Here is a 55241-nt window from a genome sequence, read left to right on the forward strand (position 1 = left end):
CGCCGCCACTTTGGCGCACAGCGCCACGGCGTCGGCCTGTTGGTGGGCGGGCAGACCGCTGGCGTGCACGACCACCGGGCCGTCGGGAAGAACCTGTACCAGCATCGCCGCCGACGCTTGGGCCAGATGGGTCGCCAGCCGGGTCAGTTCCGCCCACTCCAAGCTGGGCGGCACTGTGTGCACGAGCTCGGGCAAGGGCGCTGCGTCGGCGGAAGTTTCTGCACGTTGTCCGTGTTGCATGTGGCGCCCGCTTTCGTCGGTGAGTGCCTCAAGCATACCGCGACACCTGTAACAACTTCGGCCAGAAACTCAGCGAAGGAGTCCATTAGGTGTGAACTTTCTGGCCGTTTCACCACCCATGGCAAAAAAACTAATAACAAAGTTGTTGCTATTTGTAGCTTCTGTATTACCATTACCCGAACAGCAAATTCTTCCACCCCCATCGCTTCCGCGTTGGGGTGTGGGCCTGAAGACAAAAAGGGGTGAACGTGAGCGCACTGGCAGAACTCCGGCAGCACCGTGATGTGACCAGCCTGAAATCCGCATTGCATCAGCTGTGCAGTGGGTTTGGTCGTATCACGCGGCTCGACATTCTTACGGCGATGCACGAGGGCACCAAGCAGGCCATTTGCTTCCTGCGCCTGGAGCGCCCCGAGCAAGAGCAGCAACTCATGAAAACACTGGGGGTTGGCAGGTTCGGTGGCGAGGTGGTGTTTGTGTTGAACCTCAACGTGCCGGTGACGGCCGAAGACTCAGGCCCCTCGTCGCAGTGGGCTGACTCCAACTTCTAGGAACAAGCGCCTCGGCCCCGTCCGAGACGCTTTGCCAGAGTATCGCCCTCTGGGCCCGTGGCGACAGATCCCACGGCATCACCTGCGCCGCGGCATCACGTCTCACGGTCAAGCCTGGGAAAGTGAACCCGCTGGCCTCGACCCCCCGCACCGACGCATGCCGTGGTCGTCACCACGGCCTTCACGACCATCTCGTGTCGACGCATCTGCGAGCCCACCCTCTGCCCGGATTTCACCCCCTGCCTCAAGGGTTTCCCCTGAATGCTCGCCTCAAAACATGCAGCATACTGCATGTCAGGCAATATCATGCACTTGGTCAAGGGAAGCAATTGACCACGGATTATCTTCAATCTTCAATACTTTAAACCTGAAGTACGGGTAAGCCAGTATCGCCATTCAGACAGCGCGCACCTAAAGTCAAACCCATCCGATAACCACAGGAGTCTCTTCATGACCACCCGCCGCCTCGTCCTTACCCGCAGTGCCGCCGTGATTGGTGCCGCCTCGTCCGGCCTGCTGTTGCCGCAGATCGTGCGCGCCCAGTCCGACAAGGTGCGCGTGGGCTTCATGCTGCCTTACACCGGTACCTTTGCGCAGCTCGGCGTGGCCATCGAGAACGGTTTCCGCATGGCGCTGAACGAACAGGGCGGCAAGCTGGGCGGTCGCGAGGTCGAGTTCTTCAAGGTGGACGACGAATCGAATCCGGCCAAAGGCATCGAGAATGCGCAGCGCCTGGTGCAGCGCGACAAGGTGGACGTGCTCGTTGGCACCGTGCACTCGGGCGTGCAGATGGGCATCCACAAAGTGGCGCGTGAAAGTGGCGTCCTGAACCTGATCCCCAACGCCGGTGTGCACATCGCCACCCGCGCCCAGTGCGCACCCAACGTCTTCCGCACCTCCTTCACCAATTCGCAGCCCACGCTGGCGCTGGGCAAGGCCATGGTCGACCGCGGCCACAAGAAGGCTGTGTGGATCACCTGGAACTACGCGGCCGGCGACGAGGCCTTCGAGGGCTTCGAGCAGAGCTACACCGCCGCCGGTGGCACCATCGTGAAGAAGCTAGGTCTGCCCTTCCCCAACGTCGAGTTCCAGGCCCTGTTGACCGAGATCGCGTCGATCAAGCCCGACGCCGTGGCCTGCTTCTTTGCCGGTGGCGGCGCGGCCAAGTTCCTGCGCGATTTCCACGCGGCCGGCCTGTCCAAGACCATCCAGCTCTACGGCTCGGGTTTTCTGACCGAGGGTGTGCTCGAAGCCGCCGGTGATGCCGCCAACGGCGTGCTGACCACCATGCACTACAGCGACTCGCTGGACACGCCGGCCAACAAGAAATTCCGCCTGGAGTACGCCAAGACCTTCAAGCTGCAGCCCGACGTGTACGCCGTGCAGGGCTACGACACCGGCCTGCTGCTGGTCAAGGGCGCCAACGCCGTCAAGGGCGACCTGGCCAACAAGAAGGCCCTCTACGCCGCGATGGAAGGTGCCACCATCGACAGCCCGCGCGGCAAGTGGAGCATGAGCAAGGCCCACAACCCGGTGCAGGACATGTACCTGCGCAAGGTCGAGAACAAGGAAAACAAGGTGGTCGGCATCGCGCAAAAGGCCGTGGCCGACTCCGGCGCCGGCTGCAGGATCGCCTGACCCGATCCGCCCCCCGCGCTGCCTTCGACATCACCCTCCAAGGGGGGTGATGTCTGCCGACCGGCAGAGCCGGATCGGCGTCATCCTCGACCCTTTGGTCTGCCATGGACTTCGCCAACTTCCTCATCCAACTGCTCAACAGCCTGCAATACGGGCTGCTGCTGTTCATGCTGGCCGCCGGCCTGACGCTGATCTTCGGCATCATGGGCGTGGTCAACCTCGCGCACGGCAGCTTCTACATGCTGGGCGCCTACCTGGCGTGGTTCCTGACCGCGCAGTTCGAGAGCCTGGTGCTGGCCATCGCGGTCGGCACGGTGATCGCTGTCGCGCTGGGCTGGCTGCTGGAGTGGTTGCTGTTCCGGCACTTCTACCACCGCGATCACCTCGACCAGGTGCTGCTCACCTTCGGCCTGATCTACATCTTTGAAGAGTTGCGCTCCATCTTCTGGGGCGACGACGTGCACGCGGTGCAGGTGCCCGAGGCCGTGAACTGGTCGATCCAGCTGACCGAGAACCTCTCGTACCCGGTCTACCGGCTGGTGATCTCGGCCGTGTGTGTGGCGCTGGCGCTCGGCTTGTACGCGCTGATCAGCAAGACCCGCCTGGGCATGAAGATCCGCGCCGGCGCCTTCAACCGTGAAATGACCGAGGCCCTCGGCATCAACATCCGCCTGATCCACGGTGTGGTGTTTGCACTGGGTGTGGCGCTGGCCGCCATCGCCGGCATGATCGCCTCGCCGATCTCCAGCGTGTACCCCGGCATGGGCAGCTCGGTGCTGATCATGTGTTTCGTGGTGGTCGTCATCGGTGGCATCGGCTCGGTGCGCGGCGCCATGGTGGCGGCCATGCTCGTGGGTCTGGTGGACACCTTCGGCAAGGTGCTGGTACCGCAGATCGCCGGCATGGCGGTTTACATGCTGATGGCCCTCGTGCTCCTCTACAAGCCCGAAGGGCTGTTCAAACAATGAGCACCGCAAAAGCCCAACTCGAAAAACTGCCCAGGTCCATGCAGGTGATGCTGGCCATCGGTGCTGTGGCCCTGGCCGCGTTCCCGTTGATGCCGCTGGAGAGCCGCGACTTCTACCTGCAGATGCTCACGCAGATGATGATCCTCGCCATCTTCGCGATGAGCCTCGACCTGCTGCAGGGCGTGACCGGCCTGGTCTCGCTCGGCCACGCGGCCTACTTCGGCCTGGCCGGCTACGCGCTGGCCTTCATCACCCCGCAGGATGCGCCCATCGCCCTCTGGTGGAGCCTGCCGCTCGCGGCGGCGGGGGCCGGACTGGCCGCGCTGGTGATCGGCTTCTTCGTGGTGCGCACCCACGGCATCTACTTCATCATGGTCACCATGGCGTTTGCCCAGATGGTGTTCTTCCTGTTCTTCGACAACAAGGCACTGGGTGGCTCGGACGGCATCTACGTGAACTTCCGGCCCGACGCCACGGCGCTGGGCATCGACCTGGAGAACAAGGCCCACTTCTTCTACTTCACGCTGGCGATGCTGATCGGCGTCTACCTCTTCCTGCGCCGCGTGCTGTTCTCGCCGTTCGGGCGCGTGCTGGCCGGCATCCGCGTGAACGAACACCGCATGCGCGCCGTGGGCTACGGCAGCTTCGGCTACAAGCTCGCTGCCTTCACGCTGGCGGGCACGCTGGCGGGCGTGGCGGGCTACCTGTGGGCGGCGCAGACGGGCTTCGTGAACCCCGAGCTGATGGGTTTTCACATGAGCGCGCACGCGATCATGATGGTCATCCTCGGCGGCATGGGCAACTTCGCGGGCGCCATCGTCGGCGCATTCGCCTTCGAGTACGTGATGCACTTCTTCAAGGACCTGCCCGCCATCGGCGACTTTGAAACCGGCAAACACTGGCAGCTGTGGATGGGCAGTTTCATCGTGCTGGTGGTGATCGTCGCGCCGCGTGGCCTGCTGGGTCTGGGCGAGAAATTTCTGAACCGCAAGGGGACGCAGAAATGACGGATGTTCTCCCCAACGAAGTCGCCCTGCTCACTGCGGACAAACTCACCAAGCGCTTCGGCGGCCTCGCGGCCGTCAACGAGGTGTCGGTGCACCTCTACCGCGACCGACTGCACGCGGTCATCGGTCCCAACGGCGCGGGCAAGTCCACCCTGACCAACCTGCTCTCGGGCGACCTGCCGCCCACCTCGGGCAGCGTCACCATCGGCGGCGTGGAAACGGCCGGGCAGTCGCCCGAGTCGATCTCGCGCCTGGGGCTGGGCCGCAGCTACCAGAAGACCAACATCTTCCTGCCCTTCACCGTGTGGGACAACGTGCGGCTGGCCTCGCAATCGCGCGAGCGGCACGCGCCCTGGAACCCGCTGCGCTGGCTGCAGTCGGCCTCGTCGATGAAGACGGTGAATCAGCGCTGCGAACGCGCCATCGAACTCGCCGGTCTCACGCACCGCACGCAGACCGTGGCCGCCACCGTCAGCCACGGCGAACAGCGCCAGCTCGAAATCGCCATGACACTGGCCACCGAGCCCACCGTGCTGCTGCTGGACGAACCGCTCGCCGGCATGGGCCAGGCCGAGGCCGAGGGCATGATCGAGCTGCTGCTCAAGCTCAAGAAGGACCACGCGATGATGCTGGTCGAGCACGACATGGACGCCGTGTTCGCACTCGCCGACCAGCTCACCGTGATGGTCAACGGCCAGGTGATCGCCAGCGGCACGCCGACCGAGGTGCGTGCTGACCCGGTCGTGCAGGCGGCTTACCTGGGCGAGGAACATTGACATGAGCGCCGCGCAGGGCCGCCCCAAGCAAGCTCGCACCGCAGTGCGAAGCACGGAGGTTATCCATTGAGTACGCCCCTGATCCAGGCCACCGGCCTCCACACCCACTACGGCCAGAGCCACATCCTTCGCGGCATCGATTTCACCGTCTTGCCTGGGCAGACCATCGGCCTGATGGGCCGCAACGGCATGGGCAAGACCACGCTGCTCAAGTCCATCATGGGCATCGTCAAGCCCAGCGGCGGCACGGTGCACATCAAGGGCCAGCCCATGACCGGCGCGCCCACCTTCGAGATCGCGCGCATGGGGATCGCCTACGTGCCCGAAGGCCGGGGCATCTTCGGCAACCTGAGCGTGAAGGAAAACCTGCAGATGTCGGCCCGCGCGGGCACACGGGGCCAGCGCGACTGGACGTACGACCGCGTGCTGGACACCTTCCCTCGCCTGGCCGAGCGCCTGGGGCATGGCGGCCAGCAGCTCAGCGGTGGCGAGCAGCAGATGCTGACCATCGGCCGTGCGCTCATGACCAACCCCGACGTGCTGATCCTCGACGAGGCCACCGAAGGCCTGGCGCCGCTGATCGCGCGCGAGATCTGGCGCATCTGCGGCCTGATCCGCGAAAGTGGCATCAGCAGCATCATCGTGGACAAGGCCTGGAAGCAGGTCACGCAGATCACCGACCGCAACGTCATCCTCGTCAAAGGCGAGGTGGTGTTCGAAGGTTCGTCGGACGAGCTGCTGTCGAAGCCCGAACTGCTGGAGCAGTACCTGGGCGTCTGACCCTCACAGCAAGGGACGCAGCTCCCGTGCCGCGTCCAGCAGCAGCGGCAGCAGGTCCTTGTGCATCACCGCCGGCGCCAGCCGCTCGGGCGAGGCCACCACGTTGAGCGCCGCCACGGTCAGGCCTTTCATGTTGCGCAGCGGCACGGCCAGCGCGTGCACACCCAGCTCGTGTTCTTCGCTGGCCACGGCGAAATCGTCCGCCCGCACCTGCGCCACCACGGCGCGAAAGGCCTTGGGGTCCACGGTGGTCCTGGGCGTGAGCCGGGGCAGCTCGCGCCCCTTGAGCCAGGCGCTGAACTCGGCGCGCGGCAAGGCCGCCAGCAGCACGCGCCCGGTGGAGGTGGCGTGCACCGGCAGGCGCGCGCCCAGGTGCAGACCGTAGGCCATGAGCCGCTGCCCGCCCACCGAAGCGCTGCGCGCCACGATCACGACCTCGTCACCGTCGAGCACCACGGCCGAAAACGATTCGCGCGTCTGCGCCGCCAGCCGGTTGAGCGTGGGCTGCAGCAGGCGCGGCAAGCGGGCCGAGGCGAGGTAGCTGCCGGAGAAGCGCAGGACCTTGGCCGAAAGCCAGTAGTGCGTGCCGTCGGTGTCAAGGTAACCGAGGTAGGCCAGCGTGAGCAGGTGGCGGCGTGCCGCCGCGCGGGTCAGGCCGGCACGCTCGGCCGCCTGAGTGGCATTGAGGCGCTGGCGCTCGGTGTCGAAGCTCTCCAGCACGGCCATGCCCTTGGCCATGCCTTCGATCAGGTCGGCTTTGGCGATGCTGCGGTCGTGGGTGTTCATCGCGGCATTGTCGCCCGAAACCCATTGCTGCGCGATCATCGCGCAACACCGCCAATCATCGCGCGATGACGGTGCTGTTCTCTTGAACACCTGGCCCCGTCTGCCTACAGTCTCCTCACCCCACCAACACAGGAGACATCCCATGCGTACCCAGGTTGCCATCATCGGCGCCGGCCCCTCCGGCCTGCTGCTCGGCCAGTTGCTGCACAAGGCCGGCATCGACGCCATCATCGTCGAGCGGCAGAGCCCGGACTACGTGCTCGGCCGCATCCGCGCGGGCGTGCTGGAACAGGTGGCGACCGAACTGCTGGACGAAGTGGGCGTGGGCCAGCGCATGCACGCAGAGGGTCTGGTGCACAGCGGCTTCGACATGCTGTTTGATGGCGTGCGCCACCGCATCGACCTGGAGAAGCTCACCGGCGGCAAGAAAGTGATGGTCTACGGCCAGACCGAAGTGACGCGCGACCTGATGGACGCCCGCACCGCCGCCGGTCTGCCCACGGTGTACCAGGCCGCCAACGTGCAGGTGCACGACTTTGACTCGAAGACCCCGCGCGTGACCTACGAGAAGGACGGCCAGAGCCACACCATCGATTGCGACTTCATCGCCGGTTGCGATGGCTTTCACGGCGTGTGCCGCGCCAGCGCGCCGCGCTCGGCCATCAAGGAGTTTGAGAAGGTGTACCCCTTCGGCTGGCTCGGCCTGCTGTCGGACACGCCGCCGGTGCACCACGAACTGATCTACGTGAACCACCCGCGCGGTTTTGCCCTGTGTTCGCAGCGCAGCGAAACCCGCAGCCGCTACTACCTGCAGGTGCCGCTGACCGACAAGATCGAACAGTGGAGCGACGACGCGTTCTGGGCCGAGCTCAAGCTGCGCCTGGACCCGGAAGCCGCCGAGAAGCTGGTGACCGGCCCGAGCCTTGAAAAAAGCATTGCGCCGCTGCGCAGCTTCGTGACCGAGCCGCTGCGCTTCGGCCGCATGTTCCTGGCCGGCGACGCTGGCCACATCGTGCCGCCCACCGGCGCCAAGGGCCTGAACCTGGCCGCCACCGATGTGAAGTACCTGAGCAACGCGCTGGTCGAGTTCTACAGCGAGAAGAGCGAGGCCGGCATCGACGGTTACTCCGAGCGCTGCCTGAAGCGCATCTGGCGCGCCGAGCGCTTCAGCTGGTGGTTCACGTCCATCATGCACAACTTCCCCGACGAAGGCGCCATCAACGGCAAGCTGCAGCAGGCCGAGCTGGACTACCTGATGCACTCCGAATCGGGCCTGAAAACCATTGCCGAGAACTACGTCGGTCTGCCGCTGAACTTCGGCGAGTAGAGGGCCCACCCCTGCGCCGCCTGCGGCGTCACCCCCTCAAGGGGGCAACACCTGCGGCCCGGCAAAGCCGGTTCCGCGGTGTTCTCGGTGGGGCAATTCGCGTCGGAGAGTGCGCCCTGCATTCAGCCGGTGCTGTCTCCGTGTTGCCTCGGGGGACGTTGACTTGCCGGTACATTGACGTACACGTCAACCGGTACCGCCATGTCACCCACCTCCCCCACCTCGATCAAACCCCTCCAACCCCTGCGTGGCGTGCGCGTGCTCAGCCTGGCGCTCAACCTGCCCGGCCCGGCCGCGCTCATGCGCCTCAAGGCCATGGGCGCCAGCTGCCTCAAGGCTGAGCCGCCCGCGCCGAAGGGCGCGCCCAGTGGCGACCCGATGGGCCAGTACAACCCGACGGCTTACGCCACCTTGCACGGCGGCATCAAGGTCATGGCCATTGACCTGAAGTCCGAGAAGGGCCAGGCGCGGCTGCACAAAGAACTGCAGCGCACCGACCTGCTGCTCACCTCGTTCCGTCCTTCGGCGCTGGCCAAGCTCGGCCTTGCCTGGAAGACGCTGCACAAGGCCTACCCGACGCTCTCGGTGGTGGCCATCGTGGGCGCGCCGGGCGAGCGCGCTGAAGAGCCGGGCCACGACCTGACCTACCTGGCCGACGCCGGCCTGGTGACCGGGCTGGAGCTGCCAGCCACGCTGTTCGCCGACATGGGCGGCGCGCTCATGGCGAGCGAGGCCGCGCTCAAGGCTGTGCTCGCGCAGAAGACCAGCGGCAAAGGCAGCTTCCAGGAGGTGGCGCTGAGCGACGCCGCCGCCTGGCTCGCCCTGCCCCGTGCATGGGGCCTGACCCAGCCCAATGGCGCGGTGGGCGGCGCGCACGCGGGTTACCGCGTCTACCCCTGCAAAAACGGGCGTGTCGCGGTGGCCGCGCTGGAACCGCACTTTGCCGCCTCGCTGTGCGCGGCGGCCGGTGTCGCCATGAGCGGCATGGTCACGATGTTCAAGCCGGAAACGCACCAGGCCATTGCCGCTTTCCTGGCCGGCCAGACGCGCCAGCAGCTCGACAAGCTGGCCACAACCAAAGACATCCCGCTGCACACGCTCGCGGGCTGAGCGCCGCCTCAGCCGCTCAAGCGGCCAGCGCGAAGTCCACCGCGGCCATCGCGTGCAGCGCCGTGGTGTCGAAGGTGGGCAGGCAGCTGTCTTGAGGGCGCACGATCAATGGCAGCTCGGTGCAGCCCAGCACCACACCCTGCGCGCCCCGCGTTTGCAGGTCGGCGATGCAGTCGCTGAACCAACGGCGCGAGCTGTCGCTGATCTCGCCCTGACACAGCTCCTCGAAGATGATGCGGTGGATCTCGATGCGCTGCGCTTCGTCGGGCAGCACACAGCGGATGCCGCGCTCGCGCAGCCGCTGCACGTAAAACGCCTCTTCCATCGTGAAGCGCGTGCCCATCAGACCCACGGTGTCCAGCCCCTGGGCGATGATGGCGTCGGCCGTCACGTCGGCGATGTGGATCAGCGGAATGCCCGCGTCGGCCTGCACCTCGGGCGCGAGCTTGTGCATGGTGTTGGTGCCGATCAGCAGGCACTGCGCGCCCGTGTCTTTCAGGTGCCGCGCCGCCTGGCGCAGGATGGCGGACATGCCCGCCCAGTCTCCGGCGCGCTGGCGTTGCGCGATGTCCTGGAAGTCGAGGCTCACCAGGTTCAGGCGTGCGCTGCTCAGGCCACCCAGGCGCCGCGCCACCTCGCGGTTGATCAGCTGGTAATACAGGGTGGTCGATTCCCAGCTCATGCCGCCGATCAGGCCAATGGTTTTCATGTGTGCTCCAAGCGTGTTGCGAATGCAGGGAGTGTGCGTGGCCGGGCGCAGAACCGGCTTGCCTTTTCGGCTCAGGAAATGGCCTAATTGAGAAACCATTTCTACGAAATCACATGAAAAAGAAACTGGATGCGATTGATCGGCAGATTCTTGCGATCCTGCAACGCGATGCTGAAACCCCGCTGGCCGACCTGGCGCAGGCGGTGAACCTCTCGTCCACGCCCTGCTGGCGGCGCATCCAGCGGCTGCGCGAGCACGGCTTCATCACCCGCCACGTGGCGCTGGTCGATCCGCTGAAGATCAACCTGGGGGTCACGGTGTTCGTGGCGGTGCGCACCAACCAGCACAGCCAGGCCTGGTTCGAGGGTTTCCGCGACGCCGTGCGCGACATCCCCGAGATCGTCGAGTTCTACCGGATGAGCGGCGACGTGGACTACCTGCTGCGTGTGGTGGTGCCCGACATCGCGGCCTACGACGCGGTCTACAAGCGCCTGATCCGCTCGGTGGATCTGTCGGACGTGAGCAGCAGCTTCGCGATGGAGGAACTGAAGTTCACCACCGCTCTGCCGCTGGACTACGCGGACTGAGCGCCCTCAGGGCCGGGGCGCAGGCGGGCCTTCCAGCCCGCGCACCCACTCGCGCCAGATGGCCACCAGCAGCGCCATCAGCACCGGCCCGACGAACAGGCCCACCAGCCCCATCGTCTTGACCCCGCCGACCAGCCCGAAGAACGTGGGCAGGAACGGCAGCTTCACCGGGCCGCCCACCAGCCGCGGGCGCAGCGTCTTGTCCACGATGAAGAGCTCGACCGATCCCCAGGCGAACAGCGCCATCCCGGCCACCGCGTTGCCGGAACCCACGAGGTAGAGCGACACCAGCGTGAACGACAGCGGCGCGCCGCCGGGGATCATGGCCATGAAGCCGGTGATCACCCCCAGCAGCACCGGCGAAGGCACGCCAGCGATCCAGTAGGCGACGCCCAGCACCACGCCCTCGCCGATGGCGATCAGGCCCATGCCGGTGACGGTGGCGCTCACCGTGGCCGGCACCACCCGCGAGAACCGCTGCCAGCGCTCGGGCAGCAGGTGCTCGCCCACCCGATCCACCTGGCCCGCGATGCGCACGCCGTCCTTGTAGACAAAGAACAGCGTGATCAGCATGAACAGCAGCAGCAGGAACAGGCTGAACAGGTCGCCCGCGGTTTTGAACACCGTGCGCGAGATGTTGCCGATGTGTTGCCCCGACAGCAGCTGCATCCACTCGCTCAGCGCGTGCGGCTGGCCCAGGTGTTCGCGCCACAGTTCGGCCAGCTGCGCGCCCACGAGAGGCAGCGCCTCGATCCACGGGGGCACGGCGGCGCCGTGGCGGTTGGCCTCGATCGCCCAGCGCACGAACTCGCTGGCTTCGCGGATGGCGTAGTGCATCGCCACCGACAGCGGCACCACGAGCACCACCAGCACCACCAGAATCGCCAGGCTGGCCGCCAGCGTGGTGTTGCCGCCGCAGCGGCCCACCAGACGGCGGTACAGCGGCCAGGTGGCAAAACCGATGATCAGCGCGGCCAGCGCCGGGACCAGAAAGCCGTGGAAAAAATAGACACCGGCGGCGAGGATGAGCAGCAACAGGCCGCGGGTGATGAGGGGAGCGCGCAAGACAGGGGGCATCGGTTCATTCTGACATGGGGTGCAGCACGCGCCGGGTCCAGCCGGGCAGCGGGTCGGCCTGCCACACCAACTCACCGCCGCGCAGCCGCGCCACCAGCCGGGGCGGCTGGAACGCCTGGTCGGGCGGCTGCGACGTGTCGTACAGCAGCGCCAGATCGGCCCGCCGCACCGCCACGCTCAGGTGGCGCACGGTACGCGGATACCGCGAGAGCACGCGCTCGGGCGGCACCGGGTGGCCGCCCTCCTCCACGCGCCGGCTCACGCGGCCGAGCAGCTGCTGCGGGTCGTCCACGCACACCACCAGCAGCACCACGGCAAACCCCAAGCGCTGGGCGGCGCTCATGAGATCGAGCTTGGAGGTGTGGGAAAACACGGTCTCGCTGGCGAAAGACCGGCCTTCGGCGAGGCACTGCGCCCGCCGCGCGTCGGACCACTGGCGCGCCTGGCGCGAGCGCTCGGCGGGATCGGCCACGTGTTGCAGGTGTGCCGCCTCGTGCAGGTCGGCGTTGACGAACTCGGCCTCGGCCGGGATCAGGCCTTGAGCCACCGCGCTGAGGTACAGCGTGGACTTGCCCGCGCCATTGGGGCCGGCCAGCAGGTAAAAAACCGGGGATACCAAACCGGGACGGTCTTGGGAGGCGTCAGGCGGCGCGCGGCAGCGAGGCCTTCTGGCGGTTGGCGCTCACGGTGCTTCTGACCGCCTGCACCAGCCGGCCGGTGGTTTCGGCGTCCACGAACCGCGATTCGATGGCATCCAGCGATTCGTCCAGTGGCCCGCCGCGCTGGCGCGCGTCGTAACGGGCGATCGCCTCGCGCGCCTCCTGCACCGTGAGGCCGGTTTCATCGGCGATGCGGCCCAGGGTCGCCCAGTATTCGATCTGGCCGGCCACCGAGCGGCGCTGCGGCTGGGCCGCCTCGCGCGCCTGTTGCACCAGGGCTGCGGGCAGCTTCACGGACGAAAACGGGCTGACGGCGTTGGACATGGCGAAACTCCTGTTTGGCGCATTTTGCGCCAATTTGAACCACGCGGCAATCCCTGACAATCTCCGGCGATTCAGGAGGAATGCCCCATGAAAAAACAAGGTGCCGTGGTGCGTTGGGACGACGCCAAAGGATTCGGCTTCATTCACAGTCCGCAATCCAGCGCCCAGCTGTTCTTCCACATCCGCGACTGGCGCGGCAGCGCCGCACCCGCCCTGAAACAGCGGGTCAGCTTTGAAGAAATCCATGTGGGCAGCAAAGGCCCGCGCGCGATGGACGTGCGGCCCGACAACGAGCGTGCTGCGATGCCCGCGCGACCACGCACGGCTGCGGCTCGACCACCAACCCAGAACCGACACCAGCCGCAACGGACACAGCCCTCACGCCGCGCCGCCCCGTCGCGCCAGGCATCTCCCGCATGGCCAGCCCACCTGCTGATGCTGCTCTGGGCGGGTCTGCTGATCGGTGGCGTGGTGCTCGGCCGCCTGAGCGGGTGGTTCCTGCCCGCTGCGTTCGTGCTCAACCTGCTCACGTTCTACGCCTACTGGCAGGACAAACACGCCGCGACCCAAGGCCAATGGCGAACCGCAGAAGACACGTTGCATGTGCTCGGCCTCCTGGGCGGATGGCCAGGCGCGTGGTTCGCGCACCAGATCCTGCGCCACAAGTCGACCAAACAGGCCTTCCGGCAGGTCTATTGGATGACGGCGATCCTGAACGTGACCGCCCTGGGCGCCTGGGTGCTGCTGCCCTGGATGCCCTTGCCGCACTGAAGGAGCGCCCCCATCGGGCGCCGGGGCTTACTCGACGCTGCCGAACAGCCGTGCGAAGAAGCCCCTCTTCTTCTGCAGGTGCAGCTCGCGGATCAGCTCTTCCTTGATCTGCGCCTTCATGTCGGTCTCGCCGTGGCTGACGTTCTTCAGATAGACCTTGACCGAGTCGGTGTAACTGCGGTCGTCGTTGCGGATGTGGTTGAACAGCCAGCGCGAGAGCATGGCGTGGAGCTCGGACGCCACGTCTTCGCCGGCCTCGAAACGCATGCGGTACTCGCCCACCTTGCGGGTGAACAGCTCGTGGATCTTCTTGTGCGGACCGGCAAACATGTAGCCGGCGTCCGTCATCAGCGACTCCTCGAACGCAAAGTGCGAGAGCGTGTAGTCGATCATCTCGTCGATCACCGCGCCCACAGCCTCACGGTCGTGGTGGTCGCGTGCGTCATAGAGCTGGTTGATGTAGTCGACGATGCGTTTGTGTTGTCCGTCAATTTCGCGGATGCCCGTTTCGAGGTCGGGCGTCCAGTTCAGATGTGCCATGAAAAGTGTTCCTGTCGGGTGGCAGGGGCCACCCGGAAAGTAACGGATTGTGAGAGAGAACCCGCGGCGCTGTGGCGGAATCCACCCGTTTCATGACCTACCTCAAACGTTCAGGCTCGATCGGAACGCTCGGGGTCAGAACACGCGGCTGACCTTGAACCCCCTGGCGGCCAGCAGTGCCGGCAAGCCCTGCGGCCCCACCAAGTGCAGCGCACCCACGGCCGCGAACACGCTGGCGCTGGCGTGCAGCCGCTCGATGGCATTCACCATCCCGGGGTTGCGCCCGTCCACCAGGCGCGCGTAGGACTCGCGCTCGGTCGGGGTGTTCACGCAGTCGCACCACTCGGCATGCGCCTCCAGGTCCTTCAGGTCGCCCGTCACCCACGCCCGCGTCAGCCGCTCCAGGGTGTGCGCGGCCTGCGGGCGCTGCAGCTCGGCCAGCGACTCGCGCACCATCGTGGCGGCCTCTTCATCGTCGCGCGCCAACAGCGCCGAGAGCTGCGTCTGCACCGACTCCAGCCCGACCACCGGGCGCTGACGGCCCAGGCTGCGCATCAACAGCACCGACTCTGCCCCGTAGAGCGGAAACAGCCCCTGGCGCTGCGCCTGCGCCACGCCCAGCTGCATGACGTGAAACTCTGCCGCGCCCCAGGGTGTCCGCCGGCAGGCACTCGGTCGCCCAGGCCGCGCGCAGCGAGCGCATCAGCTCGGCCGGCAGCGCGCGAGGCGGCCCCTGCGTCGCACCCTGCAAGGCCACCTGCACGGCGGGGTCGGTCACATCGATCTCCAGCGCCAGCGTGCCGGCACGCGACAGAGAGGCCTCGGTGCGAGGCCCCAGCGCAAACCACTCCGGTCGCCCGGCGTGCAGGGTTCCGTACAGAAAAGATTCGCGCCCGTCGCGACTGATGCGCCAGAGAAAGCCCCGGTCGGCCGCCTGCTGCTGGGCCTTCTGCATCAGCTCTCGGCTGGGGGGTGAGGGTTGGGGTGGGCAGGCGTGCTCCGCTGACGGGGCAGCAAACGCGGCAGCGGCAACAGTCATGCAGGCACAGGCCAGCACAAGCGAGGCGAATCGGTGGATCAACATGTTGAACGAACCACCCTTCAAACAAGTCTGCATGCGAACCCGCGCAACGACGGGCCGCTCACAGCCTCGGCGGATTGGCACTGGCCCCACTCAGACGACCACTGCAAGCCGCGTCAGCCCGCAGCGGCTTCGACCGGGTTGGAAGCGGGAGAAGCGCTTGCCGCAGCGGTAGCGGCACCAGCCGAAGCCAGCGTTTTGTCCAGCTCAGCACGCAAACCAGCCAAGGCGACCTGCAACTGGGCGACTTCGGTTTCAAAGCTGGGGTTGGCCAAGCTGGATTCGGCCAGCTTCAGCACCGCCTGCGCCTGGTCGACACGGCCGTCCAGGATGGCCGCGGCCGCCGCCGTGGTCAGGGCAGTGCGCAGGATGTGGCTGTGCTGCTGGCGGGCGACGGCGTTTTGCAGCGCCAGCCCCAGCGTGTGGGCTACCGCCTGGTAAGCGGCCGCCGTCGCAAAGGGCTGGGCGAGCCCGTCCAGGCTGTGCTGCAACTGGGCCACGCTGTCGGTGACCTGGTCATTGACGCTGCCGACCGCGTCAGTCATGGCGGCGGGCTCGCTCATTGCGGTTTGCTGGCCTGTCCGCCCAACAGCGCCGCAGTGGCACGGGCGGTGACGGCTTGGGCCAGGGTGGCGGTGTTTTGCTGCTGCGCGGTGGCGTTCATCGCTGCCAGGCCGATGGCTTGCGCCATGGACTGGGCCAGCACACCAGCGGCTTGTGCGGATGCGTCGCCCAGAACCTGGACGTTGGATTGGGAGACGGCATCGGTGATCTGGTCATTGACCGAGGTGGGGAATGCCATGGCAATCAGCTCTTGTCGCCGCCCAACAGGGCTTGCACGCAGCGGGTGGTGACCGCCTGCGCCAGCACGCTGGCTTGCTGCTGGGCAGCCGTGGCGTTTTGCGCTGCCAGGGCCAGTGACTGTGCCGTGGCCTGGAACAGGTTGCCCATGGCCATGGCGGGGGCATCGCCCAATACCTTGACGTTCGCCTGGGTGACGGCATCGGTGATCTGGCTGTTGACAGCGGTGGGAAAGGCCATGGTGTTGTCCGTTCAAAAGTTAAGGGAACAAAGGGGGGGGAATCGGGCCCGGATGACGAAAACGGATGGGCCTCAAGACGGCGAGCGGCTCGTTGCCATGCCCTGCACCGCACCAGACACCGCCGCTTCTGCCGCCTGCATGGCGGCGTCGATGGCCGCCTGCCCAGCACCCGGCTGCACATCGCCTTCATCCGCAGTCGGCTCAGGGCTGGATGCGGTGGACGTGGGGGCAGGAGTGGGCAACAACGTGTCGGCAGAAGGTGCAGTGTTTTCAGTCATGCGGCAAAGAATGCCATATTTTTTGTGACATCTTTCTGAATTGACGGCAAAACTGCCACAGTCCTGCAGCCTGGCAAGGCGTGCGCCACCGGTCAGGCCAGCAAAGCGCGGTGGGCGCCCGGGCCCGCACTTCGGTGCCCAGGTTGAACGTTGTGTGGTGGCGGCCGATACCCGCTGGCCGTGGCGCAGCTGAACCTACCCCCTGACGATTGCAGGCTCCCGCTCGATGCCGCGATCGTTGGGGCGGTGCTGGAGGTGCTTGCTGATCCCGATGCTGGGTCTGCCTTGCAATTGCACCGCCCGCGCGGGCCACTGCGACACAGATTCACCAAGCGGCTGAGGGGCGTTTGGTCGCGGTTGTTCCCACCGCCAATGCTGTTCGACGGCACGCTGTATCGCGTGCAATGTGTCGGGATCTGCTCTCGCTGGCAATTGTTGCTTCCCTTGGCATCGTCGGACAGCGTCTTCGGATTAGCTGGAGCAGGTTGCCCTGCAGGAACCTCACGATCCCGATCCGCGCGGATGGTCGGTGGTGTGTATCGACTCAAGCACGGGTGTCCCTTCGCGCAAAGCGGAATGCACCGGAATTTGCTCTATGCCTTGGGTTTACCCGAAAGCCCTCTTCCAAGCGGATGAATCCACCGGATTCATGGCCCATCCGCGCCCTGAAATTGGCCATTTCTTCCCGCGAAGTGATGCCTGCGGCCCGCGCAGCGCGCAACATTTGGATTGCGTTGTCTGTCGGCCTGCAACAGATTCGTGTTCGACGTTACGGCAGGGCGTTCGCCGAACACGCTGCGACGTCAGCATCGAGGTCTCCAGCATCACTTCACCAAAGTCTGTCGGACCGAGTCGCTTTTGAGCGCCAGTGACTTCCGCGCGATCAAAGCCTTGGTGCTTGATTTCAACTGGCTGCCGATGGCGGAGCTATTGAGACCTTGCTGTTGCGTGAGCAAGCAGCGATGGCAACGGCACCAAGCACCAACACTCCCGCCGAGCCGCATCACGGAAAAACACTCCCCCGAAGAACTCGGCACAGCCGCTTCCCAATCTCTCACGCGACGAAGGCCGCAATTTACCGCCCCCGCCCCTTCACCCCCGCCCGCGGCGGGAGTCCGGTGTGCTGCGTCAGGAGGCGCCCCTTGACCGGCGCCTTGCTGCCGGGGCTTGAGGCTCCCGCCCCCACACCACCCGTACCCGTCTTCACCACTGCAGCCGCCCGCTCGCTAGCCTTCGCGCCCACCGGCGTCGAGTTCTTCTTGCGCGCACTCTGATACCCCCCATCCGTCATCGGCTGGAAGGTCGGGATCAGGTGGTGTTTGCCGTTGCCAATCAGGTCGGCGCGGCCCATGGCCTTGAGCGCATCGCGCAGCATCGGCCAGTTGTTGGGGTCGTGGTAGCGCAGGAAGGCCTTGTGCAGGCGGCGGCGTTTGTCGCCGCGCACGATGTCCACGCGCTCGGCCCTTTCGTCGCGGTGCACACCCTTGAGCGGGTTGAGGTTGGTGTGGTACATGGCCGTGGCGGTGGCCATGGGGCTGGGGTAGAAGGTCTGCACCTGGTCGGCGCGGAAGCCGTTTTTCTTCAGCCAGATCGCGAGGTTCATCATGTCTTCATCGCTGGTGCCCGGGTGGGCGGCGATGAAGTACGGGATGAGGAACTGCTTCTTGCCCGCCTCTTCGCTGTACTTCTCGAACATGGTCTTGAAGCGGTCGTAGCTGCCAATGCCGGGCTTCATCATCTTGGACAGCGGCCCGCCTTCGGTGTGCTCGGGCGCGATCTTCAAGTAGCCGCCCACGTGGTGCTGCACCAGCTCCTTCACGTACTCGGGGCTCTTGACAGCCAAGTCGTAGCGCAGGCCGGAGCCGATCAGGATCTTCTTGATGCCCTTCAAGGCCCGCGCCCGGCGGTAGATCTTGATGAGCGGATCGTGGTTGGTGGTGAGGTTCTGGCAGATGCCCGGGTAGACGCAGCTGGGCTTGCGGCAGGCGGCTTCGATGGCCGGACTGCGGCAGCCCAGGCGGTACATGTTGGCCGTGGGGCCACCGAGGTCGGAGATGGTACCGGTGAAGCCCTTCACCTTGTCGCGGATGTCTTCGACCTCCTTGATGATGGATTCTTCCGAGCGGCTCTGGATGATGCGGCCCTCGTGCTCGGTGATGGAGCAGAAGGTGCAGCCGCCGAAGCAGCCGCGCATGATGTTCACGCTGAAGCGGATCATTTCCCACGCCGGGATCTTGGTCGCGCCGTCGTGTTGGCCGTGTTCGTCGGCGTAGGCAGGGTGCGGACTGCGCGCGTAGGGCAGATCGAACGCGTAATCCATCTCGGCCGTGGTCAGCGGGATGGGCGGCGGGTTGATCCACACGTCGCGCGACGTTGCCCCCTCGCCGTGCGCCTGCACCAGCGCGCGGGCGTTGCCGGGGTTGGTCTCCAGGTGCAGCACGCGGTTGGCGTGCGCATAGAGCACGGCGTCGCTCTTGACCTGCTCGTAGCTGGGCAGGCGGATGACGGTGCGCTCGCGCGGCAGCTTGGCCACACCGCCGGCGCCTTGCGGGCGATGGATGGTGATGGGTTTGACCGTTGGATCGGACGCCGGAGCGCTGTCTTCCTTCGAACAGCTCTGGCCTTGCGCCTGCGCCTGCTCGCTCGTGGTCAGGTAGGGATTGATGTGGTCTTCGACGTGGCCGGGCTGGTCCACCTCGCTCGAATCCAGCTCGATCCAGCCCTCGGCCGTCGGGTCGCCGGGGCGGCGCACGAAGGCGGTGCCGCGCACGTCGGTGATCTGCTCGACGGGTTCGCGCGCGGCGATGCGGTGCGCCACCTCGACCAGCGCCCGTTCGGCGTTGCCATAGAGCAGGAGATCGCACTTGGCGTCCACCACGATGCTGCGGCGCACCTTGTCGCTCCAGTAGTCGTAGTGGGCGATGCGGCGCAGGCTGCCTTCGATGCCGCCGAGCACGATGGGCACGTCCTTGTACGCTTCGCGGCAGCGCTGGCTGTAGACGATGGCGGCGCGGTCGGGGCGTTTGCCGCCCACGTCACCGGGGGTGTAGGCGTCGTCGCTGCGGATCTTCCGGTCGGCCGTGTACCGGTTGATCATGGAATCCATGTTGCCCGCGGTCACTCCCCAGAACAGGTTGGGCTTGCCCAGCGCCTTGAAGGGTTCGGCGCTCTGCCAGTCGGGCTGGGCGATGATGCCGACGCGAAAACCCTGCGCCTCCAGCACGCGGCCGATCACGGCCATGCCAAAGCTGGGGTGGTCCACATAGGCATCGCCCGTGACCAGCACGATGTCGCACGAGTCCCAGCCGAGCTGCTCCATCTCGGCCCGGCTCATGGGGAGGAACGGCGCCACGCCGAACCGCTTGGCCCAGTAGGGGCGGTAGCTGGTCAGCGGTTTGGCGGCGCGCGCGAAAAAGGAGACGTCGACGGGGGCGTTCATGGGGGCAATCGGGGGATAACCCGAGAGTGTAGGTGCCCTGCCCTGCCCCTCGTGCGACCGGGGCCTCCCGCCGGACGGGCGGCGCCTAGAAAGACGGCGGCTTTTTGTCCAGCGGCACGAGGGACAGATCCGCCGGCTGGGTGCGCTGCCGGTCCTGCTCGCGCCGGCCCTCGATCTTCTCGGCGGCCAGCTTCGCGGTGTAACGCAACACCTTCAGGTGGTTGGGATCGGGGTTGTCCTTGGGCGCCATGCTGAACGTGCACAAGGTGCCGTAGACCTCGCCGTCCCTGAGCACGATCGGCGTGCTGATGTGGGTGCCGATGGGAAACGGCAGTTTCTTCAGCAACTCGGCGGAGGCCGGCAGCTGCCGGGCGTCGGGGATGAACTCGGGTAGCCGTCCGTCCACCACACGCTGGCACCAGGAGACCTCCAGCAGATCGGCGTCGCCGACCGCCACCGCCGGGTCGCCCGGCGACGTCTCCACGTACCGCATGACGCGCTGGCCCCGGGTGAACTCGGACACAAACACCACGTCCATCTTCATCCTGTCGCGCAGCAGGCGCAGCACCTCGGAGATGGACTGGTCAAGGAGCTCGTCCGAGGCGTCGGCCGTGGCGACCAACAGCTCGGAGACTTGAACAACGAGATCGTCGGGGTGATAGCCCGGGTCGTAGAGCAGATTCATGCGCGTTTCAGGGTGCAGTTGGGGCAGCGTTCGCGGCGAGCGTCCCGACCCTCGTCTCCCGAACAGGAGGCATCAAGGGGCCTTCGTGGGGCTGTCGCGAAGTGACCCGCGAGTGTAGGGGTTGACCATCAACCCTGTCACCCCGCAGGACGCTGTCCATCCATAGAAGAACACCGGTGCGCAAGACCGCGGGATGGTCCGCATCGACATCCACATCGGCATTGGGCCGAACCCCGGGACGCCATGACCCCACCGGGCCCAACCCGCCCGATTCACCGCCCACATCCACGACCGCCTGGCCGATCAGCCGGTGTTCGAGATAAGTACCTCAACAGCGCGACACGGCACCGGCCGACCTGCTGACCGACATCTGCCTGACGCTGGCGACGCCCACCGCCGTCCAGGGCGGCTGGGTTCAGAGGTCCCTGAGCGCCACGTCGATGTGCGCCTGGAACAGCGCCGGGTCGGCCAGCGCGTGGGCGTTCATGAGGGCCAGCTTGACGAGAAAGCGCTCGGTGTGCTCGGGGCCCACCTGGTCGATGGCCGTGGCGAGCGCGTCGTAGACCTGCTCCAGGCCGGGGACGGTGAGGGTGTTCGGGCTCATGTTCAAAGTTCCTTGTTCAGGCCGGCGGCGTTGATCAGGGCTGCGCGAAGGCGGGGCGCATCGAGACGCAGCCAGCGTGCGCAGACGTGATGGTCGGGCCTCAGCAGGTAGGCGCCTCCGGCCTTCAGCCCATAGCGCTCGCGCAGGTGGCCGTTGGCGTCGGCCAGGGTGTCGTCGACGCCCTGCACCGGCTCGGCGCGGCCCACCGCCATCACGTGCAATGGCAGGCCTTGGCCGCGCAGTGCCTGCACTTCTGCGCAGAGGGCTTCGGGCAGGGCCGGATCGTCGGTCGCGATCAGCAGGGTGAAGCGGTGGTCCAGGTGGTCCAGCAGGAAATCGTCAGGGGCCAGGCAGGTGTTTTTCGGCGGCGCGCCGTGGCCCGGGCCGGCGGCGAAGCGCGCGCTGTCGTCGTCCGCGCTGTTGAGCGGCGAGGTGCCGTATTCGTGCGGCCGCGAGGTGCGCCAGTGGTACAGCGGCCCCACGAAAGGCTGGCTCAGCGAGAGCGAGAGCACGGCGTCGCGCAGCAGGCGGAAGCCGCGCGTGGGCGGGGTCATGAAGCGGGTGCTTTTTCCGGCCTCGTCGATGATCTCGCGCGCTGCGGCCACGCGTTCGCTGCTGTAGCTGGCGAGCAGCGCGGGCCCGGCCACGCCTTTCGCCACCAGCGCCAGCCGCCAGGCCAGCGCCTGCGCGTCCTGGAAGCCGGTGTTGGCGCCGCGCACACCGAAGATGGGCAGCAGGTGGGCCGCGTCGCCGGTGAACAGCACGCGGCCGTGCACGTAGTCGGGCAGCGTCAGCGCGCGGGCCGAGTACACCGAGCACCAGTCCATCTCCCAGGGCACGCCGGCGTGGCCGATCATGGCCAGTTGCGCGTCGATGCGGGCCTTGAGCGATTCGGGTTTCAGGGCTTCTTCGGGCGTCTCGCTGGGGGGCAGCTGGTAGTCCAGCCGCCACAGGCCGTGCGGCTCGCGGTGCATGAGGATGGTGTTGCCCGGGTTCCACCCGGGGTCGAAGAAGGCCAGGCGCTCGGTGGGCAGCGGCAGGTCCACGCGGATGTCGGCGATGACGAACTTGCCTTCGTAGGACGCGCCTTCGAGCTTCAGGTCCATCAGCGTGCGCACGGTCGAGCGCGCGCCGTCGGCCGCCACCAGCCAGTCGGCTTTCAGCGTGTACGGGCCTTCGGCGGTGTCCACTTCCAGCGTTGCACCGTTCGCATCCTGCGCGAGCGACAGCAGCTTGTTGCCCCAGCGCAGCTCGACCAGCGGGCTGGCGGCGCAGGCCTCGGCCAGGTATTGCTCGATGTACTGCTGCTGGATGTTGATCAGCGGGAAGAAGCGGTCGTCAGGGTCGTGCGGGTTCTCCATGCGGAACACGCGCTGCCCCCGGTAGAACGAGTTGCCGCAGTTCCACGGCAGGCCGCTCGCCGTGATGCGGTCCGCCACGCCCACCTGCTGCAGGATCTCCATCGAACGGCGCGTGAACGCGATGGCGCGGCTGCCCTCGGACACCTGGCGCTCCGACTCCAGCACCACGCTGTACACGCCATGCTGCGCGAGCGCCAGCGCGGTCACCAGGCCGATGGGACCGGCGCCTGCGATCACCACCGGGGCGTGCTGTTCTTTCGGATGCTGTGAAGGCGACCAGGCGTCGAACACCTGGTAGTCGAAATAGATGGAGCGCCGGGGTTCGGCGTGGGGCTGGTGCATGTCTTGTCTCCTGTGCTTTGCAGGCAGTGTAGGCACCGGGGCCGTCGGAGATGTCCCCATATGGGAACACAACTGACCCAGCCCGAAGCACTCAGGCGCCGCCGTCCAGCAGCAGCGCCAGCAGCTCGCGCTGCCCGGCCACGCCCAGTTTGCGAAACACCCGCTTCTGGTAGGTCTGCGCGCTGGCCAGCGTGAGGCCCAGGCGCAGGGCCAGGGCCTCGGTGGAGAGGCCGTCCATCAACGCGGCCACCACGTCGCGGTCGCGCTGCGTGAGCGCCGGGAAGCGCCGCACCAGGCGCGCGAGCAGCAGGCCGCTCAGGTCCTGGTGCACGGCCTGGCCCGTGTGGTGCAGGCGCACGGCGTGCACGATCAGCGGCGCAAACGCCTCGACCACGGCGACGCCCGCGTCGTCGAAGGGGCCGTGCTCGATGCCCCGGTAGAGGTTCACCGACAGCCAGCGCCGCCCCTCGTACAGCGCCATCACCGCCAGCCGCTCCGCCACCTGCGGCTGCTCGTAGCAGATGCGCCGGTAATCGATGTGTTGAATGTCGGCCCCGCGCTGGCGGTGCAGCACGATGCGCGGCGCGGCACTGCCGGCTTTCTGCGCGGCGGCCAGCTCGTCGCGCATCACGCCCGCACTGCCGTCCAGATGGTGGAAGCGGCTCACATAGGCCTCGGCGATGTGAGGCAGCTCCTGCGTGCGCGAGCGGTCGCCCACGGCCATGATCGTGGGCCGCCGACCGGCCTCGAAGGCGAAAATCGTGCACTGCGCCAGCGGCACATGGGCACCCACGAGCTGCAAAAGGTCTTCCGCCACCGCGTGGCGCCCGGCCAGCCCCAGGCGCGCCAGCAGCGCGCTCACCTGGGGCAAACCCAGGCTGAGCGGTGAAGCGGCGAGCGAGCCCAGGACCCAGTGACGTGGCATGCGGGGCACTGTAGCGCAGCCCTCGCGTGCGCTCGTGCAAAGCCTCGTTCATCTCGTTACCGCTCTTACCGGACCCACCCGAATGTAAGCCGCACGCCACGTAGCATGGGCGCTTCATTTTTAGAAGGAGCTCGCATGGCACTGCATTTTGGAAAACGCGAAACCGAACAACCCAGCCCGCTCAACACGGGTGTGACCGCGCCCCGCTACGGCGCCACCGGCCAACCTTCCTCAGCCTCGGCCACCGTGGCAACACCCGAGCCCAAAGCCCCCGTGCCCACGAGCACGCCATCTGCCTCCACCACCGTGCCCGAAGGCGGCAGCAAGCTGACCGTCGGCCCGAACATCAAGCTCAAGGGCGTCGAGATCACCGATTGCGATACGCTGGTGGTCGAGGGCCTGGTGGAAGCCACGATGGACTCGCGCGTGATCCAGATCGCCCAACAAGGCGCCTTCAAGGGCTCCGCCGAGATCGACATCGCCGAAATCCACGGCGTGTTCGAAGGCAACCTCACCGTGCGCCAGAAACTCGTGATCTACGCCACCGGCCGTGTGACCGGCAAGATCCGCTACGGCAAGGTCGTGATCGAAGAAGGTGGCCAGCTCTCGGGTGACATCGAGTGCTCGATCAGCAGCGCCGCCAAATCCAGCAACAGCACCAGCACGGTCAGCAAGCCGGCCATGGCCCTGGCCGCCTGACGAAGAACCCCCCCGCCGGTGGGCCGGGATCGGCTCCGGCGAGGGTGGTTGAAACCGTGGCTGCGCAGGCTATGCTCTGCGCATGTACACCGCGTTTTTTGGCCTGAAGCAGGATCCGTTCTCGATCTCGCCAGACCCGCGTTTCCTCTTCATGACCGAGCGCCACCGGGAAGCGCTGGCCCACCTTCAGTACGGCGTGCAAGGGACCGGCGGCATCGTGCTGCTGACCGGCGACATCGGCACCGGCAAGACCACCATCTCGCGCCGTTTCCTGGCACGGGCGCCCAGCCAGTGCAAGGTGGCCTACATCTTCAATCCCCGCCTGAACGTCATCGAGTTGCTGCTCAGCATCTGCGATGAATTCGGCATCGAGCCCGCCCTGGACCACGACCGCGAACCCACCGTCAAGGCCCTGCTCGACCCACTCAATGCCTTTCTGCTTGCCTCCCACGCGGCCGGCCGCAACCCGGTGCTGGTCATCGACGAGGCCCAGAACCTCTCGATCGAGGTGCTGGAGCAGCTTCGTCTGCTCACCAATCTCGAAACAAATCAGCGCAAGCTGTTGCAGATTGTGCTGATCGGGCAGCCCGAATTGCGCCAGTTGCTGGCCAGCCCCGCACTGGAGCAACTGGCGCAGCGCGTGGTGGCCCGCTTCCACCTGGGCGCCCTTGATGAAACGGACACCCGGCACTACATCGAGCACCGCATGGGCGTGGCCGGCCACATCGGCCCTGTGCCTTTTGCGCCACGTGCGCTGCGCCGCGTCCACCGGCTCAGCGGTGGCGTGCCCCGCCGCATCAACCTGCTCTGCGGGCGCGCGCTGCTCGGCGCCTACGCCCAGGGGCTGCATCAGGTGACCCCGGCGGTGGTCGAGCGGGCGGCGAAAGAGGTGTTCACCCCGCAAACCCCAGGCAGCAGCTTGCGCCGCCCGCAGGCCATGCTCGGTCTGGGCCTGATCGTCGGCGCCCTGGCGGCGGTGCCCGGTGTCTGGCTCTGGCAGCGATCGACATCCGCCTCACCCGCGCCCGCCGCGCTTGCCATGACGGCCCCCTCGGCCGCCGCGGCACCGGCCACCCCATCACGAGCGGCCGCCACCGCAACGCCGACGCAGCCTGCCCGAGCACCCGCTCAGGCCACCGTCGCCATGACCGCCAGCCGCTTGCTGCCCAGCGAGAACGCGGGCCTGCAGGCCATCGGCCCCCGCTGGCAAATGACCGCCCCCGGCCAGGACCCCTGCGCGGCGGCGTTGTCGCAGCAACTGCAGTGCTACCGCACGTCGCGCATGACCCTGAACGGCCTGCGCCAGATGGACCGCCCCGCCGTGCTCCGCCTGCGCCTGCCCGATGGCGATGGCCACGCGGTGCTGGAGGCGATGGACGAGCGCCAGGTGACACTGAGCGCTGGCGAGCACCGCTGGACGCTGCCCAGCGACCAGCTGTCCAGCCTCTGGCAAGGCGAATACGTCTCGCTGTGGCGCACGCCGCCCGGCCAATCGGGTCGCCTGGTCGACGGTTACCAGGGCACGGCAGCCAGCTGGATGGCGCAGCAACTGACGGCACTGCAACGCCAGGGCCAGCTGCCGGCCTCCGCCCGCACGCTGCGCGAAAAGGTCGAAGCGTTTGAACGCGACAAAGGCATCGAGGTCACCGGGCGTGCAACGACCACGACCTTGATGCTGCTCAACCGGGCCAGCGGTGTGGACGAACCGCGCCTGGCACCCATCACCCCCTGAGCCACCATGTCCTACATCCTTGATGCACTGAAACGGGCCGACGCCGAGCGCGGACTGCGCGCAGGTGCGACCACCGCCGACGTCACCCCGCAGGCCCACGGGCATCCACCCACAGCACCCTGGTGGCGCTCACGCACGGGGGTGATCGTTTGGTTGGCGCTGTTGTGCGTGACCGGCCTGGCCGCGCTGTGGTGGCCATCGTCGAAGCTTGCCGCGCCCACCCCCGCCGCCTCCACGGACCTGTCGGTTTCAGGGCCAGCCCTCCCGTCGGCGCAGTCCCCCGACGTGGCCACCGCGCCGGTGCCCCAGGCCACGCCGAACGCGTCCGTGGCCCCGCGCACGGGGCCCATGCCCACACCTGTGGCGCCCAGCAGCACGCCGTCACCCGACGCCTCCCCATCATCCACGGCGGCCGCGGCCCGTCCGGCGCCCATCCTGTTGCCCGAGCGACCCATGGCCGCGCGACCCTCGGCACCGGTACCCGCACAGGTGGCGGCGGCGTCAACCGGTGCGGCGTTCGGACCCGACCCGGTGCCGCCGATGCCCTCCGCCGTCACGCGCCAGCCCGCACCGACCCCACCGCCCGCCGCGCCCACCGCTGGCGCGACCGCAACGCCGAGCGCGCCCATGGCCACCGGCGCTCCGGCCTCCGCGCCGCCGGTGAAGGTCACAGGCGCCACCTACTCGGACAATCCCGCGCATCGCATGTTGATCGTCAACGGCAAGATCGTGCTGGAAGGGCAGCAGATCGAACCCGGGCTGACCCTGGAAGTGATCACCCCGCACAGCGCCGTGCTCAACCACCAGGGGAGCCGCTTCAACATCAACTACTGAAGCCCTGTTGGAGCCCTGTTCCCGACGCCCGGTATGCTCCTCGCCAGCCATGCATGCAGAACACAGCCCCCATCCGTCTCCAGCCCTGTCGGCGCGGGGTCTTGAATTTGCGTGGCCCGGTGGCGCGCCCCTCTGGACAGGGCTGAACCTGGACATTCCGCCTGGCGTGAGCCTCGTCCAGGGCGACGAAGGCAGGGGAAAAACCACCCTGATGAAGCTGCTGTCGGGTGACCTCTTGCCGCGTCAGGGCAGCCTCACCATCGGTGACGCCTCGCTGGCCACACAACCCCAGACCTATCGCCAGCGGGTGTTCCGGACCGACCCCCGCGGCGAGATGCCGGACAGCGTCACGCCCAGCGACTGGTTCGACGCCACGAGTCGACAGTTCCCCGACTTCCGGCCGGCCGCCCTGCCCGATCTGGTCGATGGCTTCTCGCTCGGTGCCCATCTCCACAAACCCCTGTACATGCTCTCCACGGGCAGCCGCCGCAAGGTGTGGCTCTGCGCCGCGCTCGCCGCAGGCACCGCCGTGACGTTGCTGGACGAGCCCTTTGCCGCGCTGGACATGCCCTCGATCCGCTTCCTCAAACAGTGCCTGCAGGACGCCACCCAACACCCCACCCGTGCCTGGGTGCTGGCCGACCATGAGGCGCCCGAGGGGCTGGCCTTGGCCTGCGTGATTCAGGCATGAGCCCCCAAGCGTTTCTGAAATGGCGCCCGAACGGCCCCGCGTTGTGGGCCGCCGTGCTGCTGGCCCTGGGGCTGATCCTGCGCCTTCGGCAGTACCTGTTCAACCGCTCCCTGTGGCTGGACGAGGCTTACCTCGCGACCAGTTTCGTGGACCGCGACCTCGGTGAACTGCTGTTCCACCCCCTCGCCAACGGGCAGGTGGCGCCCCTGGGTTTTCTGTTGCTGGTCAAAGCGGTGACCTCGGTGCTGGGCACGCACGACTGGGCGCTGCGCCTGCTGCCCTTGCTGTCCGGAGTTCTCAGCCTCGTGGTGGCCATCCCGATCGCCCGGTCGGTGCTGCCGGGTGCACTGGCCCGGTCGGTGTTCATGGGGCTGATGGCCTTTGCGCCGGTGCTGGTGTACTACAGCAGCGAGTTCAAGCAATACCAGGGCGACGTGCTGTGCAGCGTGCTCATCCTGTGGCTGAGCATGCGTTTCCGTGCCGAGCATGGGCCAGCCGACGGCTGGAAGCTGGCGCTCGCAGGCGCTGCCTGCATCTGGTTTTCTCACGCCAGCCTGTTTGTGCTGGCGGGAGCCGGGACGGTGCTCTGGCTGGAAATGGCCCACCGCCGGCAGCGAGCGGCGTGGCTGGCGATCACGGTCGTGGGCCTGGTCTGGCTGCTGAGCTTCGGCCTGAACCACACCCTCTCGCTGCGCAACCTCACCTCCAACAGCAGCCTGATCGGCTTCTGGGAAGCGGCGTATGCCCCCTTCCCCCCACACAGCCTCGAAGACCTGAGCTGGTACCGGAACAACGCGCTGGGCCTGGTCTACCTCGCCATGCGCCACACCGGTGTGGCGCACCACGGCGAGATGCCCGGGTGGTTCGATGCGCTGAATGTGGGTCTGCTGGCGCTCACGCTGCTGGGGTCCGTGGCCCTGGCGCGGCTGTCCCGGCGGGTGGCAGGCATCTTTCTGGTCACGCTGATCGCGGTGCTGGCCGCTTCCGCCCTGCACCTCTACCCCTTTCGCTCGCGCCTGATCCTGTTCTTGCTGCCGTTGGTGTATCTGGCGCTCGCCGCGCTGGTGCAAGTGATCTGGCAACAGACCAACCGCTGGAGGGCCAGGCCCGTGGCGGTGGGACTGGCCCTGAGCCTCATCTTCGTGATGGCCCTGCCGAGCTGGCGGGTGCTTCGCCAGCCTGAAAACGCTCAGGACATCAAAGGGGCCATGGCCCACATCGCAAAGCACCGACAGCCCGGCGATCATGTGGTGCTCGGTTCAATGACCCACAAGGCGTTCGACTTCTATGCCCCCACGTTCCAGCTTGACGATCTTCCGGTGGTGATCTTCCGGGTGACGCCCAATCCTGTGCACGACGCCCGCGCCACTGTGCGGCGCATCTGCCTCGACCCACAGGCGAAGCGCAGCTGGCTGGTCATCAGCCACCGCCTGAGCGATCAGGCCGCCTTCCTGGATGTGGTGCGCTCCATCTCGCCGCCGCTGGACCACTGGGAGGGCGACGGTGCCGCCGCCTTCCTCCACGACTTCCGCGCTTCTGCTTACTGCCAGCGCTACCGCTGAGCCACCCAGGCCCGGGTTGCGCGGCGGCTTGTGATCGGCCGCATCGCGGCATCTGGATGCTGATCGAAGCCGACCCATCTTGGGCGCCAGAACGGTCTTCAGAACCCGGCCATAGAATCCCCTTCTCCCAGTGCAGGTATTGCCACCTGCATCACACGCCCCAAAGATCCATGACCACAACCTCCTGGCTGCGTCACAAGCCCATGCGATCTCCGGCCCTGTGGCTCTGGCTGGTGGTCACTGCGGGCGTGGTGTTCCGCCTGCGCCAGTACCTGTTCAACCGATCGCTCTGGCACGACGAAATCCTGCTGGTCAGCACCTTCGCCGACCGCGGCTTCTCCGAGCTGATCTTCCAGCCACTGGGCAACAACCAGGCGGCACCCCTGGCGTTTCTGGTGCTGGTGAAGGCGATCACCGGCCTCTTCGGCACGCACGAGTGGAGCTTGCGGCTGCTCTCCCTGGTGTACGGGATCGCGGCGCTGGGTCTGGCGCTGCCCATCGCGGGCAGGATGTTTCCGTCGTTTGCGGCCCGCGCGACCTTCGTGGGCCTGATGGCGGCGTCCCCGGTGCTGGTCTACTACAGCTCCGAGTTCAAGCAATACCAGGGCGACGTGCTGTGCACGATGCTGATCCTGTGGCTGACGATCCGGTTCAAGCCAGAACACTGCGTGCGCGATGCCATTTGGCTCGGGCTGGCCGGGGCAGCCAGCGTGTGGCTCTCACATGCCATTGACTTCGTGCTCGCTGGCAGCGGTCTGGTGCTCTGGCTGGAGATGGCGCGACGCCGTGAAAGGTCGGCCTGGCTGGCCATGACGGCGGTCGGCATGGCTTGGCTCGCGAGTTTTGCCGCAGACTACGTTCTTTCGCTGAGTCTGCTGCCCAACGACGGGTACCTCGCTGGCTTCTGGGCCACCAGCTTTGCCCCCATCCCACCGTCCAGCCTGAACGATCTTCACTGGTTTGGCGAAGCGGCGCTCGGCCTGGTCTATCTGGGGATGCACCAGATGGGCACGGCATTTCGCGAAGTGCTGCCAGGCTGGTTCAGTACCCCCATCGTCCTGCTTCTCGCCCTCACGGTGGCGGGCAGCGCAGCGCTGGCCCGCCAAAACGGACGCGCAGCGATGATGGGCGCTGTGTCTTTGATGGCGGTGCTGGGGGCCTCTGCACTGCACCTGTATCCGTTCCGCGCCCGCCTCATCCTGTTCATGGTGCCGTTCGTGTTCCTCGCGCTGGCAGCCTTCGTGCAGCAGGCGCATGACCTGACCCGCCGGTGGGCCGGACCGTGGCTGGCCGCCGCGCTGGCCATCGCCACGGTGGCGATGCCCGTCCGACTGAGTGCCCACACGCTGGTGCACCCCAACAACTACCAGGACCTCAGGGGTGCGCTGCAATACATCGCAGCCCATCGCGAGCCCGGCGACCACGTCATGCTCAGCAGCTGGACCCACCACTTCTACAACTTCTATGCCCAGCGGCTGGGACTGGCGGACATGCCGCAGTTCGAATACACGCCGACCATCAACGAGGTGCACAACATCCGGTCGACCGTGCGGCGAATCTGCCTGGACCCACATGCGGGAAGAACCTGGGTGGTGGCGACCAACCAGATCGTCTCCAACAACCGCCATTTCCTGGCGGCACTGAACAACCTGGCGCCCCCGTTGTTCACCTACCCCATGGACGGGGCGGCCGTCTTTCTGCACGACTTCCGGCCCACGGCCTATTGCCAGCGGTACCGCGCTGAAGCGGCCACCCTGTCCGCACCCGCCGGGGCCAGCGGAAGGCCCTGAAAAGCAAGCGACAATTCAAGGCTGAGCCCCCTCAAGACCCCACGGAGACCTGCATGCGCATCTCGAACAGAAAAAGAATCCTGATCACCGGAGGCGCAGGCTTCCTGGGCTCGCACCTGTGCGAGCGCCTGCTGGGGGAAGGCAACGACGTGCTCTGCGTCGACAACTTCTACAGTGGCACCAAGGACAACGTGGCCCACCTCATGGGCAACCCGCACTTTGAGCTGATGCGCCACGACGTCACCTTCCCGCTGTACGTGGAGACCGACGAGATCTACAACCTGGCCTGCCCCGCCTCGCCGGTGCACTACCAGTGGGACCCGGTGCAGACCACCAAAACCAGCGTGCACGGCGCCATCAACATGCTGGGCCTGGCCAAGCGCACCAAGGCGCGCATCTTCCAGGCCTCCACCAGCGAGGTCTATGGCGATCCCGAGATCCACCCCCAGCCCGAGAGCTACTGGGGCCGCGTCAACCCCATCGGCATCCGTTCCTGCTACGACGAAGGCAAACGCTGCGCCGAAACCCTGTTTTTCGACTACCACCGGCAGCACAAGGTCGACATCAAAGTCGCCCGCATCTTCAACACCTACGGCCCGCGCATGCACCCCAACGACGGCCGGGTGGTCAGCAACTTCATCGTGCAGGCCCTGCGCGGTGAGGACATCACGATCTACGGCGACGGCTCGCAGACGCGCAGCTTCTGCTACGTGGACGACCTGATCGAAGGCTTCGTGCGCATCATGGCCAGCCCGGCCGACGTGACCGGCCCGATCAACCTGGGCAACCCGCACGAGTTCACCATCCGCGAGCTGGCCGAGGCCGTGTTGAAGAAGGTGGGAGGCCCCTCCAAACTGGTGTTCAACCCGCTGCCGCAGGACGACCCCAAACAGCGCCAGCCCGACATCGGCCTGGCCAAAACCCACCTCGACTGGCAGCCGGCCGTGCAGCTCGACGCCGGCCTGGACAAGACCATTCACTACTTCCGCAACTTCCTGCAGCAATGAGCCTTTCGCAGCACGCCATCGTCATCGTCATGCCGGTCTATGAGGACCTGGAGGCCAGCGGCCGCCTGTTTCAGGAACTGGGCCAACAGTTCGGCGACCGCGTGTTCGTGGTCGCGGTGGACGACGGCTCGGTGCGACAGCCGCTCTCGGTGGAAAGCCTGAGTCAGGCCGGCGTCGCGGGCGCGGTGCTCAAGCTGCGCCGCAATGTCGGCCACCAGCGCGCCATCGCCATCGGCCTGAGCTACGCCGCCGAACACCTGGTGCCCGGGCAGCAGGTGGTGGTGATGGACTCGGACGGCGAGGACCTGCCCTCCACCATTCCGGCCTTGCTCGCCCAGCTGGACAACCCGGCGGTGGACGTGGTGGTCGCGCAGCGCAAGAGCCGCGTCGAGACCTTCCGCTTCAAGGCGTTCTACCAGGTCTACAAACGCTTCTTCGGCGTGATGACCGGGCGCCCCATCAGCTTCGGCAACTTCATGGCGCTCAAGCCGGCCGCGGTCAAACGCCTGGTGTCCATGCAGGAGCTGCCCATCCATGTGGCGGCCGCCGTGCTCGCCTCGAAACTGCGCACCGATGTCTGCCCGCTCGACCGCGGTCCGCGTTACGCCGGCCAGTCCAAGATGAACTTCGTGGGCCTGGCGCTGCACGGCTTCAAGGCCCTGATGGTGTTCGCCGAAGACGTGCTGGTGCGTGTGGGCATCGCCAGCGCCCTGATTGCCACGTTTGCGGTGGTCGGTTCGGTGGCGGCGGTGGTGCTCAAGCTGATGGGTTATTCGACGCCCGGCTGGTTCTCGCTGGTGCTGGGCATCCTCGTGCTGCTGTTCCTGCAGACCGCGGCGCTGGCCTTGATGACGCTGATGCTCACCGGCGTCATGCGCAGCGGCAGCGTGGTCACCGCCGTGGCCCACCGCGACTTCATCGACGAGATCCTGGAAACGGCGCCGTGAGCGGGCCGTGCCCCGAACGATGAGCCTCCGCGTTTCGCCCCAGCTGGTTCGCTACGTGGTCAACGGGGTGATCGCCACGGCCGTGCACTACGCCGCGCTGCGCTTCTGTCTGGAGGTGCTGCAGATGAACTCTGCGGGGCTGGCCAACATGCTGGCGGCCCCGGTGGGCATCGCGACCTCGTTCCTCGGCAGCCGCTACTACGTCTTTCAGCGCCGGGACACGTCCATCGTGCAGCAGGCTGTGCGGTTTCTGGGTTTGTATGCCGCGATCGCCCTCCTGCACGGGGCACTGCTCTACGCCTGGACCGATCTTCTTCAACTGAACTACAGCATCGGTTTCCTGATCGCCGTGGGCATGCAGGTCGTGCTGGGTTACCTCGCTGGCAAGTACCTGGTCTTTCGCCCTCTGCCGGCCAAAGACACGCCCTGATGCCGCATGGCCGACCGCACTGAACCGTTCGTCTACAGCGGCAACGAGCTGGAGCTGTTCGCTGCGGCGGTGAACTGGAAGGCCTACTGGTCGAGCCAGATCCTCCCCTATCTGGGGAACGATGTTCTGGAGCTGGGCGCGGGCCTGGGTGCCACCGCCCGGACCTTGAACCACAAACCCTACCGGTGCTGGCTCGGTCTCGAACCCGACCAGGCCATGTGCGACACGGTCCGCGCCCGGCAAGGTCCGGACATGCCCGCGGGCTACCAGATCCGCCATGGCACCTCGGCCGATCTGGCACCCGACGAGCGGTTCGACACCGTGCTCTACATCGACGTGCTCGAACACATCGAGGACGACCGCGCCGAGCTGGAGCGGGCCTGCGCCCACCTGGTGCCTGGCGGCCATCTCATCATCGTGGCACCGGCCCACAACCGCCTCTACTCCGACTTCGACAAGAAGGTCGGTCACCACCGGCGCTACGACAAGCCAATGCTTCGCGCCATCGTGCCGGCCCCGCTGAACGTCCGGCAACTGCACTACCTGGACAGCGTGGGCATGCTCGCCAGCCTGTTGAACAGGCTGGTGCTAAAGTCCGACTCCCCCAGCCCGGCCCAGATCAGGCTCTGGGATTCGATCATGGTGCGCGCATCGCGCTGGGTGGATGTGCTCACCGGCCACCGGCTCGGCAAGAGCATCGTCTGCATTCTGGAAAAACCCCGCACCGACGGGACTGCATCGTCATGAAACTCCTTCGCCTGGCCCTGGCCACCTTGCTGTACGTCGCGATCCTGTGCGGCGTCTGGGTGGTCACCGTGAACTTCCTCCGCGTCGACGTGGTGTTCTACGCCGCGATCTGGTCGGCCGTGGCCGCGACCCTGATCCTCGCGGTGTTGGTGTGGGTCACCCCGCTGCTGCGCGGGTTCAGCGGTTTCGAGAAGTTTCAGCAGCTGATGAGCTGCGTGTTGATCGGCTACATCATGGCCATCAGCGTGCCCACGGTCATCGACCGATCGCTGTCTTTCTACATTCTCGAGAAGATCCAGCAACGCGGCGGCGGCATCCTGCACGACCGGTTTGCCGACGTCTTCACCAAGGAATACATGCACGAGCACCGTCTGGTCGACGTGCGACTGACCGAGCAACTGGCCTCGGGCACGATCGTGATTCAAAACGGGTGCGTGAAGCTGACCGACAAAGGCCAGCAGCTCGCCAACGCGAGCCGGTATTTCCGCAGCAACTTCCTGCCCAAGCAGCGCCTGCTCATGGGCCAGTACTCGTCCGACCTGGTCAACCCGTTCCGCAACAGCGCCTCGGTGGTGGACTACCAGTGCCAGTGAGCCGCCGGCCTGTTCAGGGCCGGACCCGCATGGATTTCGCCCAGCGTTCCCTCCGATAGAAAACGCTTCAGCGCGCGCCCAGGCCCATGCTGCGTGAGATCACCTCTTTCATGATCTCGTTCGTGCCGCCATAGATGCGCTGCACCCGCGCGTCGGCGTAGGCCCGGGTGATCGGGTACTCCCACATGTAGCCGTAGCCCCCAAACAGCTGCACGCACTCGTCCATCACCTTGCACTGCAGGTCGCTGCACCAGTACTTGGCCATGCTGGCGGTCGCCGTGTCGAGCTGCTCCTGCACGATCAGTTCGCAGCACTTGTCCACGAACACGCGCGCCACCTGCACCTCGGCCTGCAGTTCGGCCAGGGTGTAGCGGGTGTTCTGGTAACTCGCCACCGGCTGGCCGAACACCTTGCGCTCCTTGACGTACTCGACCGTCCAGTCGATGGCAGCCTGCGCGGAGGCCACGGCACCGATGGCGATCTGCAGCCGCTCCCACGGCAGTTGCTCCATCAGGCAGATGAAGCCCTTGCCTTCGCCACCCAGCAGGTTCTCGGCCGGCACATTGACGTTGTCGAAGAACAGTTCGGAGGTGTCCTGCGCCTTCATGCCCAGCTTCTTCAGGCGTTTGCCCTTGCTGAAACCTTCCATGCCGCGTTCGACCAGCAAGAGACTCGTGCCCTTGGCGCCAGCGGCCGGGTCGGTCTTGGCGACCACGATCACCAGGTCCGCGTGCCAGCCGTTGGTGATGAAGGTCTTGCTGCCGTTGAGAAGGTAGCTGCCGTCGGCCTGTTTGATCGCCGTGGTCTTCACGCCCTGCAGGTCGCTGCCCGCGGCGGGCTCGCTCATGGCAATCGCGCCCACCATCTCGCCCGTGGCCAGCAGCGGCAGGTATTTTTTCTTCTGCGCTTCGGTGCCGTAGTGCAGGATGTACGGCGCCACGATCTCGCTGTGCAGGCCGAAGCCGATGCCGCTCACACCGGCGCGGGCGATTTCCTCCATCTGCGCCACCGAGTACAGCTTGTCGGCCCCTGCGCCGCCGTAGGCCTCGGGCATGGTCATGCACAGAAAGCCGTTTGCACCGGCGGCGCGCCAGACTTCGCGGTCCACAAAGCCCTGCTCTTCCCAGCCCTCGTGGAAGGGCGTGATCTCTTTCTCCACAAAGCGGCGGAAGCTGTCGCGGAAGGCTTCGTGGTCGGTGCTGAACAGGCTGCGGTCGATCATGGTGTCACCTTTCGGACTGGATAGACGGATTTATACAAAGCATTTGCTTGGCAAAAGTCTATACTGATCTGATGGGCTGGAACACCGGCCTTTTCCCTTAGGAGACACCATGAGCGAAGCCTTCGTTTACGACGCCATCCGCACGCCGCGCGGCAAGGGCAAGAAGGACGGCAGCCTGCACGAGGTCAAGCCCGTCAACCTGCTGGCCGGTCTGCTGACCGAGCTGCAGCGCCGCAACCAGCTGGACACCAGCGCCGTGGACGACGTGGTGATGGGCGTGGTCTCGCCCATCGGTGAACAAGGCTCGGTGCTGCCCAAGGTGGCCGCGCTCAAGGCCGGCTGGGACTGGCGCTGCTCGGGCGTGCAGCTCAACCGCTTCTGCGCTTCGGGCCTGGAGGCGGTGAACATGGCCGCGATGAAGGTCAAAAGCGGCTGGGAAGACCTGGTGGTCGCCGGCGGCGTCGAGAGCATGAGCCGGGTGCCCATCGGCTCGGACGGCGGCGCCTGGGCGCAGGACCCGGAGACCAACAGCGCCACGCTGTTCGTGCCGCAGGGCATCGGGGCGGATTTGATCGCCACCCTGAACGGCTTCAGCCGCGCCGACGTGGATGCCTTCGCCCTCGAATCGCAGAAACGCGCCACGGCCGCGCGGGCCGCCGGGTACTTCGACCGCTCGGTGGTCGCGGTGAAAGACGCCCTGGGCCAGACCATCCTGGACAAGGACGAGTTCATCAAACCCAACACCACGCTGGAAGGACTGGGGGGCTTGAAGCCCGCCTTCGAGCAGCTCGGCGCCATGGGCTTCAACGCCGTGGCCCTGCAACGTTACCCGCAGGTCGAGCGCATCCAACACGTGCACCACGCCGGGAACTCCTCGGGCATCGTGGACGGCGCGGCGGCCATCCTGATCGGTTCGGAAGCCGCCGGCAGGACCCACGGCTTCACGCCCCGCGCGCGCATCGTCTCGGTCGCGCTCTCTGGCGCCGACCCGACCATCATGCTGACCGGCCCCATGCCGGCGGCGCGCAAGGCGCTGGCCAAGGCGGGGCTCACGGTGGATCAGATCGACCTGTTCGAAGTGAACGAAGCCTTCGCTGCCGTGCCCATGAAGTTCATGCAGGAAATGGGTGTGCCGCATCAGAAGGTGAACGTGAACGGCGGTGCCATCGCGCTGGGGCACCCGCTGGGCGCGACGGGCGCCATGATCCTGAACACCCTGATCGACGAGCTGCACCGCACGGGCAAGCGCTACGGTTTGGCGACCTTGTGTGTCGGCGGCGGCATGGGCATTGCCACAGTTATCGAAAGGGTCTGACGACCCACCCCCGCGCCGCGCTTCGCGCGTCACCCCCTACAAGGGGGCAACACCAGCGGCCCGGCAAAGCCGGTTCCGCGGTGTTTCTGGAACCGAACACGTGGAGAACGTAATGATCACGAAAACAATCCGCTACGACCTGGCCAACGGCATTGCCACCATCACGTTCGACGAGCAGGGCTCGCCGGTCAACACCATGTGCCTGCAGTGGCAGGACGACCTGGACGCCATTGCGGCGCAGGTGGTGAACGACCGCGCGCAGCTCAAGGGCATCGTGCTCGCTTCGGCCAAGAGTACCTTCTTCGCCGGCGCCGACCTCAAGGGTGTGATGCGTTCCACAGCGGCCGACGGCCCGCGCGTGTTCACCGAGATTGAACGCATCAAGCGCAACTTCCGCACCATCGAGACCCAGGGCGTGCCGGTGGTGTCGTGTCTGAACGGCGCGGCGCTGGGCGGTGGCTGGGAGGTGGCACTCGTCGGCCACCACCGCATCGCCGTCAACAACCCCAAGGTGCAGTTCGGTCTGCCCGAAATCACGCTGGGGCTGATCCCCGGTGGCGGCGGCATCACCAAGATGACCCGAGTGCTCGGCCTGATGGCGGCGCAGCCCTACATCCTGGAGAGCAAGCTGTTCGGCCCCGAGGAGGCGCTGAAGATCGGCGTGGTGCATGAACTGGTCGCCACGCCCGAGGAGCTGCTGCCGCGTGCCCTCGCCTTCATCGAAGCGGCGCAAGGCAAGCCCGAAGCCTGCCACCACGTCTGGGACCGCAAGGACTACAAGATGCCCGGCGGCACGCCCAGCAACCCCAAGATCGCCGGCATGTTGAGCGTGGCGCCGGCGGTGCTCAAGCAGAAGACGCGCGGGCTCTACCCCGCGCCCGAAGCGGCGCTGGCCGCCATGGTCGAAGGCGCGATGGTCGACTTCGACACCGCCATGCGCATTGAGAGCCGCTACCTGGCCGGGCTGATGACCAGCGCCGTGGCCAAGAACATGATCAACACCTTCTTCTTCAACATGAACGCCATCAAGGGCGGTCAGTCGCGGCCGGGCCCTTCGACAGGCTCAGGACGAACGGAAAAATACCAGCCGAAGAAGGTGGGCGTGCTCGGTGCCGGCATGATGGGCTCGGGCATTGCCTACTCGCAGGCCACCAAAGGCATCGCGACCGTGCTCAAGGACGTGAGCATCGAGGCCGCCGAGAAAGGCAAGTCGTACACGACGAAGCTCACACAGAAACGCGTCGACAAGGGCCAGATGTCGGCCGAGAAGCAGCAAGGCATCCTGAGTCTCATCACGCCCACCGCCAGCGCTGCCGACCTCCAGGGCTGTGACCTGATCATCGAAGCCGTGTTCGAGCAGCGTGAGCTGAAAGCCATGGTGACGAAAGAAGCCGAATCCATGCTCGCCGAAGGCGGCTTCTTCGCCAGCAACACCTCCACCCTGCCCATCTCCGGTCTTGCTCAAGCCAGCCGCGATGCAAAGAAGTTCGTCGGCATCCACTTCTTCAGCCCGGTGGACAAGATGAAGCTGGTGGAAATCATCCGCGGCAAGGACACGGACGACGAGACCATTGCCCGCGCCTACGACTACGTGCAGGCGCTGGGCAAGCTGCCCATCGTGGTGAACGACTCGCGCGGCTTCTACACCAGCCGCACCTTCGGCACCTTTGTCATGGAAGGCGCGGCCATGCTCGGCGAAGGCATCCCTGCGCCGGTGATCGAGAACGCCGCCATGCAGGCCGGCATGCCGGTCGGCCCGCTGGCGGTGCTGGACGAAACGGCGCTCAGCCTGTCGGTGCACGTGCTGGAGCAGACCCGCATGGACTTCCAGAAGGAAGGTCGGCAGTACGTGGCGACACCGGGCGAGACACTGGTCGAGCACATGGTCAAGCAGCACCACCGCAGCGGCCGCGCGGCCGGTGGCGGCTTCTACGACTACCCCGAAGGCGGCAAGAAGCACCTGTGGCCTGAACTCAAAACCCTGTTCGAAAAACCCGGCGTGGAATGGAACCTGCAGGACGTGAAAGACCGCCTGCTCTACCGCCAGGCGGTGGAGACCGCGCGCTGCCTGGCCGAAGGCGTGCTCACCAGCGTGCACGACGGCAACATCGGCTCGATCTTCGGCATCGGCTTCCCGGCCTGGACCGGCGGCGCGCTGCAGTTCATCTACGGCATGGGCATGGAAGCCTTTGAGCAGCGCTGCGCCCAGCTCGCGGCGAAGCACGGCAGCGGCTTCGTGTTGAGCGACGCGGTGAAAACCACCCTCCGCCAGCACCAGCCGGTGTACTGAACGACGCCCTTCGGCCCAGCTACACTTTTCCCAGCAGCCGGCGGACGCCACAGCCCGCCGGCTTTTTAACGACCGCCAACGCACCATCACCATGAAACGTCTCGAAGGAAAAGTCAGCCTCATCACCGGCGCCGCCCAGGGCATTGGCCTGGCCACCGCGCTCAAGTTCGCGCGCGAAGGCGCCACCGTGATCGTCTGTGACGTGAAGCAGGCGGCGGTCGATGAGGCCGTGAAGCAATGCCAGGCCGAAGGCGCCACCGCGGTCGGCTTCGTGATGGACGTGACCCAGCGCGAGATGGTCGATGCCGTGGTCGCGCAGGTGAAAGAGCGCTTCGGCCGCATCGACGTGCTGGTCAACAACGCCGGCATCACGCAGGACGCCCGCCTGCAGAAGATGACGCTGGAGCAGTTCGACCGCGTGATCGATGTCAACCTGCGCGGCGTGTTCCATTGCGCGCAGGCCGTGGCCGACACCATGACGGCGCAAGGCAGCGGCGTGATCCTCAATGCCTCTTCCGTGGTCGGCATCTACGGCAACTTCGGCCAGACCAACTACGCGGCCAGCAAGTTCGGCGTGATCGGTTTCACCAAGACCTGGAGCCGCGAGCTCGGCCCCAAGGGCGTGCGGGTCAACGCCGTGGCGCCCGGCTTCATCAGCACGCCCATCCTGAGCACCATCCCGGGCAAGGTGATCGAAGAGATGGAACACCGCGTGCCACTGCGCCGCCTGGGCCAGCCGGAAGAGATCGCCAACGTCTACGCCTTCCTGGCGAGCGATGAGGCGAGCTACATCAACGGCGCCGTGATCGAGGTGTCGGGCGGGATGAGTGTTTAACCCCCTGCGCCGCTGCGCGGCTTCCCCCTCTCTCGCCTTCGGCGGGAGGGGGACGGCACCAGAGGCCCGGCAAAGCCGGTTCCTCGGTGCCCCTGAGTTGGCGCCGCTTCAAGCGGTCCAAGGCGCGCTCCGGCGCGGCGGATGATTGAAATGACAACCCTTTTGCCTCCCGGCGTCATCCTGCGCGCGCCCCAGCCCGGCGACATGGGCTGGGTCATCCAGCAGCACGGCGAAATCTACGCCCGCGAGTACGGCTGGAACAGCGAATTTGAGGCGCTGGTGGCCGGCATCGTGGCCGACATGATGAAGCGCCACGACCCCGCCTGGGAACGCGGCTGGATCGCCACGCTCCACGGCGAGCGCGTGGGCTCGGCCTTTGTGGTCCGCAAGAGCGACACCGAAGCGCAGCTGCGCCTGCTGATCCTCACACCCGCCGCGCGTGGCCTGGGCCTGGGTGGGCTGCTCACCGACGAATGCATCGCCTTCGCTCGCGCCAAGGGCTACCGCAGCCTGCTGCTCTGGACCAACCGCAACCTCGACGCAGCGCGTGCCATCTACGCCAAACGAGGCTTCCAGCTGGTGCGCAGCGAAGCTCACCACAGCTACGGCGTGGACCTGGTGGGCGAACACTGGGAACTCGGGCTCTGAGACCCTGCGGTCGAGGCCGCACCCCCCCACACGCCACAGGGTTCGGGCGACCCTTGGATAATCCAAGCCATGACCGAACACGCCAGCCCGGCCCACGCGCCCTCCGAGGCCGCAGCCCACCGCCCCCGCTCCAAAACCGACCTGTTCCTCTCCTTCACCTGGCTGGCCCTGCAAGGCTTTGGTGGTGTGCTCGCCGTGGTGCAACGCGAGCTGGTGGAGAAAAAACGCTGGATGACGCGCGAGCAGTTCATCGAGGACTGGGCGGTGGCGCAGATCATGCCGGGACCGAACGTGGTCAACCTCTCGCTGATGATCGGCGGGCGCTACTTCGGTCTGCCCGGCGCCCTGGCCGCGCTCTCCGGCATGCTGGCCGCGCCGCTGGTGCTGGTGCTGCTGCTCGCGGCGCTGTACGGGAGCGTGGCCGAGACCGCCGCCGCACAGGGCGCTTTGCGCGGCATGGGCGCCGTGGCCGCGGGCCTGATCACCGCCACGGGCATCAAGCTGATCGCCGCGCTCGACAAGAACGCCATGGGGCTGTGGGTCTGCATCGGCCTGGCGACCCTGACCTTCGTGGCCATCGCCCTGATGCGCTGGCCGCTGGCCTGGGTGCTGCTGGGGGTGGGCGGTGGGGCGTGCCTGTGGGCTTACCGGGTGCTCGGGCAGCGCGAGGGAGGCGTGCAATGAGCATGGCACCCACGCTGGCGAACTGGACCGACCTGTTCATGCACTTCGCGTCGCTCTCGCTGCTGGCGGTGGGCGGCGCCATCACCACCGCGCCCGACATGCACCGCTACCTCGTGGGCGAACAGGGCTGGCTGAGCGACGCACAGTTCAGCTCTTCCATCGCGCTGTCGCAGGCCGCGCCGGGGCCCAACGTGCTGTTCGTCGCCCTTCTGGGCTGGAACCTCGGGCTGAACGCGGGCGGTGGACCGTCGGCCGGCTGGATGGCCTGGGCGCTGGCCCTGCTGGGGGTGCTGGTGACGCTGGTGGCGATCATGCTGCCCTCCTCCGTGCTCACCTACACGGCCACGCAATGGGGACACCGCAACCGCGAACTGCGCGCGGTGCGCGCTTTCAAGACCGGCATGGCGCCCATCGTGATCGCGCTGCTGATCGCCACCGGCTGGCTGCTGAGCGCCGCGCACAACGACGCGGCGCGCGACTGGCCGCTGTGGCTGCTGACCGCCTGCGCCACGCTGCTGGTGTGGCGCACCAAACTTCACTTGCTGTGGATGATCGGCGCGGGCGCCGTGGTCGGCGCCTTGGGCTGGGTCTGAACGCTCACTGCTGGCGCTTCAGCCCGGCCAGCCCCTTGACGTCCAGCGCGGCCATGGCGGCGCGCACACCGTCCATGTTCACGTTGTCGCCGGTCACCTCGATCATCACGCCGTTGCCGAGCATCATGGACATCTCGGCACGGCTGCCGTCTTTGCGGTATTCCTCCTTGATCGAGGCGCCGTCGCGCTGGTAGACCTTCTCGACCTCCTCCTGCGTTTCGCGGTTGACGGTGCTCTGCGCCCAGGCACCCATGGCCATGGCCAGCGCGGGCATGGCACCGATGTCCTGCACCTTCACCTCGACCCGGCCTGCGTCGTTGCGGAACTCGGAGGTGACGCTGGAGAAGGTCATGCCCATGGCGTTGTCCGAGCGCGCCTCGATCGCCGTGCGCTCCATCGCGCCCAGCTTGGCGGGCACGAAGCCCTGCAGCGTGTCGGGCGCAAACGGCTTGCCGCCCTGCCCGCCACCCAGGGCCGCGCCCATCATTTCACTCATGGCCTTGCCCGCGGCGGCCGAGTCGCCCTTGGCCTGCGCCTCTTCCATCTTCTTGCTCGCCGCTTCCACCTGTTTGCCCATGGCCTCGATCTTGGCGGTGTCGAGGGTGATCTCGGAGCCGGGCACCTTGATGCTCACGTTGTCGGACGAGGACATGCCACCGCCCATCATCGTGCCCGGGCCGGAGGTGAACAGGGCACTGACCGCGCCGACGATCATGCTGGCCACGATGCCGCAGACGATGAGCACCGCCGTGTAGCCCAGCGCCTTGTCTTCGGGCGCCTTCATCAGCACCGGGATGCCGGTGTAGAGCAGGTAGATGGAATACAGCGCGGCGAGCACGCCCAGCATGGACAACGACGGCAGCAGGTTGAACACGCCCCCCACCAGCCCGGCGGTCGAGCCGTAGGCCACGAGCTTGAACGCATTGAGCTGGTTTTTTTCGCCCTTGAACGTGGGCGCCAGCGCATTGGCGATCAGCGACAGCACATAGATCATGGCCAGCGAGAGCACGAAACCCACCACCATGTTCACCAGGCCGGAAACGATGGGCACGCGGAAGCTGACGCCGAAGGCCCCCGCCCCGACCAGGCTGAACCCGATGAAGGTGGCGATGGCCGGGATGGCCGCGAGGTAGACGAGATAGGTCTTGTAGATCGAGGCCACATCGCCGCCCTCCCCTGCGATCACCGGCCAGGTGTCTTTGGGTTTGAGCAGGATGGCTTGTACGCGGTCAACGAGGTTCATGGTCGGGTCCTGAAAGAAAACAGATGGTCTGTGTGACAGCACTGGAAGAGCGCGTTTGATTCTCGCGTGCGCCGAAGGGCCCCGTCAATGCAGCATGGGTGCGGGCGCCCGCAAACGCCAAGGGCGGATTCAGACCCATCGAGTGGGTTGAACGACGCTGCGCAAGTGCAGCGGTCTTTGGTTGGTCCGGCGCGCCCCCAAACATGAGGCCTGCGGGCGCAGGATGCGTTCGTCACGGAGTGATGCGCACCAAGCGAACCCCGGAGCCTTCGTTGCGGCCGACGCCGTCGTCGATGCTGCCATCGTAGAAATCGCCGACCCACGCGTTGTTGCTGTTCCCAACCTGGGGGGAAGACGACCACAGGTAGTCGTTGGAAGCCCCAGGAAAGGCCGCCGGTGCGATGGAAGCGCCGCTGCCGCTCACACTCAGGTCCAGCAAGCTGGTCAGCTCTTTCACTTGGGGCAGGCGCCAGCCGGTTTGCTGCCGGGCATGAACCAGGGCTTGCTCGTGGGTGAATGCGGTGGTCGCTCCGGTGCAGGCACTCCCATTCCAAGCCCGCCCCTGTTCGCAGCGGCGCCATTGCAAACCCGTCCAGGCGTCGTTGACCACGTTGTTGACGCCGTCGCTGCCGTAGGGCACCGTGCTGTAGCTGAAACGCGGCCCGACCGGCGCGCTGCCCCGCACCAGGCGAACAGCGTAAGTTGAGGAAGCACGCGAAGAGAAGTCCGACCCTCCCCCGCCAGATGCCCAGCTCACGAACCAGGCGACGGTGCTGCTGGCGCTCCAGATGTCGGCGCTCCAATGGCGGGCCAGCGCTGTGTTCGGGAACCAGGTGGTGTTGATCGGCACACCCGTCGGGCGACCGTGGTCCACGATGGTCAGCAGCTCGTTGCGCGTCGGCAGCCGCCAGTCGGTGTAGCCACACAGCTCGGAAGCATTGACCGCCGCCACATAGCCGCTGGTATCGGTGACCGCGTTGTTGCCCAGGTTGGTGTAGGTGTTGCTGCCCGCGCGCTCGCCCGCCACCGTTTTGCCCTCCCACAGCAGGCCCGTGACGTTGTCGCGCACGCAATTGATGATGGGATAGGGGCCAAACAAAGACGGCTCGGTGCTGTAGCTCATCGGTGCAATGCCGGCTCTGTGCCCGTCTTGCTGGGGATTCAGCGTGGTGGCGCTGCTGCCGCCGCAGGCCACGAGCGTGTTGCCCCCTGCCTGGTAGCACTGGCTGGTGGTGATGCCGGTGTGCGGCAACCGCGCGCGGTCAGCCCAACCGGTGTCGAGCACGTAGTAGCCAATGCCCTCATAGGTGTAGAGGTGCCCCAGGGTGGCTTCGATGTTCGCCTTCTCTGCGGCGCTGGCGGTGTAGAAGTGAAAGCCCCGGCTCATCACATAGAACCGGTACAGCGGCGTCAACCCGGCCCCGGCCACCTGGCTTCCGAAATAAGCCACGCCCTCATAAACGAAATGCGGCAGCGTGGCCACCACGTTGGCGCGCTCGGCTTCGCTGATGGTGTAGAAGTGCACCCCGGTGCGGGTGTTGTAGAAGCGGTGCACCGAGGCCAGGCCCGCCGAGTGATCGCTGGCCACCGAGAACGCCGGGCCATCAAAGCTGAACGGCGGCGAGAGCGTGGACACCACGGTCGCGCGCTCGGTTTCGCTGGTGGTGTAGAAGTGCGCGCCGGTGCTGCCGTTGTAGAAGCGGTAGGCCGGGATGCGCACCGCGGCAGCTTTGCGCGCCACGTCCCCCGAGAGGTAGGCGCTCTTGGGCGCGATCTGCCCTGGCTTGAGGTCGGACAGCGGATCGGTGGGGCCCGTCTCACGGGTCTTTGCTTGATCCAGCGCCTGGGCCTGCAGCTCGGCCGCCTGCAAATCGGCGCGACTCAGGCGAGCGCCTTGCGCGAGCTGCGCAGCGTCTCGCGCACTGTCCGGACCGGGCGCACTGCGGCCCTCCACCAGGCCGCGCTGCGATGGATTGGAGGAGCCGGAAACCTCGACGGATTTTTCTGCCTCCTGGGCGCCGCCACAGGCAGCCAGGGTGAGCATGATGGCACTCAGACAGACAGGGCCCAAACGGGCCAGGAAACCGGACACATGTGGCATGCAGGAACTCCGAATATCGCAGGGTGATGCATGCGCTTGACCTACAAAGCGATACATTTGTGCCGGACTTTAGACAAACGCCTCACGTTTGCACATGTCACGAAAGTAATGGTGCGTCCCCCGGAGAAGGGAGCTTTGACCACCTCAGGTGCTGCTCCGGCGCCAGCGATCCCCTCCATCCACCGCCCTCAGCGCCAGACCATGACCCCTCCCTCGCATGCTGAGGCCATCGACGCCAGAGTCACGACCGAGCTGGTGGACATGTTGTTTGCGGGCTCGCGCGTGGCCGTGGCCACCACCTTCATCGGCCCGGTGCTGGTCGCCTGGCTTTTTTTGCCGCTGGTGGGGTTTTGGCTCGCGTTTGCCCCCGCCGTTGGCATCTTGTGCCTGCATGTCGAGCGGGCGCTGTTCATTGGTCGGTTCCAGCGCGCTCGCGCGCTGCCGGACTTCAAGCCAGCGCCTTGGGCGAAGGGCACGCAACATCGGCTGGCGGTCATGGGCGCGGCCATCAGCCTCTGGGTGCTGGCGGCCACGCTCACGCGCAACCCGACCGCCGTGTTCTACGCCTCGGCCCTGCCGGTGGTGCTGGCCGCCGGCAGCCTGCAATACAGCGTCTACCCCCGCACGGTGGAGCACTACCTCACGCCCATGCTGCTGGGTTGCAGCCTGCAACTGCTCTGGCTCGGTCAGGGCTACTGGGTCTCGGCGTTCTTCCTGCTCATCGCCTGGCTCACCTTGATCGCGGCCAGCCGGCGCTTTGGCAAGGCGATGCGCCACAACATCGAGCTGCGGCTGAAGAACCAGCAGCTCAACGACGAGCTGAAAGCGCAAAAGGCGGTGGTGGAGGAAGTGAGCGCGGCGAAGACCCGGTTCCTGAACGCGGCCAGCCACGATCTGCGGCAACCTGTGCAGGCCGTGATGCTGCTCAGCGAGGCGCTGCAGGAACGCTCGGAACACCCGGACAACCTGGCCCTTCTGTCCAAGCTGCGCACCGGTGTGCACCACTTTGCCAACTCGGTCGACGAGATCATGGACATCGCCCAGCTGGACGCGGGCAACGTGCAGGTGCAGGCCCTGCCGGTGCGGATGGTTGACCTGCTCGATCGCCTGGAGAGCACCTACCGCGAGGTCGCAGAAGCCAAGGGGCTGGGCCTGCTCATCCGTCCACCCCGCGACGCCAGTGCCTGCGTCCACATCGACGCGGCGCTGACCTGGCGGATCGTGAGCAACCTGGTGAGCAACGCCATCCGGTACACCCGCCAGGGCACGGTGATGATCGCCGTGCGAAACGGCGGCACGCTGCCCGACAGCGACGGTGTGCCCACCCCGGCGGTTCGCCTGGAGGTCCGTGATTCGGGCGTGGGCATCGCGCCCGAGATGCAGTCCCGGATCTTTGAAGAGTTCTTTCAGGTGGACAACCTGCACCGCGATCGCCGCGAGGGCGTGGGCCTGGGGCTGGCCGTGGCGAGGCGGCTGGCGCGCTTGATGGGCCTTCGCATTGGCGTGCGCTCGCGCCCGGGTCAAGGGTCGGTGTTTTCGCTGAGCATGCCGCTGTGTGAGTTGCAGGCCCTTGGTGATGCGGCATCGAGCGCGTCACTGCCGTCGATCAACGGCCTCCGGGTGCTGGTGGTGGACGACGACACCGCCTCGCGGGAGGCCACGCTCGCGCTGCTGGCGTCGTGGAACGTTCAGGCGGTGGGTGCGGGTACCGCCGACGAGGCCGAGGACCAGACCATGGCCATGGTCCGCCGGGGCGAAGCGCCCAACACCTTGTTGACCGACCACTGGTTGCCGGCGGCTCAGTCCAGCCGCGACGTGGACGCCCGCGTGCGCCAGGTGCTGCGACACGACCACCCGGGCAGTGCCGACACCTTGCGAACCGCCGTCCTCACGGGCGACAGCCAGCGCGAAACCCGCGAGGAGGTTCTGCGCCGGGGCTGGACCTTCTGGCAAAAACCTGTGCGCCCGCAAGCGCTGCGTCAGTGGCTCGCCCACACGGCCCTGGAAGCCACAGACACGCCGCCCGCGCCACACCCACCATGAACACGCTCCCGATGCACGCCATGCCAGACGAACCCGTCCTGCTGATCGCCGACGACCACGCGCTGATCCGCATCGGCTTGCGCACGCAGCTCACCCACCTGGGCCACTTTCAGGTGATCGAGGCCTGGGACCAGCCCTCGCTGCACGCCTGTGTGGCGCGCGAGCCCCGCATCGACCTCATCCTGCTCGACGTCATGATGCCTGGCAGCGAAGACCAACACTGGATCGAGTCGTTCCGCCAGCGCTTCCCGGAGCCCCGTGTGCTGTTGATCACCGGCCTGCCACTGGACCAGGTCACGCGGCGCTACCGCCATTTGCCCAATGTGCTGGGCGTCATCGACAAAAGCCGCTCGTCGGCGGAGTTGCGCAAAGCGGTGGACCTGGCGCTGGCGGGCGAACCGGTGTGGCCCAGCGCCGGCATGGTCGCGCCGGCGTATGAAAAGAAGGGCCACCTGCGGGCCGCGACCCTCACCGAACGGCAGCGGGAAGTGGCCATGCTGGTGGCCAGCGGCTTGAGCAACCGGGACGTGGCCACGTCGCTGGACCTCAGCGAGGGCACCGTCAAGAACCACATCAAGGACATCTTCCGGGCACTGGGCGTGACCAACCGCACCCAGCTCGCGTTGCGCGTCAAGCCGCCCGACGCGGGGGGCTGAAACTCAACCGCCGCTCAACGCGGGTTTTCGAAGAACACGGCGTTGGTGTAGTCGCTGATTTCGAAATACACCTTTTTCTCGCCAGCGTCCACGGCCATGTTCAGGTTTTCATCGAGCACACCGTAGCCGTAGCGGTAGGCGCGCGGCTTGCCGTCGTCGGTGCCGAGCGCGGTGCTGATCTTGTCGATCTTCAGGAAGCGGCGCGCCACCTTGTCGCCCGCATAGACCTCCAACACGCCGTTGGTGCCGGTCCAGTTCTGGATGTCGCGGCTCAGCTGGTTCTGCTGCTCCTGGGTGCAGCCGGCGAGCAGGGCCAACGCCACGGCAACGGCGCCGGTCACCTGGGCCAAAGATGTGTTCATGAAGATGCTGCCCCCTGATTGAAAAAGAAGCCGCTCAGCTGCGCTGGCGCAAGGCCTCGTACAGGCACACGCCGCTGGCCACCGAGACGTTGAGGCTCTCCACCGCCCCCGCCATCGGGATGCTCACCAGCTCGTCACAGGTTTTGCGCGTGAGCTGGCGCATGCCGTCGCCCTCGGCGCCCAGCACCAGCGCCACCGGCACCTTGAGGTCCACCTGGTACAGCGTCTTGGGCGCATCGTCGCTGGTGCCGATGACCCAGATGTTGCGTTCCTTCAACTCGCCCAGCGTGCGAGCCAGGTTGGTCACCATGAAATAGGGCATGGTCTCGGCCGCGCCGCTGGCCACCTTGGCCACGGTGGCGTTGATGCCGGCCGCATGGTCCTTGGGCGCGATCACCGCGTGGGCGCCCGCGCCATCGGCCACGCGCAGGCAGGCGCCCAGGTTGTGGGGGTCGGTGATGCCGTCAAGCACCAGCAGCAGCGGCGCCCTGCCCTCGGCCTCCAGGCCTTCGAGCAGCTCGTCCAGCGAGTGCACCTGTGGCAGCTCCTGCACCCGAGCTGCCACGCCCTGGTGGCCGTGGCTGCCGGCGAGCTTGGCGATGCGCAGGCTGTCGGCCTCGATCAGGCGCACGCCCGATTCTTTGGCGCGCTCCAGAAATTGGCGCATGCGCGCGTCGCGGCGGGTGGATTCGAAGTAAACCTCGACGACGGATTGGGGCGCGGTTTTCAGACGCACGCCCACGGCGTGAAAGCCGAAAAGCACTTTGGAAGAAGACATGCGCAGATTATCCCCGCGCACCGACCTGAATGACGCCCCCGACATCCGCGTTACCCAGGGCCAAGGGATTGGCTGCGCCTCAGGCTGGCATCTGTTCAGCCTCGGAGGCCTGCCCTGCTTCGATGACGATGCGGCGCTCGCAGCGCTGCGCGATGGCCCGGTCGTGGGTCACGAGCACCAACGTCGTGCCCTGCTCGCGGTTGAGCTCGAACATCAGCTCCATCACCTTCTCACCCGTCGCGAAGTCCAGGCTACCCGTGGGTTCATCGGCCAGCAGCACGGCCGGTTTCACCACAAACGCCCGCGCCAGCGCCACGCGCTGTTGCTCGCCGCCCGACAGCACCTTGGGGTAGTGCCCCAGGCGCTCGCCCAGGCCCACGCGCTGCAACATGGCGGTGGCGGCGGTGCGGGCGTCGCGCCGGCCCACGAGTTCCAACGGCAGCATCACGTTTTCCAGCGCGCTCAGGTTGCCCAGCAACTGGAAGCTCTGGAAAACGAACCCCAGCTTTTCCGCCCGCAAGGCAGCCCGCTGGTCTTCGTTGCGCGCAAAAAGGTCAACCCCGTCAATGAGCACGGTTCCGCTGGTGGGCGTGTCCAGGCCGGCGATGATGGACAACAGGGTACTTTTCCCCGAACCCGACGCGCCAACGATGGCGGCGGTCTCCCCACGGCGCAGCGAAAAGTCGATATCGCGCAAAATGGTCAGCGTGCCCGTGGAGTCGGTGACCGATTTGAACACCTGCTTCACCACAATCATGTCATCCGGCATCGTTTTCGCCTTGAAAGGCTCTCAGTTGAAACGTCGTCACTTTAACGCCCTGCTCTCCCTGCTCGCCTCGACGGGGTCATTGGCCAGCGCCCAGACGGCGAGCAAGTCGGCGGCCGTGCTGGTGGTGGGTGACTCCCTCAGCGCCGAATACGGCCTCAAGCGCGGCAGCGGCTGGGTGCAGATCCTGCAACAACGACTGGTGAAGGAACGCATCCCCGCCCACATGGTCAACGCCGGCATCAGCGCCGACACCTCATCGGGTGGGCGTTCACGCCTGCCCGCGCTGCTCAAGCTGCACAAACCGGCCATCGTTGTCCTTGAGCTGGGTGCCAACGATGCGCTGCGCGGGCTGCCGCTGACCATGACACGCGACAACCTCACCGCCATGGCGCGCCTCTCGCGTGAGGCGGGTGCGCGCGTGGTGATCGTCGGCATGCAGGTGCCGCCCAACTACGGCGGCAAGTACACGCAAGACTTCCGCGAGGTGTTCAAGACGGTGGCGACCGCCGAGAAGGCAGCGCTGGTGCCCTTCCTGCTCAAGGGCGTGGCCGATCTGGCCGACCCGACCCTGCTGTTTCAGGAAGACCGCATTCACCCCAACGAGGCGGCCCAGCCCACGCTGGCCAACAACGTCTGGGCGGTGCTGGCGCCCATGTTGCCGAAACGATAATCGGGCATGCCCGTCCACACCCTGCCCGCAGCCGCCGCCATCCAACAGCTCGGCGATTACGACACCATCATCGACGCCCGCACCGAAGACGAGCACGCGCTCGACCATGTGCCCGGTGCCGTCAACTGGCCCACGCTGAACAATGCCGAGCGGATCACCATCGGCACCATGTACAAGCAGGTCAACGCCTTCGAAGCCAAGAAGCGTGGCGCAGCGCTTTCGGCGCGCAACATCGCGGCTCACATCGAGCGCGAGGTGATCGACAAACCTCGCACCTGGAAGCCGCTGGTCTACTGCTGGCGCGGTGGCAACCGCAGTGGCGCACTCGCGACCATCCTCGGTGCCATCGGCTTTCAGGTGACCTTGATCGAGGGTGGCTACAAGGCCTGGCGGGCCGCACTGGTGGAAGACATTCCAGCGCAGGCCCGGAGACTCCACTACCGCGTGGTCTGCGGCCCCACCGGCAGCGGCAAGACACGCTTGCTGCAAGCACTCAGGGCGCAAGGGGCACAGGTGCTCGACCTCGAAGCCCTGGCCAACCACCGAAGTTCGGTGCTGGGTCACATCCCCGGTGTGCCTCAGCCCAGCCAGAAACGTTTCGACAGCCTGATCTGGGACGCGCTGCGCGGGTTCGACGCGGCGCGACCGGTGTTCGTCGAAAGCGAAAGCAAGAAGGTCGGAAATGTGCGCGTGCCGGACGCATTGATCGACACCATGCGCGAAAGCCCTTGCATCGACCTCGTTCTGTCAGATGACGAGCGCGTGGCGCTTCTGCTGGAGGACTACGATTTCTTTGTGAAAGACAGTGAGCACTTCTGCCAGCGGCTGGAAGCACTCACCGAGCTGCGCGGCAAGGCGGTGGTCGAGGCCTGGACCACACGGGTGCGATCGGGCCAGACACCCGAGGTTGTTCTGGAGTTGCTGACGCAACACTATGACCCGATGTACGCGGCGTCGATCGAGCGAAATTTCAAGTGCTACCGGCAGGCGCAGCGCTGCGAGCTGATCAACCGCTCCGGTGATGCGCTCCGCGATGCAGCCGCCCACTTGATCGCATCACCTGTCTGACCAAGCCCGTCAGGTCGTCCGCCCGACCTTCGATCCGAAGGACCTCCAACCGCTCCAGCTGATCGGGTCGCCAAGGAACGTGCCCGGCAACCTGCCACCTCGAGTGGTCAGGCGGTGGAGCCAGGCTCGTTATTGCCTTCTGGGGAGGGCGCGTCCGCAGGGCTCTCCGCGTCGTTGCCCTCGCTTGCATCGTCGTGCGGCTTGCCAGCGGCTTTGGCTCGCAGCTTCTCTTCCTTCTTCTTTTTCTTGGCAAGTTCGCGCTGGCGTTTTTCGTATCCGTAGTTGGGAGTGGCCAAGTCAGTCTTTCAAATGGTTCAGGAAGGGAGATCAGGCGTTCAGCGTGGCGAGCGCCTGGGCCAGATCGGCGCGCAGGTCTTCGACGGCTTCAAGCCCGATCGCGAAGCGCACCAGGCCGCCTTTGTGCGGCCACTCCTGGGTGCGGATGGAGGAAATGTTGTAGGGCGCGCACAGGCTGATGGGGCCGGCCCAGCTCCAGCCAAGCTTGAACAGCTGCAGTTGATCGCAGAAAGCGTCGATCTGAGCCTGCCTGAAACGCTCGTCGAAGACGGCGCTGAAAAGACACGCGGCAGCCTTCGCATCACGTTGCCAGGTGTGATGTCCCGGTGATCCGGGCAAGGCCGGGTGCAACACCTGCACCACGCCGGATTGCCCCTGCATCCAGGTCGCGAGTTCGCGCGTGGTGGTGTCTTGTGCGGCGTAGCGCAGTGCCATGGTGTTCAGGCCGCGCAGCACGAGCTCCGTGTCATTGCCGCTGACCCCGAGGCCCAGGCGCATGTGCGTCAGGAGCAACTGGTGGTGCAGGGCGTGGTCGCGCGTCACGACCGACCCCATCAGCACATCGGCGCCACCGCTGGGGTATTTGGTGAGCGCCTGCATGGAGATGTCGGCACCCAGCTCGAACGCATTGAAGGCAATGCCCGCACCCCAGGTGTTGTCGAGGGCCGTCAGGATGGGTCGCTCACTGGACCGGTGGGCGTTGGCCTGTTTCACGACGGCCACCAGCGCGGGCAGGTCGGGAAACTCGAGCGTGATGGAGCCCGGCGCTTCGAGCCACACCAGCCGCGTGGCCGGGCCGATCTTGGCGGCCAGGTCGGCCGGGTTCTGCGCGTCGTAGCAACGGTGCGTGATGCCCCAAGCGGCCAGCTCGACGTTGGCAAAGGCCTTGTTGGGGCCGTAGGCGTTGTCGGGGATCAGCAGCTCTTCGCCCTGCTTGAGGAACGCCATGTCCACCAGCGCCACGGCCGAGAGGCCGCTGGGCGCCAGCACGCAATGCGAGCCGCCTTCGACGGTGGCGATGCGCTCTTCGAGGATGAAGGTGGTGGGTGTGCCGTGCAGACCGTAGGTGTAGCCACTCTTGTCCACCCATTCTTGCGTGCGCAAGGCGTGCACGTTGGGGAAGATGACGGTCGACGCCTTGTGCACACCGGGCGCAACGGCGTCAAAGCCCTCGGGCGGGCGATAGGGATGGTGAATGAGGCGGGTGGATAACTCTGACATCGGAATCAGAGTTTCCACTTTTCGAGCAACTGCTCGGGACGCATGCTGTCATAGCCCTCGAAGGGCTGATGGATCCAGGGATTGGTGGGCAAGAACTCCACCGAGTAGTCGGGGGTGAAGGTGGACAACTGTTTGGTCCAGATCACGGCACTGCGCAATTCTGTGATGGGTGCGTAGTTGTTCTTGAGCAGGCCGATCACGGCGTTGAGCGTGTGACCGGAGTCTGCCAGGTCGTCCACCAGCAGCACCTTGCCGGCGATTTCGCCCTTGGGGGTCGTGATGTAGCGAGCGATGTCCAGGTTGCCCTGCTGGGTACCGGCGGCCGCGCGGTAGGAGCTGGTGGACATGATGGCCAGCGGCACGTCGAAGATGCGAGACAGCACATCGCCGGGTCTCATGCCGCCGCGCGCGAGGCACAAGATGGTGTCGAACTGCCAGCCCGACTGGTGCACCTTGAGCGCCAGCTTCTCGATGAGGTTGTGGTACTCGTCGTAGGAAACGTAGAGGTGTTTACCGTCTTCGGTCAGCATGCGGGCTCCGGGTGGGGTCGGGATGTCGGGGTCATTCTGCACCAAAGTGGCAGCGGCTCAGGCCTGGAACGGGTGCTTCAGCAGAATCGTGTGGTCGCGGTCCGGGCTGGTGGACACCACGTGGATCGGCACACCGGTGGTTTCCTGGATGCGCGTCAGGTAACGCTGCGCATTCAGGGGGAGCTGCTCGTAGCGCGTCGCGCCGACCGAGGTTTCGCTCCAGCCCGGCAAGGTCTCGTACACCGGCGTGCAGCGCGCGATGTCTTCCGCGCCCATGGGCAGGATGTCGATGACCTCACCGTCAAGTTCGTAGCCGGTGCACAGCTTGAGCTCGCTCAAGCCGTCGAGCACGTCCAGTTTGGTGATGCACAGACCTGACAGGCCGTTGACCTGGGCAGAGCGCTTGAGCAGCGCGGCGTCAAACCAGCCACAACGGCGGCTGCGGCCGGTGGTCACCCCCTTTTCGGCGCCCACCGTCGCCATGTGCCAGCCTGGGGTGCCTTCCTTCTCCCACTCGAGTTCGGTCGGGAACGGCCCACCGCCCACGCGGGTGCAATAGGCCTTGGTGATGCCGAGCACGTAGTGCAGCATGCCGGGACCCACGCCCGAACCTGCGGCAGCGTTGCCGGCGACACAGTTGCTGGAGGTGACGAACGGGTAGGTGCCGTGGTCGATGTCGAGCAGCGTGCCCTGAGCACCTTCAAAGAGCAGGTTCGCGCCTGCCGCGTTGGCGTCGTTGAGCTCGCGCGAAACGTCGGCGATCATGGGCTTGAGCAACTCGGCTTGCGCCATGGCCTCGTGGTAGACCGGTTCGAACTGGATTTCTCCGTCCTTCATGTAAGACGCCAGCTTCTCGTCCCAGACCATGTCGGCCGAATGCAGCCAGGTCGTGAGCACGTGGTTGTGCAGCGCCAGCAATTCGCGCAGCTTGGCGGCAAAGCGCTCGGGGTACTTCAGGTCCTGCACGCGCAGGGCGCGGCGGGCGATCTTGTCTTCATAGGCCGGGCCGATACCCCGCCCGGTGGTGCCGATTTTTTCGGTGCCGGCCTTGACCTTGGCGGCCTCGCGCGCAATGTCGATGGCGGCGTGGAACGGCAGGATCAGCGGGCAGGCTTCGGACACTCGCAGACGCGAGCGGACTTCAACGCCGGCTTTCTCCAGTCCGGCGATTTCCTCGAACAGCTTGCCCACGGAGAGCACCACGCCATTGCCGACATAACACTTCACACCGGCGCGCATGATGCCGCTGGGAATCAGGTGCAACGCTGTCTTCACGC

Annotated in this window: 57 protein-coding genes and 2 pseudogenes (2 of these 59 cut by a window edge); 31 read left to right on the forward strand and 28 right to left on the reverse strand. The window is 66.4% G+C overall.

Translation table 11 applies throughout. The annotated features are described in order from the left end of the window. Positions 1-276, reverse strand: the 5' end (the start) of a protein-coding gene (locus IM738_RS09080) for a sensor domain-containing protein (RefSeq protein WP_236965541.1). Its footprint begins 2757 nt before the window's first position; the window shows 276 of its 3033 coding nt (coding positions 1-276); it begins with the start codon at positions 274-276; its stop codon lies beyond the left edge, outside the window. Between the two features lie 212 nt (positions 277-488). Between IM738_RS09080 and IM738_RS09085 the strand changes: the two genes are divergently transcribed. The 6 genes from IM738_RS09085 to IM738_RS09110 all read left to right on the forward strand — a co-directional run bounded on the left by IM738_RS09085 (position 489) and on the right by IM738_RS09110 (position 5960). Further along, a complete protein-coding gene (locus IM738_RS09085; RefSeq protein ID WP_236965542.1) occupies positions 489-791 on the forward strand; it encodes an RNA-binding protein in 303 nt (100 codons plus the stop codon). 450 nt (positions 792-1241) lie between these two features. After that, on the forward strand, positions 1242-2429 hold the full coding sequence (locus IM738_RS09090; RefSeq protein WP_236965543.1) for an ABC transporter substrate-binding protein: 1188 nt from the start codon (positions 1242-1244) through the stop codon (positions 2427-2429). Positions 2430-2533: 104 nt separating this feature from the next. Next, the gene (locus IM738_RS09095) at positions 2534-3397 is read left to right on the forward strand and encodes a branched-chain amino acid ABC transporter permease (protein WP_236965544.1); all 864 of its coding nucleotides are present in this window, start codon (positions 2534-2536) and stop codon (positions 3395-3397) included. Beyond that, positions 3394-4404: a branched-chain amino acid ABC transporter permease gene (locus tag IM738_RS09100; protein ID WP_236965545.1), complete on the forward strand. Its 1011-nt coding sequence runs from the start codon at positions 3394-3396 to the stop codon at positions 4402-4404. The genes IM738_RS09095 and IM738_RS09100 overlap by 4 nt, the downstream gene beginning before the upstream one ends. Further along, on the forward strand, positions 4401-5180 hold the full coding sequence (locus IM738_RS09105; protein ID WP_236965546.1) for an ABC transporter ATP-binding protein: 780 nt from the start codon (positions 4401-4403) through the stop codon (positions 5178-5180). The genes IM738_RS09100 and IM738_RS09105 overlap by 4 nt, the downstream gene beginning before the upstream one ends. A gap of 66 nt (positions 5181-5246) precedes the next feature. Further along, a complete protein-coding gene (locus IM738_RS09110) occupies positions 5247-5960 on the forward strand; it encodes an ABC transporter ATP-binding protein (protein WP_236965547.1) in 714 nt (237 codons plus the stop codon). Between the two features lie 3 nt (positions 5961-5963). Here the strand turns inward: IM738_RS09110 and IM738_RS09115 are convergent, their stop codons facing one another. Further along, positions 5964-6746, reverse strand: a complete 783-nt coding sequence (locus tag IM738_RS09115; protein WP_236965549.1) for an IclR family transcriptional regulator domain-containing protein — start codon at positions 6744-6746, stop codon at positions 5964-5966. A gap of 142 nt (positions 6747-6888) precedes the next feature. Between IM738_RS09115 and pobA the strand changes: the two genes are divergently transcribed. Together pobA and IM738_RS09125 are read left to right on the forward strand one after the other, a co-directional pair. After that, on the forward strand, positions 6889-8073 hold the full coding sequence (pobA, locus tag IM738_RS09120) for a 4-hydroxybenzoate 3-monooxygenase (RefSeq protein WP_236965551.1): 1185 nt from the start codon (positions 6889-6891) through the stop codon (positions 8071-8073). Positions 8074-8274: 201 nt separating this feature from the next. Continuing rightward, positions 8275-9183, forward strand: a complete 909-nt coding sequence (locus IM738_RS09125; RefSeq protein ID WP_236965552.1) for a CoA transferase — start codon at positions 8275-8277, stop codon at positions 9181-9183. 16 nt (positions 9184-9199) lie between these two features. Here the strand turns inward: IM738_RS09125 and IM738_RS09130 are convergent, their stop codons facing one another. After that, the gene (locus tag IM738_RS09130; RefSeq protein ID WP_236965554.1) at positions 9200-9892 is read right to left on the reverse strand and encodes an aspartate/glutamate racemase family protein; all 693 of its coding nucleotides are present in this window, start codon (positions 9890-9892) and stop codon (positions 9200-9202) included. Positions 9893-10017: 125 nt separating this feature from the next. Between IM738_RS09130 and IM738_RS09135 the strand changes: the two genes are divergently transcribed. Further along, positions 10018-10479, forward strand: coding sequence for an Lrp/AsnC family transcriptional regulator (locus IM738_RS09135; protein WP_272907869.1), 462 nt, complete (start codon positions 10018-10020; stop codon positions 10477-10479). 6 nt (positions 10480-10485) lie between these two features. On the opposite strand, the gene IM738_RS09140 is transcribed toward IM738_RS09135, so the two are convergent. Genes IM738_RS09140 through IM738_RS09150 form a run of 3 tightly spaced genes read right to left on the reverse strand, consistent with a single transcriptional unit; the run spans position 10486 to position 12539 of the window. Further along, a complete protein-coding gene (locus IM738_RS09140; protein WP_236965556.1) occupies positions 10486-11556 on the reverse strand; it encodes an AI-2E family transporter in 1071 nt (356 codons plus the stop codon). Positions 11557-11560: 4 nt separating this feature from the next. After that, positions 11561-12175, reverse strand: a complete 615-nt coding sequence (locus IM738_RS09145) for an AAA family ATPase (protein ID WP_236965558.1) — start codon at positions 12173-12175, stop codon at positions 11561-11563. Positions 12176-12197: 22 nt separating this feature from the next. Then, positions 12198-12539, reverse strand: a complete 342-nt coding sequence (locus IM738_RS09150) for a ParD-like family protein (RefSeq protein WP_236965560.1) — start codon at positions 12537-12539, stop codon at positions 12198-12200. Between the two features lie 87 nt (positions 12540-12626). Between IM738_RS09150 and IM738_RS09155 the strand changes: the two genes are divergently transcribed. Further along, positions 12627-13310 (forward strand): cold shock and DUF1294 domain-containing protein, encoded by a 684-nt coding sequence (locus IM738_RS09155; protein WP_236965562.1) that lies wholly within the window; start codon positions 12627-12629, stop codon positions 13308-13310. 27 nt (positions 13311-13337) lie between these two features. Here IM738_RS09155 and IM738_RS09160 read toward each other — a convergent pair whose 3' ends face one another. From IM738_RS09160 to IM738_RS09210, 12 genes and pseudogenes are all read right to left on the reverse strand, one after another. After that, complete coding sequence (locus tag IM738_RS09160) at positions 13338-13850, reverse strand: bacteriohemerythrin (protein WP_236965564.1); 513 nt, start codon at positions 13848-13850, stop codon at positions 13338-13340. A 135-nt stretch (positions 13851-13985) separates the two neighbouring features. After that, positions 13986-14477, reverse strand: coding sequence for a TraB/GumN family protein (locus IM738_RS25910; RefSeq protein WP_272907838.1), 492 nt, complete (start codon positions 14475-14477; stop codon positions 13986-13988). Between the two features lie 52 nt (positions 14478-14529). Continuing rightward, positions 14530-14967: pseudogene (locus IM738_RS26030) on the reverse strand (TraB/GumN family protein); the annotation flags it as partial. 80 nt (positions 14968-15047) lie between these two features. Beyond that, the gene (locus tag IM738_RS09170) at positions 15048-15494 is read right to left on the reverse strand and encodes a RebB family R body protein (protein ID WP_236965565.1); all 447 of its coding nucleotides are present in this window, start codon (positions 15492-15494) and stop codon (positions 15048-15050) included. After that, a complete protein-coding gene (locus tag IM738_RS09175) occupies positions 15491-15733 on the reverse strand; it encodes a RebB family R body protein (RefSeq protein WP_236965566.1) in 243 nt (80 codons plus the stop codon). The genes IM738_RS09170 and IM738_RS09175 overlap by 4 nt, the downstream gene beginning before the upstream one ends. 5 nt (positions 15734-15738) lie before the next feature. Beyond that, positions 15739-15972, reverse strand: a complete 234-nt coding sequence (locus IM738_RS09180; protein WP_236965567.1) for a RebB family R body protein — start codon at positions 15970-15972, stop codon at positions 15739-15741. A 72-nt stretch (positions 15973-16044) separates the two neighbouring features. Then, positions 16045-16251: a hypothetical protein gene (locus IM738_RS09185; protein WP_236965568.1), complete on the reverse strand. Its 207-nt coding sequence runs from the start codon at positions 16249-16251 to the stop codon at positions 16045-16047. A 1075-nt stretch (positions 16252-17326) separates the two neighbouring features. Further along, positions 17327-19690 carry a YgiQ family radical SAM protein gene (locus IM738_RS09190; RefSeq protein WP_236965570.1) on the reverse strand — a complete coding sequence of 788 codons (2364 nt, stop codon included), beginning with the start codon at positions 19688-19690 and terminating at the stop codon, positions 17327-17329. Positions 19691-19775: 85 nt separating this feature from the next. Beyond that, positions 19776-20375 (reverse strand): GAF domain-containing protein, encoded by a 600-nt coding sequence (locus IM738_RS09195; protein WP_236965571.1) that lies wholly within the window; start codon positions 20373-20375, stop codon positions 19776-19778. Between the two features lie 415 nt (positions 20376-20790). After that, a complete protein-coding gene (locus IM738_RS09200) occupies positions 20791-20979 on the reverse strand; it encodes a DUF2783 domain-containing protein (RefSeq protein ID WP_236965572.1) in 189 nt (62 codons plus the stop codon). 2 nt (positions 20980-20981) lie between these two features. Then, positions 20982-22682: an FAD-dependent monooxygenase gene (locus IM738_RS09205; protein WP_236965573.1), complete on the reverse strand. Its 1701-nt coding sequence runs from the start codon at positions 22680-22682 to the stop codon at positions 20982-20984. A gap of 91 nt (positions 22683-22773) precedes the next feature. After that, positions 22774-23607, reverse strand: coding sequence for a helix-turn-helix transcriptional regulator (locus IM738_RS09210; protein WP_236965574.1), 834 nt, complete (start codon positions 23605-23607; stop codon positions 22774-22776). Between the two features lie 135 nt (positions 23608-23742). On the opposite strand from IM738_RS09210, the gene IM738_RS09215 reads away from it, so the two are divergent. From IM738_RS09215 to IM738_RS09265, 11 genes are all read left to right on the forward strand, one after another. Then, positions 23743-24306: a bactofilin family protein gene (locus IM738_RS09215; protein WP_236965575.1), complete on the forward strand. Its 564-nt coding sequence runs from the start codon at positions 23743-23745 to the stop codon at positions 24304-24306. 82 nt (positions 24307-24388) lie between these two features. Beyond that, a complete protein-coding gene (locus IM738_RS09220) occupies positions 24389-26038 on the forward strand; it encodes an AAA family ATPase (protein WP_236965576.1) in 1650 nt (549 codons plus the stop codon). 6 nt (positions 26039-26044) lie between these two features. Continuing rightward, positions 26045-26872: a general secretion pathway protein GspB gene (locus IM738_RS09225; protein WP_236965577.1), complete on the forward strand. Its 828-nt coding sequence runs from the start codon at positions 26045-26047 to the stop codon at positions 26870-26872. 49 nt (positions 26873-26921) lie between these two features. Further along, entirely contained in the window at positions 26922-27563 is a 642-nt protein-coding gene (locus IM738_RS09230; protein WP_272907840.1) for an ABC transporter ATP-binding protein, read from the forward strand. Further along, positions 27560-29125, forward strand: a complete 1566-nt coding sequence (locus IM738_RS09235) for a glycosyltransferase family 39 protein (RefSeq protein ID WP_236965579.1) — start codon at positions 27560-27562, stop codon at positions 29123-29125. Before IM738_RS09230 ends, IM738_RS09235 begins: the two co-directional genes overlap by 4 nt. Positions 29126-29295: 170 nt before the next feature. Next, a complete protein-coding gene (locus tag IM738_RS09240) occupies positions 29296-30915 on the forward strand; it encodes a glycosyltransferase family 39 protein (RefSeq protein ID WP_236965580.1) in 1620 nt (539 codons plus the stop codon). A gap of 53 nt (positions 30916-30968) precedes the next feature. Beyond that, positions 30969-31922: a UDP-glucuronic acid decarboxylase family protein gene (locus tag IM738_RS09245; RefSeq protein WP_236965581.1), complete on the forward strand. Its 954-nt coding sequence runs from the start codon at positions 30969-30971 to the stop codon at positions 31920-31922. After that, positions 31919-32869, forward strand: coding sequence for a glycosyltransferase (locus tag IM738_RS09250; protein ID WP_236965582.1), 951 nt, complete (start codon positions 31919-31921; stop codon positions 32867-32869). The genes IM738_RS09245 and IM738_RS09250 overlap by 4 nt, the downstream gene beginning before the upstream one ends. A 19-nt stretch (positions 32870-32888) precedes the next feature. After that, positions 32889-33299 carry a GtrA family protein gene (locus IM738_RS09255; RefSeq protein ID WP_236965583.1) on the forward strand — a complete coding sequence of 137 codons (411 nt, stop codon included), beginning with the start codon at positions 32889-32891 and terminating at the stop codon, positions 33297-33299. Positions 33300-33305: 6 nt separating this feature from the next. Then, positions 33306-34046 (forward strand): class I SAM-dependent methyltransferase, encoded by a 741-nt coding sequence (locus IM738_RS09260; protein WP_236965584.1) that lies wholly within the window; start codon positions 33306-33308, stop codon positions 34044-34046. Further along, positions 34043-34639: a hypothetical protein gene (locus tag IM738_RS09265; RefSeq protein ID WP_236965585.1), complete on the forward strand. Its 597-nt coding sequence runs from the start codon at positions 34043-34045 to the stop codon at positions 34637-34639. The genes IM738_RS09260 and IM738_RS09265 overlap by 4 nt, the downstream gene beginning before the upstream one ends. 67 nt (positions 34640-34706) lie before the next feature. Here IM738_RS09265 and IM738_RS09270 read toward each other — a convergent pair whose 3' ends face one another. Next, positions 34707-35861 carry an acyl-CoA dehydrogenase family protein gene (locus tag IM738_RS09270; protein ID WP_236965586.1) on the reverse strand — a complete coding sequence of 385 codons (1155 nt, stop codon included), beginning with the start codon at positions 35859-35861 and terminating at the stop codon, positions 34707-34709. Between the two features lie 109 nt (positions 35862-35970). Between IM738_RS09270 and IM738_RS09275 the strand changes: the two genes are divergently transcribed. The 6 genes and pseudogenes from IM738_RS09275 to IM738_RS09300 all read left to right on the forward strand — a co-directional run bounded on the left by IM738_RS09275 (position 35971) and on the right by IM738_RS09300 (position 42226). After that, the gene (locus tag IM738_RS09275) at positions 35971-37176 is read left to right on the forward strand and encodes an acetyl-CoA C-acetyltransferase (protein ID WP_236965587.1); all 1206 of its coding nucleotides are present in this window, start codon (positions 35971-35973) and stop codon (positions 37174-37176) included. A 112-nt stretch (positions 37177-37288) separates the two neighbouring features. Further along, positions 37289-39466 carry a 3-hydroxyacyl-CoA dehydrogenase NAD-binding domain-containing protein gene (locus IM738_RS09280; protein ID WP_236965588.1) on the forward strand — a complete coding sequence of 726 codons (2178 nt, stop codon included), beginning with the start codon at positions 37289-37291 and terminating at the stop codon, positions 39464-39466. 91 nt (positions 39467-39557) lie between these two features. After that, positions 39558-40301 carry a 3-oxoacyl-ACP reductase FabG gene (fabG, locus tag IM738_RS09285; protein ID WP_236965589.1) on the forward strand — a complete coding sequence of 248 codons (744 nt, stop codon included), beginning with the start codon at positions 39558-39560 and terminating at the stop codon, positions 40299-40301. Positions 40302-40475: 174 nt separating this feature from the next. Further along, a pseudogene (locus tag IM738_RS09290) lies at positions 40476-40949 on the forward strand (GNAT family N-acetyltransferase); the annotation flags it as partial. Between the two features lie 69 nt (positions 40950-41018). Beyond that, a complete protein-coding gene (locus IM738_RS09295; protein WP_236965590.1) occupies positions 41019-41633 on the forward strand; it encodes a chromate transporter in 615 nt (204 codons plus the stop codon). A 2-nt stretch (positions 41634-41635) separates the two neighbouring features. Beyond that, positions 41636-42226, forward strand: coding sequence for a chromate transporter (locus tag IM738_RS09300; RefSeq protein ID WP_442908517.1), 591 nt, complete (start codon positions 41636-41638; stop codon positions 42224-42226). Positions 42227-42230: 4 nt separating this feature from the next. Here IM738_RS09300 and IM738_RS09305 read toward each other — a convergent pair whose 3' ends face one another. Together IM738_RS09305 and IM738_RS09310 are read right to left on the reverse strand one after the other, a co-directional pair. Next, the gene (locus tag IM738_RS09305) at positions 42231-43469 is read right to left on the reverse strand and encodes a Yip1 family protein (RefSeq protein WP_236965592.1); all 1239 of its coding nucleotides are present in this window, start codon (positions 43467-43469) and stop codon (positions 42231-42233) included. Between the two features lie 232 nt (positions 43470-43701). Then, the gene (locus IM738_RS09310; protein ID WP_236965593.1) at positions 43702-45513 is read right to left on the reverse strand and encodes a DUF1566 domain-containing protein; all 1812 of its coding nucleotides are present in this window, start codon (positions 45511-45513) and stop codon (positions 43702-43704) included. Between the two features lie 258 nt (positions 45514-45771). Here IM738_RS09310 and IM738_RS09315 point away from each other — a divergent pair, with 258 nt between their 5' ends. Continuing rightward, entirely contained in the window at positions 45772-47613 is a 1842-nt protein-coding gene (locus IM738_RS09315; protein WP_236965594.1) for an ATP-binding protein, read from the forward strand. Beyond that, positions 47610-48269 carry a response regulator transcription factor gene (locus tag IM738_RS09320; protein ID WP_236965595.1) on the forward strand — a complete coding sequence of 220 codons (660 nt, stop codon included), beginning with the start codon at positions 47610-47612 and terminating at the stop codon, positions 48267-48269. Before IM738_RS09315 ends, IM738_RS09320 begins: the two co-directional genes overlap by 4 nt. 14 nt (positions 48270-48283) lie before the next feature. On the opposite strand, the gene IM738_RS09325 is transcribed toward IM738_RS09320, so the two are convergent. The 3 genes from IM738_RS09325 to IM738_RS09335 all read right to left on the reverse strand — a co-directional run bounded on the left by IM738_RS09325 (position 48284) and on the right by IM738_RS09335 (position 50166). Then, the gene (locus IM738_RS09325) at positions 48284-48631 is read right to left on the reverse strand and encodes a hypothetical protein (RefSeq protein WP_236965596.1); all 348 of its coding nucleotides are present in this window, start codon (positions 48629-48631) and stop codon (positions 48284-48286) included. Between the two features lie 34 nt (positions 48632-48665). Next, complete coding sequence (gene rlmB / locus IM738_RS09330) at positions 48666-49409, reverse strand: 23S rRNA (guanosine(2251)-2'-O)-methyltransferase RlmB (protein ID WP_236965597.1); 744 nt, start codon at positions 49407-49409, stop codon at positions 48666-48668. Positions 49410-49488: 79 nt separating this feature from the next. Next, positions 49489-50166: an ABC transporter ATP-binding protein gene (locus IM738_RS09335; RefSeq protein WP_236965598.1), complete on the reverse strand. Its 678-nt coding sequence runs from the start codon at positions 50164-50166 to the stop codon at positions 49489-49491. A gap of 37 nt (positions 50167-50203) precedes the next feature. On the opposite strand from IM738_RS09335, the gene IM738_RS09340 reads away from it, so the two are divergent. Both IM738_RS09340 and mnmH read left to right on the forward strand, forming a co-directional pair. Further along, the gene (locus tag IM738_RS09340) at positions 50204-50848 is read left to right on the forward strand and encodes an arylesterase (RefSeq protein WP_236965599.1); all 645 of its coding nucleotides are present in this window, start codon (positions 50204-50206) and stop codon (positions 50846-50848) included. 6 nt (positions 50849-50854) lie between these two features. Beyond that, positions 50855-51916 carry a tRNA 2-selenouridine(34) synthase MnmH gene (mnmH, locus tag IM738_RS09345; RefSeq protein ID WP_236965600.1) on the forward strand — a complete coding sequence of 354 codons (1062 nt, stop codon included), beginning with the start codon at positions 50855-50857 and terminating at the stop codon, positions 51914-51916. 107 nt (positions 51917-52023) lie between these two features. Here mnmH and IM738_RS09350 read toward each other — a convergent pair whose 3' ends face one another. The 4 genes in view from IM738_RS09350 to IM738_RS09365 are tightly spaced (at most 57 nt apart) and all read right to left on the reverse strand, a layout consistent with a single transcriptional unit that may run on beyond the window. After that, positions 52024-52212 carry a hypothetical protein gene (locus tag IM738_RS09350; protein WP_236965601.1) on the reverse strand — a complete coding sequence of 63 codons (189 nt, stop codon included), beginning with the start codon at positions 52210-52212 and terminating at the stop codon, positions 52024-52026. A gap of 31 nt (positions 52213-52243) precedes the next feature. Then, complete coding sequence (locus IM738_RS09355; RefSeq protein ID WP_236965602.1) at positions 52244-53434, reverse strand: PLP-dependent transferase; 1191 nt, start codon at positions 53432-53434, stop codon at positions 52244-52246. A gap of 5 nt (positions 53435-53439) precedes the next feature. After that, positions 53440-53964, reverse strand: coding sequence for a phosphoribosyltransferase (locus tag IM738_RS09360; protein ID WP_236965603.1), 525 nt, complete (start codon positions 53962-53964; stop codon positions 53440-53442). Positions 53965-54021: 57 nt separating this feature from the next. Next, a protein-coding gene (locus IM738_RS09365) for an adenylosuccinate synthase (protein WP_236965604.1) crosses the window boundary here: on the reverse strand, positions 54022-55241 show its 3' portion. Its footprint extends 166 nt past the window's final position; only the last 1220 of its 1386 coding nucleotides appear in the window; its start codon lies beyond the right edge, outside the window; its stop codon occupies positions 54022-54024.

It is taken from the genome of Hydrogenophaga sp. SL48, from assembly GCF_021729865.1.
GTDB lineage: Bacteria > Pseudomonadota > Gammaproteobacteria > Burkholderiales > Burkholderiaceae_C > Hydrogenophaga.

Excerpts from the sequence above, each read along its gene's own strand:
- IM738_RS09090 (WP_236965543.1), top strand. The coding sequence starts at position 1,242 with ATGACCACCCGCCGCCTCGTCCTTACCCGCAGTGCCGCCGTGATTGGT.
- IM738_RS09095 (WP_236965544.1), top strand. The coding sequence starts at position 2,534 with ATGGACTTCGCCAACTTCCTCATCCAACTGCTCAACAGCCTGCAATAC.
- IM738_RS09100 (WP_236965545.1), top strand. The coding sequence starts at position 3,394 with ATGAGCACCGCAAAAGCCCAACTCGAAAAACTGCCCAGGTCCATGCAG.
- IM738_RS09105 (WP_236965546.1), top strand. The coding sequence starts at position 4,401 with ATGACGGATGTTCTCCCCAACGAAGTCGCCCTGCTCACTGCGGACAAA.
- IM738_RS09115 (WP_236965549.1), bottom strand. The coding sequence starts at position 6,746 with ATGAACACCCACGACCGCAGCATCGCCAAAGCCGACCTGATCGAAGGC.
- pobA (WP_236965551.1), top strand. The coding sequence starts at position 6,889 with ATGCGTACCCAGGTTGCCATCATCGGCGCCGGCCCCTCCGGCCTGCTG.
- IM738_RS09125 (WP_236965552.1), top strand. The coding sequence starts at position 8,275 with ATGTCACCCACCTCCCCCACCTCGATCAAACCCCTCCAACCCCTGCGT.
- IM738_RS09130 (WP_236965554.1), bottom strand. The coding sequence starts at position 9,892 with ATGAAAACCATTGGCCTGATCGGCGGCATGAGCTGGGAATCGACCACC.
- IM738_RS09140 (WP_236965556.1), bottom strand. The coding sequence starts at position 11,556 with ATGCCCCCTGTCTTGCGCGCTCCCCTCATCACCCGCGGCCTGTTGCTG.
- IM738_RS09150 (WP_236965560.1), bottom strand. The coding sequence starts at position 12,539 with ATGTCCAACGCCGTCAGCCCGTTTTCGTCCGTGAAGCTGCCCGCAGCC.
- IM738_RS09155 (WP_236965562.1), top strand. The coding sequence starts at position 12,627 with ATGAAAAAACAAGGTGCCGTGGTGCGTTGGGACGACGCCAAAGGATTC.
- IM738_RS09160 (WP_236965564.1), bottom strand. The coding sequence starts at position 13,850 with ATGGCACATCTGAACTGGACGCCCGACCTCGAAACGGGCATCCGCGAA.
- IM738_RS25910 (WP_272907838.1), bottom strand. The coding sequence starts at position 14,477 with ATGCAGCTGGGCGTGGCGCAGGCGCAGCGCCAGGGGCTGTTTCCGCTC.
- IM738_RS09170 (WP_236965565.1), bottom strand. The coding sequence starts at position 15,494 with ATGAGCGAGCCCGCCGCCATGACTGACGCGGTCGGCAGCGTCAATGAC.
- IM738_RS09175 (WP_236965566.1), bottom strand. The coding sequence starts at position 15,733 with ATGGCATTCCCCACCTCGGTCAATGACCAGATCACCGATGCCGTCTCC.
- IM738_RS09180 (WP_236965567.1), bottom strand. The coding sequence starts at position 15,972 with ATGGCCTTTCCCACCGCTGTCAACAGCCAGATCACCGATGCCGTCACC.
- IM738_RS09185 (WP_236965568.1), bottom strand. The coding sequence starts at position 16,251 with ATGACTGAAAACACTGCACCTTCTGCCGACACGTTGTTGCCCACTCCT.
- IM738_RS09190 (WP_236965570.1), bottom strand. The coding sequence starts at position 19,690 with ATGAACGCCCCCGTCGACGTCTCCTTTTTCGCGCGCGCCGCCAAACCG.
- IM738_RS09195 (WP_236965571.1), bottom strand. The coding sequence starts at position 20,375 with ATGAATCTGCTCTACGACCCGGGCTATCACCCCGACGATCTCGTTGTT.
- IM738_RS09200 (WP_236965572.1), bottom strand. The coding sequence starts at position 20,979 with ATGAGCCCGAACACCCTCACCGTCCCCGGCCTGGAGCAGGTCTACGAC.
- IM738_RS09205 (WP_236965573.1), bottom strand. The coding sequence starts at position 22,682 with ATGCACCAGCCCCACGCCGAACCCCGGCGCTCCATCTATTTCGACTAC.
- IM738_RS09210 (WP_236965574.1), bottom strand. The coding sequence starts at position 23,607 with ATGCCACGTCACTGGGTCCTGGGCTCGCTCGCCGCTTCACCGCTCAGC.
- IM738_RS09215 (WP_236965575.1), top strand. The coding sequence starts at position 23,743 with ATGGCACTGCATTTTGGAAAACGCGAAACCGAACAACCCAGCCCGCTC.
- IM738_RS09220 (WP_236965576.1), top strand. The coding sequence starts at position 24,389 with ATGTACACCGCGTTTTTTGGCCTGAAGCAGGATCCGTTCTCGATCTCG.
- IM738_RS09225 (WP_236965577.1), top strand. The coding sequence starts at position 26,045 with ATGTCCTACATCCTTGATGCACTGAAACGGGCCGACGCCGAGCGCGGA.
- IM738_RS09230 (WP_272907840.1), top strand. The coding sequence starts at position 26,922 with ATGCATGCAGAACACAGCCCCCATCCGTCTCCAGCCCTGTCGGCGCGG.
- IM738_RS09235 (WP_236965579.1), top strand. The coding sequence starts at position 27,560 with ATGAGCCCCCAAGCGTTTCTGAAATGGCGCCCGAACGGCCCCGCGTTG.
- IM738_RS09240 (WP_236965580.1), top strand. The coding sequence starts at position 29,296 with ATGACCACAACCTCCTGGCTGCGTCACAAGCCCATGCGATCTCCGGCC.
- IM738_RS09245 (WP_236965581.1), top strand. The coding sequence starts at position 30,969 with ATGCGCATCTCGAACAGAAAAAGAATCCTGATCACCGGAGGCGCAGGC.
- IM738_RS09250 (WP_236965582.1), top strand. The coding sequence starts at position 31,919 with ATGAGCCTTTCGCAGCACGCCATCGTCATCGTCATGCCGGTCTATGAG.
- IM738_RS09255 (WP_236965583.1), top strand. The coding sequence starts at position 32,889 with ATGAGCCTCCGCGTTTCGCCCCAGCTGGTTCGCTACGTGGTCAACGGG.
- IM738_RS09260 (WP_236965584.1), top strand. The coding sequence starts at position 33,306 with ATGGCCGACCGCACTGAACCGTTCGTCTACAGCGGCAACGAGCTGGAG.
- IM738_RS09265 (WP_236965585.1), top strand. The coding sequence starts at position 34,043 with ATGAAACTCCTTCGCCTGGCCCTGGCCACCTTGCTGTACGTCGCGATC.
- IM738_RS09270 (WP_236965586.1), bottom strand. The coding sequence starts at position 35,861 with ATGATCGACCGCAGCCTGTTCAGCACCGACCACGAAGCCTTCCGCGAC.
- IM738_RS09275 (WP_236965587.1), top strand. The coding sequence starts at position 35,971 with ATGAGCGAAGCCTTCGTTTACGACGCCATCCGCACGCCGCGCGGCAAG.
- IM738_RS09280 (WP_236965588.1), top strand. The coding sequence starts at position 37,289 with ATGATCACGAAAACAATCCGCTACGACCTGGCCAACGGCATTGCCACC.
- fabG (WP_236965589.1), top strand. The coding sequence starts at position 39,558 with ATGAAACGTCTCGAAGGAAAAGTCAGCCTCATCACCGGCGCCGCCCAG.
- IM738_RS09295 (WP_236965590.1), top strand. The coding sequence starts at position 41,019 with ATGACCGAACACGCCAGCCCGGCCCACGCGCCCTCCGAGGCCGCAGCC.
- IM738_RS09300 (WP_442908517.1), top strand. The coding sequence starts at position 41,636 with ATGGCACCCACGCTGGCGAACTGGACCGACCTGTTCATGCACTTCGCG.
- IM738_RS09305 (WP_236965592.1), bottom strand. The coding sequence starts at position 43,469 with ATGAACCTCGTTGACCGCGTACAAGCCATCCTGCTCAAACCCAAAGAC.
- IM738_RS09310 (WP_236965593.1), bottom strand. The coding sequence starts at position 45,513 with ATGCTCACCCTGGCTGCCTGTGGCGGCGCCCAGGAGGCAGAAAAATCC.
- IM738_RS09315 (WP_236965594.1), top strand. The coding sequence starts at position 45,772 with ATGACCCCTCCCTCGCATGCTGAGGCCATCGACGCCAGAGTCACGACC.
- IM738_RS09320 (WP_236965595.1), top strand. The coding sequence starts at position 47,610 with ATGAACACGCTCCCGATGCACGCCATGCCAGACGAACCCGTCCTGCTG.
- IM738_RS09325 (WP_236965596.1), bottom strand. The coding sequence starts at position 48,631 with ATGAACACATCTTTGGCCCAGGTGACCGGCGCCGTTGCCGTGGCGTTG.
- rlmB (WP_236965597.1), bottom strand. The coding sequence starts at position 49,409 with ATGTCTTCTTCCAAAGTGCTTTTCGGCTTTCACGCCGTGGGCGTGCGT.
- IM738_RS09335 (WP_236965598.1), bottom strand. The coding sequence starts at position 50,166 with ATGATTGTGGTGAAGCAGGTGTTCAAATCGGTCACCGACTCCACGGGC.
- mnmH (WP_236965600.1), top strand. The coding sequence starts at position 50,855 with ATGCCCGTCCACACCCTGCCCGCAGCCGCCGCCATCCAACAGCTCGGC.
- IM738_RS09355 (WP_236965602.1), bottom strand. The coding sequence starts at position 53,434 with ATGTCAGAGTTATCCACCCGCCTCATTCACCATCCCTATCGCCCGCCC.
- IM738_RS09360 (WP_236965603.1), bottom strand. The coding sequence starts at position 53,964 with ATGCTGACCGAAGACGGTAAACACCTCTACGTTTCCTACGACGAGTAC.